Source organism: Xenorhabdus sp. TH1 (assembly GCF_037260955.1).
Classification (GTDB): Bacteria; Pseudomonadota; Gammaproteobacteria; order Enterobacterales; family Enterobacteriaceae; genus Xenorhabdus; species Xenorhabdus griffiniae.
Window position 1 is genome coordinate 386,029 of sequence record NZ_CP147734.1, and the last position, 57,671, is coordinate 443,699.

The 57,671-nt window shown below is 43.1% G+C and carries 59 protein-coding genes and 1 pseudogene (2 of these 60 only partly in view); 25 read left to right on the forward strand and 35 right to left on the reverse strand.

Annotated features, from left to right (window positions below; translation table 11 throughout):
* On the forward strand, window positions 1–1,165 hold the final stretch of the coding sequence (locus tag WDV74_RS01615; RefSeq protein WP_338884195.1) for an amino acid adenylation domain-containing protein. 14,333 nt of this gene lie to the left of the window's left edge; only the last 1,165 of its 15,498 coding nucleotides appear in the window; its start codon lies beyond the left edge, outside the window; it ends in the stop codon at window positions 1,163–1,165.
* 219 nt (window positions 1,166–1,384) lie between these two features.
* Here WDV74_RS01615 and WDV74_RS01620 read toward each other — a convergent pair whose 3' ends face one another.
* Together WDV74_RS01620 and WDV74_RS01625 are read right to left on the reverse strand one after the other, a co-directional pair.
* Window positions 1,385–1,789: a hypothetical protein gene (locus WDV74_RS01620; protein WP_338804335.1), complete on the reverse strand. Its 405-nt coding sequence runs from the start codon at window positions 1,787–1,789 to the stop codon at window positions 1,385–1,387.
* A complete protein-coding gene (locus tag WDV74_RS01625) occupies window positions 1,768–3,135 on the reverse strand; it encodes an MFS transporter (RefSeq protein WP_338884196.1) in 1,368 nt (455 codons plus the stop codon). The genes WDV74_RS01620 and WDV74_RS01625 overlap by 22 nt, the downstream gene beginning before the upstream one ends.
* Before the next feature lie 89 nt (window positions 3,136–3,224).
* Between WDV74_RS01625 and WDV74_RS01630 the strand changes: the two genes are divergently transcribed.
* Complete coding sequence (locus WDV74_RS01630) at window positions 3,225–4,118, forward strand: LysR family transcriptional regulator (protein WP_338884197.1); 894 nt, start codon at window positions 3,225–3,227, stop codon at window positions 4,116–4,118.
* A gap of 141 nt (window positions 4,119–4,259) precedes the next feature.
* Here the strand turns inward: WDV74_RS01630 and WDV74_RS01635 are convergent, their stop codons facing one another.
* Window positions 4,260–5,171: a LysR family transcriptional regulator gene (locus WDV74_RS01635; protein WP_338884198.1), complete on the reverse strand. Its 912-nt coding sequence runs from the start codon at window positions 5,169–5,171 to the stop codon at window positions 4,260–4,262.
* A 462-nt stretch (window positions 5,172–5,633) separates the two neighbouring features.
* Between WDV74_RS01635 and WDV74_RS01640 the strand changes: the two genes are divergently transcribed.
* Window positions 5,634–6,845, forward strand: a complete 1,212-nt coding sequence (locus tag WDV74_RS01640) for an MFS transporter (RefSeq protein ID WP_338884199.1) — start codon at window positions 5,634–5,636, stop codon at window positions 6,843–6,845.
* Between the two features lie 162 nt (window positions 6,846–7,007).
* On the opposite strand, the pseudogene WDV74_RS01645 reads toward WDV74_RS01640, so the two are convergent.
* Window positions 7,008–7,228: pseudogene (locus tag WDV74_RS01645) on the reverse strand (IS1-like element transposase); the annotation flags it as partial.
* A gap of 653 nt (window positions 7,229–7,881) precedes the next feature.
* On the opposite strand from WDV74_RS01645, the gene WDV74_RS01650 reads away from it, so the two are divergent.
* The 4 genes from WDV74_RS01650 to WDV74_RS01665 are packed head-to-tail and all read left to right on the forward strand — an operon-like array spanning window position 7,882 to window position 12,478.
* Window positions 7,882–9,057 (forward strand): MFS transporter, encoded by a 1,176-nt coding sequence (locus WDV74_RS01650; RefSeq protein ID WP_338884200.1) that lies wholly within the window; start codon window positions 7,882–7,884, stop codon window positions 9,055–9,057.
* A 21-nt stretch (window positions 9,058–9,078) separates the two neighbouring features.
* Window positions 9,079–10,941 carry an FAD/NAD(P)-binding protein gene (locus tag WDV74_RS01655; protein WP_338884201.1) on the forward strand — a complete coding sequence of 621 codons (1,863 nt, stop codon included), beginning with the start codon at window positions 9,079–9,081 and terminating at the stop codon, window positions 10,939–10,941.
* A 37-nt stretch (window positions 10,942–10,978) separates the two neighbouring features.
* Window positions 10,979–12,259: a hypothetical protein gene (locus tag WDV74_RS01660; protein ID WP_338884202.1), complete on the forward strand. Its 1,281-nt coding sequence runs from the start codon at window positions 10,979–10,981 to the stop codon at window positions 12,257–12,259.
* Between the two features lie 15 nt (window positions 12,260–12,274).
* Window positions 12,275–12,478 (forward strand): 4-oxalocrotonate tautomerase family protein, encoded by a 204-nt coding sequence (locus tag WDV74_RS01665; protein ID WP_338884203.1) that lies wholly within the window; start codon window positions 12,275–12,277, stop codon window positions 12,476–12,478.
* A gap of 254 nt (window positions 12,479–12,732) precedes the next feature.
* Here the strand turns inward: WDV74_RS01665 and WDV74_RS01670 are convergent, their stop codons facing one another.
* From WDV74_RS01670 to WDV74_RS01740, 15 genes are all read right to left on the reverse strand, one after another.
* Entirely contained in the window at window positions 12,733–13,491 is a 759-nt protein-coding gene (locus WDV74_RS01670; RefSeq protein ID WP_338884204.1) for an alpha/beta fold hydrolase, read from the reverse strand.
* A complete protein-coding gene (locus WDV74_RS01675; protein WP_338884205.1) occupies window positions 13,484–14,395 on the reverse strand; it encodes an EamA family transporter in 912 nt (303 codons plus the stop codon). The genes WDV74_RS01670 and WDV74_RS01675 overlap by 8 nt, the downstream gene beginning before the upstream one ends.
* Window positions 14,385–15,071: a hypothetical protein gene (locus WDV74_RS01680; RefSeq protein WP_338884206.1), complete on the reverse strand. Its 687-nt coding sequence runs from the start codon at window positions 15,069–15,071 to the stop codon at window positions 14,385–14,387. Before WDV74_RS01680 ends, WDV74_RS01675 begins: the two co-directional genes overlap by 11 nt.
* 12 nt (window positions 15,072–15,083) lie before the next feature.
* A complete protein-coding gene (locus tag WDV74_RS01685; protein WP_338884207.1) occupies window positions 15,084–16,025 on the reverse strand; it encodes a chlorinating enzyme in 942 nt (313 codons plus the stop codon).
* Window positions 16,026–16,049: 24 nt separating this feature from the next.
* Window positions 16,050–16,310, reverse strand: coding sequence for a phosphopantetheine-binding protein (locus tag WDV74_RS01690; protein ID WP_338804345.1), 261 nt, complete (start codon window positions 16,308–16,310; stop codon window positions 16,050–16,052).
* A gap of 4 nt (window positions 16,311–16,314) precedes the next feature.
* Window positions 16,315–17,847 carry an amino acid adenylation domain-containing protein gene (locus tag WDV74_RS01695; RefSeq protein ID WP_338884208.1) on the reverse strand — a complete coding sequence of 511 codons (1,533 nt, stop codon included), beginning with the start codon at window positions 17,845–17,847 and terminating at the stop codon, window positions 16,315–16,317.
* An 802-nt stretch (window positions 17,848–18,649) separates the two neighbouring features.
* Window positions 18,650–18,946, reverse strand: coding sequence for a DNA-binding transcriptional regulator Fis (gene fis, locus WDV74_RS01700; protein WP_010847912.1), 297 nt, complete (start codon window positions 18,944–18,946; stop codon window positions 18,650–18,652).
* 7 nt (window positions 18,947–18,953) lie between these two features.
* Window positions 18,954–19,937, reverse strand: coding sequence for a tRNA dihydrouridine synthase DusB (gene dusB, locus WDV74_RS01705; protein WP_189759140.1), 984 nt, complete (start codon window positions 19,935–19,937; stop codon window positions 18,954–18,956).
* A gap of 284 nt (window positions 19,938–20,221) precedes the next feature.
* The gene (prmA, locus tag WDV74_RS01710) at window positions 20,222–21,103 is read right to left on the reverse strand and encodes a 50S ribosomal protein L11 methyltransferase (RefSeq protein WP_338884209.1); all 882 of its coding nucleotides are present in this window, start codon (window positions 21,101–21,103) and stop codon (window positions 20,222–20,224) included.
* Between the two features lie 26 nt (window positions 21,104–21,129).
* The gene (panF, locus tag WDV74_RS01715) at window positions 21,130–22,575 is read right to left on the reverse strand and encodes a sodium/pantothenate symporter (RefSeq protein WP_338884210.1); all 1,446 of its coding nucleotides are present in this window, start codon (window positions 22,573–22,575) and stop codon (window positions 21,130–21,132) included.
* Window positions 22,565–22,807 carry a YhdT family protein gene (locus tag WDV74_RS01720; RefSeq protein ID WP_074024973.1) on the reverse strand — a complete coding sequence of 81 codons (243 nt, stop codon included), beginning with the start codon at window positions 22,805–22,807 and terminating at the stop codon, window positions 22,565–22,567. Before WDV74_RS01720 ends, panF begins: the two co-directional genes overlap by 11 nt.
* A gap of 112 nt (window positions 22,808–22,919) precedes the next feature.
* A complete protein-coding gene (gene accC, locus WDV74_RS01725; protein ID WP_338884211.1) occupies window positions 22,920–24,269 on the reverse strand; it encodes an acetyl-CoA carboxylase biotin carboxylase subunit in 1,350 nt (449 codons plus the stop codon).
* Window positions 24,270–24,282: 13 nt separating this feature from the next.
* Window positions 24,283–24,738, reverse strand: coding sequence for an acetyl-CoA carboxylase biotin carboxyl carrier protein (gene accB, locus WDV74_RS01730; RefSeq protein ID WP_338884212.1), 456 nt, complete (start codon window positions 24,736–24,738; stop codon window positions 24,283–24,285).
* A gap of 27 nt (window positions 24,739–24,765) precedes the next feature.
* Window positions 24,766–25,218 carry a type II 3-dehydroquinate dehydratase gene (gene aroQ, locus WDV74_RS01735; protein WP_189759126.1) on the reverse strand — a complete coding sequence of 151 codons (453 nt, stop codon included), beginning with the start codon at window positions 25,216–25,218 and terminating at the stop codon, window positions 24,766–24,768.
* A 155-nt stretch (window positions 25,219–25,373) separates the two neighbouring features.
* On the reverse strand, window positions 25,374–26,348 hold the full coding sequence (locus WDV74_RS01740) for an MDR family oxidoreductase (RefSeq protein ID WP_338884213.1): 975 nt from the start codon (window positions 26,346–26,348) through the stop codon (window positions 25,374–25,376).
* 462 nt (window positions 26,349–26,810) lie between these two features.
* Here WDV74_RS01740 and mreB point away from each other — a divergent pair, with 462 nt between their 5' ends.
* The 10 genes from mreB (at window position 26,811) to WDV74_RS01790 (ending at window position 38,524) form a co-directional block, all read left to right on the forward strand.
* Window positions 26,811–27,854 carry a rod shape-determining protein MreB gene (mreB, locus tag WDV74_RS01745; protein WP_099142737.1) on the forward strand — a complete coding sequence of 348 codons (1,044 nt, stop codon included), beginning with the start codon at window positions 26,811–26,813 and terminating at the stop codon, window positions 27,852–27,854.
* A gap of 108 nt (window positions 27,855–27,962) precedes the next feature.
* A complete protein-coding gene (mreC, locus tag WDV74_RS01750) occupies window positions 27,963–28,964 on the forward strand; it encodes a rod shape-determining protein MreC (protein ID WP_338884214.1) in 1,002 nt (333 codons plus the stop codon).
* Window positions 28,961–29,449 (forward strand): rod shape-determining protein MreD, encoded by a 489-nt coding sequence (gene mreD, locus WDV74_RS01755; RefSeq protein WP_338884215.1) that lies wholly within the window; start codon window positions 28,961–28,963, stop codon window positions 29,447–29,449. Before mreC ends, mreD begins: the two co-directional genes overlap by 4 nt.
* Before the next feature lie 78 nt (window positions 29,450–29,527).
* The gene (locus WDV74_RS01760; RefSeq protein ID WP_338884216.1) at window positions 29,528–30,115 is read left to right on the forward strand and encodes a Maf family protein; all 588 of its coding nucleotides are present in this window, start codon (window positions 29,528–29,530) and stop codon (window positions 30,113–30,115) included.
* Window positions 30,112–31,581 (forward strand): ribonuclease G, encoded by a 1,470-nt coding sequence (rng, locus tag WDV74_RS01765; RefSeq protein WP_338884217.1) that lies wholly within the window; start codon window positions 30,112–30,114, stop codon window positions 31,579–31,581. Before WDV74_RS01760 ends, rng begins: the two co-directional genes overlap by 4 nt.
* Before the next feature lie 94 nt (window positions 31,582–31,675).
* Window positions 31,676–35,488, forward strand: coding sequence for an AsmA2 domain-containing protein YhdP (yhdP, locus tag WDV74_RS01770; protein ID WP_338884218.1), 3,813 nt, complete (start codon window positions 31,676–31,678; stop codon window positions 35,486–35,488).
* Window positions 35,485–36,333: a deaminated glutathione amidase gene (nit1, locus tag WDV74_RS01775; protein WP_338884219.1), complete on the forward strand. Its 849-nt coding sequence runs from the start codon at window positions 35,485–35,487 to the stop codon at window positions 36,331–36,333. The genes yhdP and nit1 overlap by 4 nt, the downstream gene beginning before the upstream one ends.
* A gap of 18 nt (window positions 36,334–36,351) precedes the next feature.
* Window positions 36,352–37,797, forward strand: a complete 1,446-nt coding sequence (gene tldD / locus WDV74_RS01780; protein ID WP_338884220.1) for a metalloprotease TldD — start codon at window positions 36,352–36,354, stop codon at window positions 37,795–37,797.
* 84 nt (window positions 37,798–37,881) lie between these two features.
* Window positions 37,882–38,250 (forward strand): ribonuclease domain-containing protein, encoded by a 369-nt coding sequence (locus tag WDV74_RS01785; protein WP_338885510.1) that lies wholly within the window; start codon window positions 37,882–37,884, stop codon window positions 38,248–38,250.
* A 4-nt stretch (window positions 38,251–38,254) separates the two neighbouring features.
* On the forward strand, window positions 38,255–38,524 hold the full coding sequence (locus WDV74_RS01790; RefSeq protein WP_338884221.1) for a barstar family protein: 270 nt from the start codon (window positions 38,255–38,257) through the stop codon (window positions 38,522–38,524).
* 61 nt (window positions 38,525–38,585) lie between these two features.
* Here the strand turns inward: WDV74_RS01790 and WDV74_RS01795 are convergent, their stop codons facing one another.
* Both WDV74_RS01795 and yjgA read right to left on the reverse strand, forming a co-directional pair.
* Window positions 38,586–39,545: a D-2-hydroxyacid dehydrogenase family protein gene (locus WDV74_RS01795; RefSeq protein ID WP_338884222.1), complete on the reverse strand. Its 960-nt coding sequence runs from the start codon at window positions 39,543–39,545 to the stop codon at window positions 38,586–38,588.
* A 171-nt stretch (window positions 39,546–39,716) separates the two neighbouring features.
* On the reverse strand, window positions 39,717–40,253 hold the full coding sequence (yjgA, locus tag WDV74_RS01800) for a ribosome biogenesis factor YjgA (RefSeq protein ID WP_338884223.1): 537 nt from the start codon (window positions 40,251–40,253) through the stop codon (window positions 39,717–39,719).
* A gap of 197 nt (window positions 40,254–40,450) precedes the next feature.
* On the opposite strand from yjgA, the gene pmbA reads away from it, so the two are divergent.
* Complete coding sequence (gene pmbA, locus WDV74_RS01805) at window positions 40,451–41,794, forward strand: metalloprotease PmbA (protein WP_338884224.1); 1,344 nt, start codon at window positions 40,451–40,453, stop codon at window positions 41,792–41,794.
* 50 nt (window positions 41,795–41,844) lie between these two features.
* On the opposite strand, the gene rnk is transcribed toward pmbA, so the two are convergent.
* The 13 genes from rnk to WDV74_RS01870 form a co-directional block, all read right to left on the reverse strand.
* The gene (gene rnk, locus WDV74_RS01810) at window positions 41,845–42,255 is read right to left on the reverse strand and encodes a nucleoside diphosphate kinase regulator (protein WP_338884225.1); all 411 of its coding nucleotides are present in this window, start codon (window positions 42,253–42,255) and stop codon (window positions 41,845–41,847) included.
* Between the two features lie 206 nt (window positions 42,256–42,461).
* Entirely contained in the window at window positions 42,462–43,694 is a 1,233-nt protein-coding gene (gene alr, locus WDV74_RS01815) for an alanine racemase (RefSeq protein ID WP_338884226.1), read from the reverse strand.
* Window positions 43,695–44,168: 474 nt separating this feature from the next.
* Entirely contained in the window at window positions 44,169–44,441 is a 273-nt protein-coding gene (npr, locus tag WDV74_RS01820) for a PTS phosphocarrier protein NPr (protein WP_047768742.1), read from the reverse strand.
* A 17-nt stretch (window positions 44,442–44,458) separates the two neighbouring features.
* The gene (gene rapZ / locus WDV74_RS01825; RefSeq protein ID WP_189758752.1) at window positions 44,459–45,310 is read right to left on the reverse strand and encodes an RNase adapter RapZ; all 852 of its coding nucleotides are present in this window, start codon (window positions 45,308–45,310) and stop codon (window positions 44,459–44,461) included.
* A 40-nt stretch (window positions 45,311–45,350) separates the two neighbouring features.
* Window positions 45,351–45,818: a PTS IIA-like nitrogen regulatory protein PtsN gene (gene ptsN / locus WDV74_RS01830; protein WP_338884227.1), complete on the reverse strand. Its 468-nt coding sequence runs from the start codon at window positions 45,816–45,818 to the stop codon at window positions 45,351–45,353.
* 170 nt (window positions 45,819–45,988) lie between these two features.
* Window positions 45,989–46,291: a ribosome hibernation promoting factor gene (gene hpf / locus WDV74_RS01835; RefSeq protein WP_338884228.1), complete on the reverse strand. Its 303-nt coding sequence runs from the start codon at window positions 46,289–46,291 to the stop codon at window positions 45,989–45,991.
* 24 nt (window positions 46,292–46,315) lie between these two features.
* A complete protein-coding gene (gene rpoN / locus WDV74_RS01840) occupies window positions 46,316–47,755 on the reverse strand; it encodes an RNA polymerase factor sigma-54 (RefSeq protein ID WP_338884229.1) in 1,440 nt (479 codons plus the stop codon).
* Between the two features lie 69 nt (window positions 47,756–47,824).
* Window positions 47,825–48,550: an LPS export ABC transporter ATP-binding protein gene (lptB, locus tag WDV74_RS01845; protein WP_338884231.1), complete on the reverse strand. Its 726-nt coding sequence runs from the start codon at window positions 48,548–48,550 to the stop codon at window positions 47,825–47,827.
* Window positions 48,551–48,556: 6 nt separating this feature from the next.
* On the reverse strand, window positions 48,557–49,105 hold the full coding sequence (gene lptA, locus WDV74_RS01850) for a lipopolysaccharide ABC transporter substrate-binding protein LptA (RefSeq protein ID WP_338884232.1): 549 nt from the start codon (window positions 49,103–49,105) through the stop codon (window positions 48,557–48,559).
* Window positions 49,086–49,679: an LPS export ABC transporter periplasmic protein LptC gene (gene lptC, locus WDV74_RS01855; RefSeq protein ID WP_338884233.1), complete on the reverse strand. Its 594-nt coding sequence runs from the start codon at window positions 49,677–49,679 to the stop codon at window positions 49,086–49,088. The genes lptA and lptC overlap by 20 nt, the downstream gene beginning before the upstream one ends.
* A gap of 18 nt (window positions 49,680–49,697) precedes the next feature.
* Window positions 49,698–50,261, reverse strand: a complete 564-nt coding sequence (kdsC, locus tag WDV74_RS01860; protein ID WP_338884235.1) for a 3-deoxy-manno-octulosonate-8-phosphatase KdsC — start codon at window positions 50,259–50,261, stop codon at window positions 49,698–49,700.
* 68 nt (window positions 50,262–50,329) lie between these two features.
* Window positions 50,330–51,298 (reverse strand): arabinose-5-phosphate isomerase KdsD, encoded by a 969-nt coding sequence (kdsD, locus tag WDV74_RS01865; RefSeq protein WP_338884236.1) that lies wholly within the window; start codon window positions 51,296–51,298, stop codon window positions 50,330–50,332.
* Window positions 51,299–51,333: 35 nt separating this feature from the next.
* Complete coding sequence (locus WDV74_RS01870) at window positions 51,334–52,311, reverse strand: calcium/sodium antiporter (RefSeq protein WP_338884237.1); 978 nt, start codon at window positions 52,309–52,311, stop codon at window positions 51,334–51,336.
* A 231-nt stretch (window positions 52,312–52,542) separates the two neighbouring features.
* Here WDV74_RS01870 and mlaF point away from each other — a divergent pair, with 231 nt between their 5' ends.
* The 7 genes from mlaF to murA all read left to right on the forward strand — a co-directional run bounded on the left by mlaF (window position 52,543) and on the right by murA (window position 57,383).
* On the forward strand, window positions 52,543–53,346 hold the full coding sequence (mlaF, locus tag WDV74_RS01875) for a phospholipid ABC transporter ATP-binding protein MlaF (protein ID WP_189758744.1): 804 nt from the start codon (window positions 52,543–52,545) through the stop codon (window positions 53,344–53,346).
* Between the two features lie 10 nt (window positions 53,347–53,356).
* Window positions 53,357–54,139: a lipid asymmetry maintenance ABC transporter permease subunit MlaE gene (mlaE, locus tag WDV74_RS01880; RefSeq protein ID WP_193851325.1), complete on the forward strand. Its 783-nt coding sequence runs from the start codon at window positions 53,357–53,359 to the stop codon at window positions 54,137–54,139.
* 4 nt (window positions 54,140–54,143) lie between these two features.
* A complete protein-coding gene (mlaD, locus tag WDV74_RS01885; RefSeq protein ID WP_338884238.1) occupies window positions 54,144–54,656 on the forward strand; it encodes an outer membrane lipid asymmetry maintenance protein MlaD in 513 nt (170 codons plus the stop codon).
* A gap of 34 nt (window positions 54,657–54,690) precedes the next feature.
* Entirely contained in the window at window positions 54,691–55,320 is a 630-nt protein-coding gene (mlaC, locus tag WDV74_RS01890; protein ID WP_338884239.1) for a phospholipid-binding protein MlaC, read from the forward strand.
* Between the two features lies 1 nt (window position 55,321).
* The gene (gene mlaB / locus WDV74_RS01895; RefSeq protein WP_338884240.1) at window positions 55,322–55,675 is read left to right on the forward strand and encodes a lipid asymmetry maintenance protein MlaB; all 354 of its coding nucleotides are present in this window, start codon (window positions 55,322–55,324) and stop codon (window positions 55,673–55,675) included.
* A gap of 133 nt (window positions 55,676–55,808) precedes the next feature.
* Window positions 55,809–56,063, forward strand: a complete 255-nt coding sequence (ibaG, locus tag WDV74_RS01900) for a BolA family iron metabolism protein IbaG (protein ID WP_338884241.1) — start codon at window positions 55,809–55,811, stop codon at window positions 56,061–56,063.
* A gap of 57 nt (window positions 56,064–56,120) precedes the next feature.
* Window positions 56,121–57,383, forward strand: a complete 1,263-nt coding sequence (gene murA, locus WDV74_RS01905; protein ID WP_338884242.1) for a UDP-N-acetylglucosamine 1-carboxyvinyltransferase — start codon at window positions 56,121–56,123, stop codon at window positions 57,381–57,383.
* Window positions 57,384–57,451: 68 nt separating this feature from the next.
* On the opposite strand, the gene degS is transcribed toward murA, so the two are convergent.
* On the reverse strand, window positions 57,452–57,671 hold the end of the coding sequence (gene degS / locus WDV74_RS01910) for an outer membrane-stress sensor serine endopeptidase DegS (RefSeq protein WP_338884243.1). Its footprint extends 842 nt past the window's final position; the window shows 220 of its 1,062 coding nt (coding positions 843–1,062); the start codon falls outside the window, past its right edge — the gene reads right to left on this strand; it ends in the stop codon at window positions 57,452–57,454.

Genomic DNA, 57,671 nt, shown 5'->3' on the forward strand with positions numbered 1-57,671 from the left:
TCCTAACGGTAAGTTGGATTGTCAGGCACTGCCGGAGCCTGATCAGAATGCCTTTGTTCATCAAGCCTATGAAGCGCCGCTGGGGGAGGTTGAGATCGCAATGGCTGCTATCTGGCGTGAATTGTTGGAGGTTGAGCAAATAGGCCGATATGACAATTTCTTTGCGTTGGGGGGACACTCGCTGCTTGCTATGCGGATGATAAACCTTGCCGCAGGTCGTGGTTTGATGTGTACATTGAATAACCTATTCCAATTCCCTGTGCTGGCTGAACTGGTATCAAAAATCACATTAGATCCACTGTCCCAGCCGCAAAGCAGCGCGATACCTGTGCGACCCTTCGGAACGGAGCCGCCGTTATTCTTTGTGCCTAGTGGTATGTACGATTACTCCTATGTCTTTGGATTAGCAAAACATATTCAGTCTGACTATCCGATTTATGCCCTGCCCTGGCCGTCCATCAATGACGAGGCAATATCGGCTCTTGAGGAGTTGGCTGCCAAAATGATCACCTTTATGAAGGCTGTTCAACCGGAAGGCCGATACCGGATCTACGGTTACTCTTCTGGTGGCGTACTGGCCTATGCCATTGCCCAGCAACTTTTAAATGCCGGTGAGACCGTCGATTTTCTGGGTTTGATTGATACGCCTGCTCCTCACTGCTTCAAGCAGCAGGTTATTCAACCAAAGCTCCACTTTCTTGTTGAACTGGCAAAACAGTCGGGCGGGGAACATGAAGAGGAGATTGCGGTATTGCATCAGAGAATTGATAAACTGAATTTGGTGCAATTTATTGCCGCAGCGCAGGAATTGGGATTATACCCGGCAAACCTGCATCCTGACTTGATCGCAAGACGTTGGGAACAGATGGGAAATTATGTGCAAATGGTCAAAGAGTATGAACCACAAACATTGGCGATAACGCTCCACCAGTTCTATGCGACAGAACCTTATCCGCAACTTCCTTTCGTTACGGGATCCGCATTACCTTCTTTGAGTATGGAACCGTCGTTAGGCTGGAAGCAGATCATGCCTGATTATTTGCTCCAGCTAATCTCTGTACCAGGTGACCACTTTAGCCTGATGGAGGAGAGTAAAAATAAAGTCATTTTGGCTAAAACCTTAAGTATGGCGTTGGCAACGACGTGTGAAGCGGAGGCGGTGTAATGTCAGTGATAATATCAATATAAATTAGCCTGATTATTGTGCGCGAGACCAGCATGGTTGGTCTCGCCTATTTTTTTGGATTAATGTAAATAGCGTTTCAAAATGATAGGCGTATTTCTTACCCCGCGCTCCGCGCGGGGTACAACATCTGATACTCTCAGTATTATGAAAACCTATTTACTTGAATAATTGGATATTTAACCATGCCTGAGTAAAATTTTATTCTGAAATCGCTGTTTCATGTAAATAATGCCATTGAGGATGATCATTATGGAATGAGATAACTGCCAATGACCAACGGTAATTCGTATTGCCATCTTTGGTCTGTTTTTCACGATAACGCACCGCAACATATTCTTTACTAAATGCGATCACAGTACAGTTATCAACTTCAATTTTAAAATTTGGTCTGGAACCCATACTATTAACAAACATTTCTTTTACTTGATTTAATGAGACATGCTGACCAGCCAAAGTGATCATAGTAAAATCAGGGGTAAAACTATTTAGTAGTTTATTCAATGAGTCAGAATTATCTTCCTGTTTATTGGTAAAAACATTTTCAATCCATTGATGAATATCAATAACACTTTGGCAGGCAATTAACTCTTTTTGTTTTCGCATATTTTCTCCGCGTGTTTTTTTAAATTATGCAGAATGGTTAAAGGTAATAAACCGATTATCGCTGCAAGGATAAAAGTTAAGTGATACGCATTAGTAGAAATAGATCTTTGCTGTAATAAATTAAAAATCATGGTGAATAACGCCGTGCCAATACTAAATGACATTTGACGATTGATATTCCAAATCACACTGGCACGGGATAATTTTTCATTGGTAAAATCCATTAGCGCAGTTGTCTGTGCCGTGTTAGCACCAATGCCTCCACCAATTCCCATCAGCAAATACGCGACAATCAAGCCGAGTACATCGTTTGCATGATTAATGGTAGCTAAGAAAGCAATACCAATAGCATGAAGTACAATCCCACATAAAAATAGACGATAGGCGCCCAAACGGTTATACATTCGTCCACATATTAATATGGCACCAAATGCACCAATAGCATATAAGATCATGAGAGATCCGGTTTTTTCCGCTGACCATCCTAGTTGTTGTTGCAGGTAAAAAATATTCAGCAGATTAACTCCAGTAAATACACCTGGAATTGAGTGATAAATCAATACTGAAATACCCATGCGAGTATTTTTTATTACAGACAGATCCAGAATAGCATTTTGCACACGATGGTAATGTCGTATATAAAACAAAGTAAAAAAAGCGCCACTGGTCAAGAAAATAACTGGCAGCCATTTTAAGGTTGCATTAGCGTACATAGAAAGCCCTAATAACAAAAATACCAATGCTAAGCTAACTAATAACAACCCCTTTAAATCAGGTTTTTGAGCAGAAATTGTTTCATTACGCATCCAAATAAATGAAAGAATGGATGCTAGCAAGCTGAAAGGTATATTGCTAAGAAACACCCAATTCCAGCTATAGTGATCAACAATAGCCCCCCCAACACTCGGGGAAATAGCCGGTGCAATGAGTGCAACAGTCATAACCAATGTCGAGATTTTTGCCCGTTCATGTTTTTTAAACAACCCAAAGGTTAACGCTTGCCCGACCGGAATCAACAAACCGCCTCCTAGTCCTTGAATAAAGCGCCACAATACTAAATCATAGAAATGTTCCGCCAGACCAGAAAACAGAGCAGCTATAGAGAAAAGTAGCATCGAAGCTGCCATGATTTGCCGTGTGCCAAATCGTTCAGCTAACCAGCTACTAATAGGTATAATAAGTGTCAAACCCAGAATATAACTATTGGATACCCAAGCTACACTAGATTCAGAAACAGACATTTGATCGGCAATATTGGGCAAAGCAATTGACGACATAAAAATATTGATGCAATCAATAAAGAAACCAAGCAAAAATATTAATGCAATACGATAGCGATAACTCATTATTTTACCTCCGTTCAGGAAGTTTAATAACCATTGACTTATTTAGTCTATTAATTTAATTTAAACATTTAATTTAATTAGATTTAACAATGAAAATGCAACCTCATCTCAACCGGATACAAACATTTATTACCGTAGTAGAATGCGGATCTTTCACTCGTGCAGCGGAAACCTTATTTATTAGCAAAGCCGTAGCCAGCATTCATGTGAAAACACTCGAAGAAGATTTAAACATACCATTGTTAGTGCGTAATACTCGTGGCATTGCATTAACAGAAGCAGGAAGAGAGTTTTATGAGGATTTTAAAAAGATATTTAATAACATTCAGGATGCTTTTGATAATGTTGCGGAACGACATCACTCCCTGGCTGGGAAATTACGTATTACTTCCACCGTTGAGTTTGGTGAAAAATTTCTTCTTCCTTTAATCAGTCAATTCTGTAAAATTTATCCTCAATTAGAAGTTGGTTATTTTGCTGACTCAACTTTAAATGATTTAATTACAGAAAGAATTGATCTTGCGATTCGACTGGGGATATTAAATGATTCAACACTGAAAAGCAGGCATCTGGCTACTTATAAAATTAAACTAGTGGCTGCCCCAGATTGGATCGAACAAAACTCCGTTATTGAACCAATAGATCTGAATAAAGTTAACTGGATTGCCAACACTAACTTACAAAACCCAACTCAATGGGAATTAAATCATCCTATTTATCCCAAGATCAATGTCCGTGGGAAAGTGAAATATGCCTCAAATAACATTTCTGCAATTCGCTCCCTAACCTTGTCTGGTTTAGGCGTATCTATACTACCAGAATGGTTTATCAATGGGGATATAGCATCCGGTACTTTGGTAGAACTTTTCCCTGAATATCATCTACCAAAGCAGGAAATATCGATTGTATTTCCAAATAATGTGCAACTTCAACGTAAGAATCGTCTTTTTATAGATTATCTATTAGAAAACCTGGTTATGTGAGCAAGAAAAATAGTGATAATTTTGGGATCAAGGAGAGTGAGAAAATGGACTAAAAATAAACAGTCTTCATTCTCAATTCAAGGGAGTATATCGCTCAATTTGAAGTAACCAATTTTTATTGATCACTTCAATAATACTGTTTTAGTTCTCTTTATTATTAAGTAAACTGTTTAAACTATTAATGACTATTTCTCTGGTTTCACTCTTACGTATGACTGCATAGACATCAATATTCAAAGATTGAGCAGCAACGTCATCTAATTCTCTGTAACAAAGTCCTTTTTGATTAGAAATACATATAGAACGGGGCATGAGCGCCATTCCTTTTCCTCTTGAAATATCAGAAAGCATGACCAGTGAATCATCAGGTTCCTTACATCTCTTTAATAAGAACGGTAATTGTTGAAAATAATTTTCACATTTGTCATAAAAAATGGGATTTGCATTTCTTGAAAACCAAAAAAGGGGGAGATCTGAAACCTCTGTAAGAGAAACTTTTTCTTTCAGACTAGCGGGATGAGAAGACGGCATTGCGAGCAAAAGGGGTTCACGGTAGAGCAAGTAAAATTTAAGCTCATGTTCATTATGTAGACTCTTCTCTCCTATAATAACAATATCCATTTTACCTTTTGCAAGAAAATGTAAGAGCTGGCTAGAAACCAGATGCGGTGTGTCAATTTCATCTCCTGTCATAAGAGCTTTAATCTTATTATGGAGCTCCGATATATTGTTAAAATTTAGCGTACAAGTAAGTCCAATACGTAAATAAACTTCCTCATTTTTAATTTCACGCATGAACAGAGTGAATTCATTGATGAGGTGTGTTGCTTTTTCAACCAGCATCAACCCGTTGTTTGTCAGATGAACTTCATGAGTATTCCGGGTAAAAAGATCACAACCGAGAGTTTCTTCGAGGCATTTGATATGACGAGTCAGGGGAGGCTGTGTCATATGTAGCCTTTCTGCTGCCCTTCTAAAATTAAGCTCTTGAGCAACGGCTAAAAAACATTGTAACTGTTTTATGCTGGGTAGCTTATTATTAATGTTGTCCACAAATTCTCCATTCCATTAATTGAGTGGCATATTGAATGACAAACACATTATCCGCTCATTTTTTCACATTATATCAATTTAAATCTTATGCAAATAATTTGTAAATTATTGAGTGCGAATAATAAGGCTAAATAGCGTTTCAAAATGATAGGCGTATTTCCTACCCCGTGCGAGGTAAGGAACTCCAACATCTGATACTCATCAGTATGATGAAAACCTATTTAGTGATATCAAAAATGAATTACAAAATTAACAATTCTCATGAAAATTCATCGTAGTATTTTGATATTTGAAGGGCTAAATAAGCGTTCTAAAAAATAATACTTTTGTGGCGTACAGTTCATGAACTTCTCGAATTGCGCTCATAAAACCAGTATATGTAAGCTCCAATGAAAATTTCTTTGATTATGTGAAGATGAAAGAATGGGGCAACATTTAACATCTATTCAAAGGTTGTAATTCATGACATCAAAAATTAAAAGTCCTGAAATGTCGTTTAGGACATGGCTAGCTTTGTTTATTCTTGCAATATCAACGTTTACTATTGTGACGACTGAACTGGCTCCTGTTGGCCTGCTGACACCGATAGCAGATGGCCTTAATACTTCAGAGTCCAGCATTGGGATGACGGTATCACTGTACGCATGGGGTGGGGCATTAAGTGCGCTTTTTGCGTCTGTTTTTTTGGGAAATTTCCCCAAAAAGATCCTGTTGTTAACGCTGACAATCATCTTGGCTGTATCAAATATCTTGTCTGCAACCATTGATTCATTTGAAGTGCTCTTGGTTGCCCGTGTTATTGGATCTGTAGCCCATGGTGCTTTTTGGGCGATGATAGGTGCGACGACGGTAGCAATGGTTCCGATAAAGTATCTGGGTACAGCAACATCAATTGTCTTTGGTGGAGTTTCAGCCGCCAGCGTATTGGGTGTCCCTTTGTCTAACTATATCGGTTTGCACTTTGGTTGGCGCCAAGCGTTTTGGTTGATGGCACTACTGAGTGTGGTTGCATTCTTTGGCATCATGCTTCTTGTTCCTAAAGTTACAACTAAAAGTACAATTGGTATTAACGCCTTAAAAAGTGTGTTGAGTTCAGCCATACAGTGGAAAATTTATGCGGCCACATTACTTGCTATTACAGCACACTTTGCTGCGTTTACTTTCATCGAACCCTGGCTCAATGCGCAACTAATATTTTCGAAGGATTTCATCCCTACAATCTTATTCATTTATGGTATTGCAGGTTTAGGCGGTAATTTCCTGACCGGCATTGTCATTGATAAACACCTTAAAACTACGGTCACACTGTCTGCTTTGCTTATCGGGATTGTTCTTCTGATCTTAGGTATCAGAGCAGAATCACTATCCCGCACAGATATCCTGATAGCGATAGTTTTATGGGGCGTCGCAATTTCTGGGATTTTCGTGGGCTTCCAAACCTGGGTTCTCCGTCTGGCCGGCGATAAAACGTTTCCAGCATCTGCGGTTTATGTTTCGTTTTTTAACGGAGCAATCGGAATGGGGGCTTTAGTGGGAGCCTGGATGGTCTCAGCGTTGTCACTTCATGCACTCTTTGTGACCGCAGGTGCTGTAATCGCTCTGTCCATACTTATTATCTCTACGATCCCTTCCAACATTTCCACCAGTAACACTCTTACGGAGAAAGCTATATGAAACAAGGTACTGAATTGACAAATCATGGTCGGGACATTATGAATCAGTCACTATGCAACAATGCAGATCTCTATCTGTCATGGCTGGTATTTACCTATTTTTTAAAATCAGACTAATTGAAACCAGCTTAAGAGTGGCTGTGTATTAACGATGCATGCCCAAAATACTGATATGCAATGCGCGGGCAGTATCACGAATTCCTGCGTGTTCATAGCAAGATCAACGACGTGTTCTTTTATACCTGTTTGATACGCTCGATAGGCGTATTCCAGTTGGAAGGTTCGGTTGCAGGAGAAATAGTGATAGCGTTGGTGACCGGCATCGCCTTTACCACGCTTTTTGACGAATTCCGTTTACTGACAAAATCGACATTTTACTTCAATTGTTGCTTTTTAATTTCTCAGAAAAAATGGTGATTATATAAAATCATCAATGGGTTGAATACGTAACCAAAAAATGGAAGCGCTTTACACCCGATTAACTGTTAACTTTCAGACTTTAAAATTTTTAGCTGATTTAATTATGTATAGTAACTATTCTCAAATGAGAATATATATAGTTCATTAATAAGGTTATATTTCATATATAAATCATTAATAAAGTTATATTTCATATATAAAACAATATGTTATAAATAAATATTGTGATAATGTTTTGTGAATTGGCGTAATAAGTGAATTTTTGAAAGGTAGTTGAATGAAAAGGAATTGGAATAACCAGTATTGTTCTAATATAGATGTACATCAGCATGCTAAACAGACGATACCTTGCGAAAAAATTCTAGGAAGTGACACCGGAAATAATAAAAATGATAAAACGTTTAATTTGAAAGTGTGTGGGATCTCTCGAGCTTAAAATTCAGGGTGAGAAAATAGGCGCTCATTAATTATCCAATTCTGGATGCGCTATTTTTTTGAATAAAATTAATTTAATAATAGCTCGAGATGTGCGCTTGATTACGGTTAACTTTTTTATTATGACTTATATATGCATACAACATTTAATTAACATGTGTCGCGTTGTGTAGGTATATAAAATGAAGCAAAACAGTACATCAGAAAGGCATCATCAATTACGAATAGCAATCTTTGGTATGCTAGTGTTAGCACTAGGTATGGGAATAGGACGTTTTCTATTTACACCGATGCTACCTGTCATGCTAAATGAAAATAAATTCACTTTTGTACAATTATCATGGATTGCCAGTTCAAACTATGCCGGTTATTTGATAGGTAGTTTATTATTTTCATTTGGTTTTTTTCACAGCACAAGCCGTACACGTTTGATGTTATTAATATCAGCAGTTTCCACAGGAGGGCTTATTTTAGCAATGGCTTTCTTTATGCAACCTACTATAGTCATCTTTATACGATTTTTGGCTGGAGTTGCCAGCGCAGGTACGATGATTTTTGGTTCCATGATTGTTTTGCAGAATACCCGTAGCCCTGTAGTAATAGCTTCGTTATTTGCAGGTGTTGGTACTGGAATATTTATCGGTAATGAATATGTTATTGTTGGCCTTCTCTATATGTATGATGCCAATACTCTCTGGCTTGGCGCTGCTGCTATATCTGGTTTAATCCTAATAATGTTAGTTGTGTTATTACCTTCTGGTTCTTATTTACTTTCTCCCACAAAAAATCAAGTAGGAGAAAGCCAGATCATGCATTGGTGGCAACTGGCCATACTTTATGGTTTAGCCGGATTTGGTTACATTATCGTAGCTACTTATCTCCCTTTGATGGCGAAAGATGCCGGAATACCGCTCTTAACCGAACATTTATGGTCATTTGTGGGATTATCCATAATTCCCGGATGTTATGGTTGGCTTTGGGCCGCTCGACGCTGGGGAATATTGAAATGTCTGACTGTAAATTTATTAATTCAGGGTATATGCGTTCTGTTGACATTATTCAGCAATATTCCGTTTTTGCTCACCCTGAGTTGTATCGGATTTGGAGCAACCTTTATGGGTACTACATCTCTGGCTATGTCACTGGCAAAACAACTCTATGTCCCTAAAAATATCAATCTCCTGGGCGTTGTAACATTGACTTATGGGATAGGCCAGATAATAGGGCCGTTATTAACAAGCGTTTTAAGTGTAGGTTCTGATGCTGTGATGAGAGCGACAGCATGTGGTGCCGTTGCACTATTTATTGCAGCTGGGATTAGCCAGTATCAATTTTACAAAAGTACGCGTTTATATTGATTTTTATAAGAGAGAGTTAAAATGCGACGAACGACAATTGCTATTTTGGGAATGGGGCCGAGAGGGTTAAGTATTCTCGAACGTATCTGTGCATTTAATGGATTACAATCTTTCCCAAACGATATTGAAATTATTTTAATTGATAGCAATGATATGGGAACTGGGGCGCACAGCCCAAATCAACCTGACCATCTTTTAGTAAATACAGTTGCCTGCCAGATTACTGTATTTGGAGATACAACCGTTAAAGGAGCGGGACCTTTGCGAGTGGGTCCATGTTTTCATCAGTGGGCAAATGAACAAGGTTATAGAAATATTGATGGTCATTATGTTCGTTCATCAACAGGTAACCTTATTGGCCCTAATGAATATCTACCACGTAAATTACTCGGAGAATATCTGAATTGGGCATATCAAGAATTTACACGAGATTTACCATCTAACATTCATATTAAACAGATTAAACATAAAGCAATTAACATACTTTCTGAATGTGAAGACCGATCTATTGTCGTACTGGATAATGATCAGCAGATTCTAGTTGATTTTATCTATATTACTACTGGTCATGGTGGGAATATGCCATCAATCGATGACTATTGTTTACAACATTTTGTGTCTTCAAATACTCAAAAAAATTCACTGCTAAATTATTATTCAGATCCTTATCCTATTGAAAAACTCAATGAGATAAAGCCAAACTGTCGTGTATTTATTCAAGGTATTGGTTTAACTGCCTATGACGTAATATCCCAGTTTACAGTGGGGCGGGGGGGTAAATTTACTTATCAGGATGGTAAGCTAACCTATTTACCAAGTGGGAAGGAGCCTAATCTTGCACTATATTCACGGCAAGCATTGCCATTTAGTAGCCGAGGCGTAAATCAGAAAGGAGCAGGTGGCCAATATAGCCCAGTATTTATTACTTCTGCTGCAATAGAAGATTTGCGTAGAAAAAATATGCAGGATAATGGAAATTCACAACTTGATTTCTCTACTCAAATATTTCCTTTATTGTTCAAAGAAATGTGCTACGTATACCGTTGCACTTTAGATGGTATTTGGGTTGATGCAAATAATTGGAAGCCGGGAAAGGAAGAAGAAAGCGCGATATTACGTATCCTGTATCCTCATGAAGGGAAAATGCATTCTAATCTGCATGATTATACTCGCTGGTTTAAAACTTTCTTACAGGATGATCTAAAAGCAGCCGAAGAGGGTAACGTGAAAGGTCCGGTGAAAGCTGCCACCGATGTGATACGAGATGTCAGAGATATTTTACGTGGTGCAATTGATTTTTCAGGACTTACACCGGAATCACACCAATATTTTCTAGAACATTATAATCCAATATTCAACCGTATTGCTGTTGGTCCGCCAAAACAACGTAATGCACAGTTGTTAGCCCTCATAGAGGCGGGAATTGTCACCCTTGCTGGAGGAAAAAATGCTACTCTGACTCTTAATTCCAGCACTGGTCATTTTGAAATTCACTCCCGATTTGTGAATGAAACGAATATAACTACAGGTGATATTATCATTAAAGCTAAAATAGCTAATTTCTCACCTATAGATGATAATTCAGAACTGATGCGTAACTTAATATCCAGCGGTACCATTCGCCCATTCCTCAATCGACGTTACCATCCAGGAGGTATAGATATTGACGCTCAGCAACATCCTATTACCAGTAAGGGCCAAGCATTAAAAAATATTTGGGCATTAGGTAATTTGGCTGAAGGTGCAAATTTTTATACTTATGTACTTCCTCGTCCTCATGTCAATTCTCGATTTTTGGTTGATGCAGGGCGTTGTGTAAAAGAAATGTATCAGCAACTCGCAGAATACCAGACCCGAGTTTGGGACAATGAGAATGTTGCCTAAGCAGATAAAACTTATATCATGTAATGTGACGCCTATAATGACGGCGTCATTTTTCATTTTCCTTATCGTCAATAGTATCCACAAAAAAAATATAGAAATGGAATTAATTGCTGGATCTTGTTGTATTATTTATTTGATTTCATCTATATCTTTTTGGTGGAAAAAAACTTCTGCCCGCAGTGGAATCCTAATCTTTGCTGTTTGTTTTATTATTTTAATTTCAGGAAATAGACTATCTTCAATTTCACTTTCAGATTTAATGCATCGGTACTTAGACGTATTCTGGTTGTTACTAGGGGTGGGGTTACTTCGGCAGGTAATGTTATCTTTACCTCTTGACCATTTTCTCCGTAGTTTATTGGTAAAAAATAAGCCTCGTTATCGTTCACTTCTTATTGCTGGAGTGACGATTTTTATGACACTACCAATGAGCCTTGGTGCTATCCCTCTTGTTATTGATAGTTTGAAAAGATTAGTTGAACCACGATTACAGTTGGCTATGATTGTTTCTCGAATGGTCTCTATTACTATGGTATTAATACCCATAACTATTGGGGCTGCTACGGTTTATTCTGCAATGCCGAAAATTTCGTTATCAGAGACAGCATTGCTTGGTATTCCGTTGTTAATTTTTAGTCTTGTATTAAATGAAAAAACACCTGTAAATATTGTAAATGATAAAGATGAAGCTAATGAAGAGTTACCAGAACTGAGTCGGATTATAATATTCACCGTGCTGTTTTGGTCAGGTATTTTAATATCATTGTTAATTTTTAAATTTAATTCATTGCAGAGTTTGGCAATAACGTCAGGTATTATTTTTGTTATAGATAGACTAAGTGGAAAACATTCATTGATGAATTCAGGAATATCAACAGCTACTCAGTCAATATCTTCTGAAATTTTATTGCTTTTATCCTGTAGCTTGCTGGCATCGACAGTTTCTCTTTATTTAAATTCTATTCCAAGTGAATTAAGTCAATGGGTGAGCGATTTATACGATTGGCAAAAATATGCTGTTATATTATTCATTTTACCTATTTTTAGTATAGTTGGTTTGCATCCATTAATTCTTTTTAGCCTGTCTTGGTCTCTCTTTTCACCATATATGTCTGGGAGTGCGGCAGATTATCAGGTATGGATATGTTTGTTTATTTCCACTCAATTATTATCTCCCGTATCAATTAATGCTGTTTTTGTTGCTAATAGTTTGTCTGTATCGACATTCGATACGAGTTATAGAATGCACACACGATATGTTTTTCTTTTTAATTTTTTCGCGCTCATTTATCTGAGCATCATTTCCATACTGTTATAATGTTAAGGAGCATATATGCCATACGTAAATATTAAAATTACCCGTGAAGGTGTTACTGCAGAGCAAAAGCGCCAGTTGATGGAAGGAGCAACTCAGCTTTTAGTTGATGTATTGAATAAAAATCCTAAAACTACCATAGTCGTTATTGATGAAGTGGAAACTGATAATTGGGGAATCGCTGGTGTGCCAGTAACAGAATTGCGAAAATCCAATCAATAAAAACTTTTTATTTTTTCCATGAGAGCGCTGCCTTATTTGATGCAGCATTTATGGTAGTACTTAGATTGAATCAGTTGTAAACTAAATTTTACAACTGATTGTTCATCAATTCATGGCTCGATACAAGGCCAGAACGTTTAGCATACTGTTTTACACACAGGCTGAACCTAATATTGTTGATAAAATATTATCTAAATTAATCGATATTTTAGATCCTCAATTGAATTGAGTGTTTTAATAATAAAGAGCTTTTATTATCGTTGGTTATTTTGGTCGCTATCACTTTTCCCTGATGGTTGACGGTCAAATGCCACTTTATTAAGAAAATCCTTCATTATTTTGTATATCTGAGTTTCTTGTTCAGACAAGATAAAATGATCCCCAGATACCTCAATAATATTAAATGTTTTTTGAGTACATTCCCGCCAACGTAAAGGAGGCGTTGGCAATAGTGGATCATTATTTCCATAAACCACTAAAATTGGAATATCGTTCAATGGAGAAGACAATTCTGCACTAATCGAATTAGCAACACATAAGTCTGCTTCCAATACATTTAAAAAACTTTGCAACATTGTAGATTCTTCCCGTAACCATTTAGGAAGTTGACCTAATTTTGTTGTAAATTTTAGTAATTGTTGATGAGTGAATTCCCCAGCTCCTAAGAAGAATTTACGACGACAATGTATAGGTTCATTAGAAATCACGACTAAGATAATCTTTCTTTTAGGTGATAGCTTACGGCAATATGAGGCCATTACATAGGCAATATATGCCCCTAAGCTATATCCAAATAATACAATATCACCTTGAGGTGGGACTTGTGATGCAAAATCCTTAATAACATGATCAACACAATACATTAATGGTTCATGACGACGACGCCCCCGCCCGGGCATTTCAAGTTGAATGACGTTGAAATCATCAAAACAACGTTTGGCAAAATCCGAAAATATGGATGAATTACCGCCAGCATGATGAAACATCAATAATTGAAGGCGTTGATTATTCATAACGTCTCCCTTCGGCAATACGCCCTAATAAAGCTGAAAAGACTATAATTGCTCCTCCTATACCTTTTAAAATACCAATAGATTCCCCCATCAGTATGATGGCAAATAGAGCCGCAAAAGTGGGTTCCAGAGACAAAATTAATCCTACTCGTGTCGGACTCGTTGTTTTGGCAGCATAAAGTTGCATGAGGAATGCAAAGGCAGTTGCCATCACACTTAAAAATAAAATGTATCCCCAGGCATTAAGAGAGATCGCAGGGATAAAGCGTAATGAAACAGGTTCAATGGTTAAAACAAAAATGAACCCTAATAGAGAAACGGTGACCAACTCAATCAGAGTGATATTAATCAATGAATAGGGTTTACTTGCTGTTTGTTTACCAAACATGAAAATTTGGAAACCACGAATCAAAGCAGCCAGCAGGATGAGCAAGTCTCCCTTATTAACCCCGAAATTACCCGTATTGGCGAAACTTAATATTCCTCCACCAACTAAAGATAAGAGGCAAGTACAGTAAATCAATTTACTTTGCTTACGTTTTCCAAATACACGCTCAAAGAACGGCACTATTACTACCGATAATGCAATAAGAAACCCAGCATTAGCCGCCGTCGTATATTTCACGCCCAGCGTTTCTAATGTCAAAATAGCGTATAATAAACCACCAAATAGTATGCCGTTAACTAATTCTCCTTGAGTAATCTTACGCAAGCGTATTTGAGCACCAATAAATATAAACGGTACAGCTAACGCAAAGCGAAGCATGAGAAACAGCGGAACAGTGACACCAGCTTGAATGATGAGCTGCATCAGGGAATAACTCGCCCCCCAAGACAAGGCAATAACCAGTAATCCCAAATCTAAAAGATACAGTTCTATGTTCGATAATTGCTTACGAGGCATGGTCTGACCTCAAAAAAATATGGCTGGCGTCATAGCTGATACGCAGAATCCCCTTTTTGACTTTGGTTGATTTAATAGAAAATTCATTGATTTTTTTAAGATTATCAACATGTGTACCAGCGCAAGGGGCGGGTTCAGTGCCTTCAATTAAACACAAACGGATGTCGCCTTCATACCAAGTCTTTACCTGCTTCCCATCAGATAATTTAATTCTAATAGCTGCTTCAATATCCTGTAGTGGTAATTGATGTAACGGTATGGTTTGGTCTCCTGTTGGAGAAAATTCTACTCGTGATTCTCCAGGAAAATGATGACCTTTAGTAGCGAGCCAACCATATTGGCGCAACTCCCAGTTCAGCAAATGACCCGTAGTATGTAATGCTGCGTGAGAAATACGGTCTGCCACCGAGACTTTGGATATCACTTTATCTCCCAGCGAATGGCGAAGAGGTAATTCAGGATAGATAGCTACCTGGCTGCTAGTAGGCTGTTTTCTGATTTTAACAGATATATCATTCACCCACCCAATATCAGACGGCTGACCGCCACCTTGCGGATGAAAAATATTCTCTTTTAGAATAAACCAATTTCCCCAATCATCAGAACCAATCGCAATTATTTCGCTCGTGCAGAAAAAACAATACGTATCGTCCAGATAGCGCTGAATTTGTGTCATAAAAAATGCCTTTTATAATTGTGTAAATAATGGAGTAAACGGTTGTCCACGTAAGTTATGAGAAATGACTCTATTGTTATTATAGCGATTTTTTCCTGATACGATCACACAACCAAATTTATCAAGAGGTATATTCCCGCCATATTCGTAAACATGGTCAGTATTGGGATAGATATCCACATAACTGGGAGCATAACGGGCTACAAACCCCATACGGAAATTATCTTTAGTCATATTTGGATGAGAGGCATGCATCAATGTGGACCAAAAGATCACACACTGACCTGCTTTCATTTCTAGAGAAACGGCTTGAGTTTCATCGGGCTTCCAGTCTGGATCAATTTGCAATTGCCGATAATCGTAACCAAAAAAACCACGATGAATACCATCCTTAGTTAAACTATTGACAATATCGCTTTGATATTCCATTGATTTAGTCTCATCATAATTCATTTTGACATGAGTACCAGGAATGATTTGTAAACAACCATTTTCAATTGTGGCGTCTGTAAATGCAGTCCAAACCGTTAATGTTCCTTTACCGAATTGCTCTTCTGTTTCTCCTGGCCATAAAATTTGAGGTTTACCACTGGCATTCGCGAAAGTGTCAGCTTGATGCCAATCTGTCCCCTCATCTCCTGGATATTTTGGGAAAAACTCAGTTCTCCAGCATAAAACGTCATCTCCTAAAATGCTTGAAACAGGAGCAATTATTTTAGGGTGGATAATATGTCGACTAAGTAAGTCAAGATCTAAGTGACGATCGTAGTTCGAAATATTAGTTGCTGCTCCATATGAATCAGTAGGATATGCTGCATAACTACGATCAGGAAGTTGGCGGCGAACATCATTCCACACTTTATTCACTTCTTCTTTGGAATAAATGGTCAATGGACCAATAAATCCATTTTTATGAAAATTATTTAATTGCTCTTTATTAAGTTTAAGATACATAACAAACTTCCTATTTTAAATTGATTATTTATTTATATAAGTAGATTCAATAAATGTTTCATACAGCGTAGCGTTAAAAAGCTTCTCCATAGACAAAATTAAATTGAATTCATTCTTTATTTTCTCATTTAATAAGACTGCTATCATGGAATGACCGCCAACATCAATAAAATCATCATTAGATTTAACTGTTTTTTCTAACATACTTCCCAATAAGGAAAGATATCTATCTAAGGCTTTTAATTTTATATCGCTTTCATTAGTTAATATATTGTTATCTATCATTTATTTACTCCAAGTAATTTAAAATTAGTTTTTTGTCAATTTTCCCATTAATTGTTTTAGGTATGGTTTCTATTTTTCTATAACGCAATGGTCTCATATATATTGGTAAATTTTCTTTTGCTAAATTAGTTAAAGCTCCAATGGATTCTTTTTCTGATGTGGAAGAGGTAAAAAAACAAATCAAATAGTCACGACTAACTTCAGAATATGAAGCTATTACTGAAATATCATTTATTTTTTCATATCTAGCTAGAACTGATTCAATCTCTCCAATTTCGATTCTATAACCATTTATTTTCACTTGCTGATCACATCGACCACAATAAACTAATTCACCTTTCTTGTTATAAGAAACTAAATCACCAGAGCAGTAATATCGATGCCAAATGCCATTGTTTTCTAACCAAATAAACTTATCCTTGTTCTTAGTTTCATCGTTTAAATATCCTTTGGTTACTTGATGACCTGATAATAAAAGCTCACCACTTTTTTTGTTAGTTACGTTATCATCACTTATTGGGCGGATAGCATAATCGAATCCAGGTAATAGATATCCTATAGTGGACTCAAAATTTTCTAAATCATTTTCATTAACAACATGCCAACTTGCGTGAATGGTAGTTTCAGTAATACCATACATATTAACTAATTGAGGTGAGTTAAAACCAAACTGTTTATACCAATTTCTCAATGCTTGAAAGTTTAATCTCTCTCCTCCAAAGATAATAAAACGCAATGATAATTCTTCCATTCCGAATTCAGCAAGGGCACGGGAATTAATAGAAAATGCCGTCGGTGTTTGGTTTAGTAGAGTAACTTTTTCATCTTTAACTAATTTAGCCAACTTATATGGCGTTATTCGTGTCTCTTCATCTGGTATCACTAACCTGCCACCATAGGCTAAAACAGACCAAATTTCCCATACTGAAAAATCAAATGCATAAGAATGATATAAAAGTGTAATATCAGTCTCATTGAAACGATAAAAACATTCTGTTGCATTAAATAATGAGAGTAAATTTTCGTGAGTAATTGGAACTCCCTTTGGGGAGCCAGTAGTTCCAGATGTATATATTATATATGCAGTTTCTTGTAATAATGATTCGTCATATACCATAGACATTGGTGTAGTATTAATCATGAAATTAGTATTTTCTGTTTCACATCTATGATGTAAAATTGAACTGTCATCATTGATGATTAAAACTGGACAAGCATCATTAATAATTAAATTATTTCTTTCTTTAGGTGCTTTTTTATCAATTGGAATATATGCTGCTCCAACATATTGCACTGCTAATAAAGTAGCTATCAATTCTACAGAATGAGAAAGTTCTACAGCGACTTTATCACCTGGCTTAACTCCTTTTTTTTGTAATTCATTAGATATGTTTATAATAAAATTTTGTAATCCGTGGTAACTCAGTTCCCTTTTATTCTCTTTAATTGCTATTCTTTCTGGATATTTTTTAGCAGCAATAAAAAATCGGCTTAGCATTGTTTTTTTATTACATTCCATTGATAAAGACTCGGTCATAGAAAACCTCCTATAGTAAAAACCGCTTTAACAAAGACGTGTAATTCTCACTCATTCATTATTGTTTCATTTAACACCACAACATTAAAAGATTGCTCTTAAACAATTAATAAACCAGTTCAAGAACACTATAATTTTAACTTTTGCTGTAAACATAAGAAGCAAAAATTCCAGTAACATAATTCTTCTGTTTTTGGGAGTTTATGTCTTTAATAATGCTGGTCTTCAATTAAAATATAAAATATCGCGAAACCTTTCAACGTCAGTGGGTCTAATAAGAGCCTATTCAGCCAACAATTTACGGATATGGTTGATCAGTTGCGTTTTTTCTTCCACCACAAGTCGCCGCATTTTCAAAAAAGTTTGCTCATCTCGCTGTTCAAGGCTTTTACTCTTACCGGACGGATTGTGCCATGTTGGCAGGCCTCAGAAATTGTCTGAGCATCGTTATGGTCATTGTTTTGCTTACGTCGGTAGGCTTTATAACATATTCATATTGCGAAGGGAGGATGGGCACCCAATGTCCGAATGCCTATCCCTGAGTGATAACGCTTTTGTTTCCAAATCATGACATAGGGCTTGCGACACCACCCTATAACTGCTCTGTCATCCCTTTCACTAGCCTTTAACCAAGCTGAGGTTATCGGTCATCTCATTGAACGCAAATTTCACTTCTTGCTTGTCCCTATGTTTTCCAATGAATTTTTTATGCTGAGGACTTTTATGTGGGGTACTCAGAAACAAAAAAAGCACTTTCTCAAAAGAGAAAGTGCTTCTTCAACAACATGTTGACTGACTAGGATCAGTTCATGCCATATTTTTTCAGTTTCTTACGCAGAGTGCCACGGTTGATTCCCATCATCAGTGCTGCGCGAGTCTGGTTGCCACGGGTGTATTGCATCACCATGTCCAACAGTGGCTGTTCTACTTCAGCCAGTACCAGCTCATACAGGTCATTAACGTCTTGACCGTTCAGTTGAGCAAAATAGTTCTTCAGTGCTTGTTTAACCGAATCACGCAGAGGTTTTTGAGTTACCTGATCTTGTGAATTTACAGTAGCAACGGTTAGTACATCAGAATTTACGCGTTGTTCGAACATAGTTCTGTCAGCTCTTTTCTTTATTTACGCAAAAATTTTCGAAGTATGCCTTCAACACCTCCAGCTGTTCGCTGGCATCCTCTATGGCGTTGAATGTGCGCCGAAACTGGTCATCAGGGGCATGTTCCTTGAGATACCAAGATACATGCTTGCGTGCAATACGAACTCCTTTGCCTTGACCGTAAAAGTCATGCAGTTCTCGTACATGCTCGCTCATTAAACGCTGCACTTCGCCAAGGGGCATCGGTGGCAGCAATTCTCCTGTTTCCAGATAATGCTGGATTTCCCGAAAGATCCAGGGTCTTCCCTGAGCAGCACGGCCTATCATCAGGGCATCAGCCCCAGTGTATTCAAGCACTGCTCTGGCTTTTAGCGGGTCAGTAATGTCGCCATTGGCAATAATTGGAATGGCAACAGTCTGCTTAACTGTCCGAATATTGTCGTACTCGGCTTCACCATTAAACAGGCAAGATCGCGTCCTGCCATGTATCGTAAGAGCCTGAATACCACAACGTTCGGCCAATTGGGCAATTTCTACACAGTTACGTTCTTCCGGTGACCAACCTGTGCGGATCTTCAAAGTGACAGGCACATCAACTGCATTGACTACCGCAGAAAGGATTTTTTCAACCAGTTCTGGATAACGTAGTAATGCAGAGCCTGCCAGCTTACGATTCACCTTCTTAGCTGGGCACCCCATATTGATATCGATGATCTGGGCACCATTAGCGACGTTAATTTTCGCTGCCGCCGCCATTTCATCGGGATCACTACCGGCTATTTGTACAGAACGCACTCCGGGTTCGTCGCTATGAACCATACGCAGCCGTGATTTATCCGTCTTCCAAACCTGGGGATTGGAAGAAAGCATTTCTGAGACTGTCATTCCTGCTCCCATCTGGTAGCAAAGAGATCGAAACGGGCGATCTGTTATGCCTGCCATAGGAGCCGCAATAAGACAGTTTTTCAACTGGTATTGTCCGATACGCATAGACGAAGAAAGAGTGGTCAACTGTGACTAAGGGCGCGTATATTACGCATTTTTCACAAGATATGAAAGGCCAAACTTTGAGCGAATCGACATTTATAACGGATTTTTTCCAGTTGATTTTTTTAAAATTGGTTGATTACTGTTAAATAACAAATGGTTACATTTTATTGCTGAAATTTGTTATTACTTATATTTCTAATCATAAACAGAGCGGATTACCACTAATTGACCTCCTGGGGGATCATTTTAGTGGATAATCACGCTTTTCAATAGGTATCAGTTGATTATTTTTTAATCCCTGTGATACGACACCATTCTTCTTGTTCAGCTATTGGATCAATAATGAATTCATTGTCATAGGCCTGAGCTACCCCATCAGCTTGACTGGCCAGAACACCGGATAAGCCTAATAATCCACCAGATTTAGGCAGGGAGCCAATGACAGGAGCAAGTTCACGCAGAGGACCTGCCAGAATATTGGCAATCACGATATCGCATTCAAGGTCTTTAGGTTGATCTTTGGACAGGTAGAGGGTTAATTGGTCAGATACACCATTGCGTTCGGCGTTATCTCGGCTGGCTTGAATGGCTTGTGGATCGATATCAATACCGATGGCGTGTTTTGCGCCCAGTTTCAGCGCTGCGATAGCCAATATGCCTGAGCCGCAACCAAAGTCGATCACGGTTTTACCTGCCAGATCAAGGCCATCCAGCCATTGCAGGCAAAGGGAGGTGGTTGGATGAGTACCCGTGCCGAAGGCCAAACCAGGGTCAAGCATGACATTGACGGCCTCTGGTTCAGGCACTTCGCGCCAGCTAGGGCAGATCCACAGACGCTTCCCGAAGCGCATAGGGTGGAAGTTATCCATCCACTCTCGTTCCCAATCTTTATCTTCCAGTTGTTCAATTTTGTGGATAAAACCTTTACCCAGTTGTGGAAGTTGCTCCAATTGGCTGACAACCGCTTTCATATCCATTTCAGCGTCATACAGGCCGATAACATCGGTATCACCCCATAAACGCGTCTCGCCCGGCAGAGGCTCAAAAATAGGGGTATCGTGGCTATCCTGAAAGGTGACTGATACTGCGCCACTTTCCATCAGCTCATCGCCTAATGCTTCCGCTTGTTGTCCCGTGGTGTTTAATCTTAATTGTATCCAAGGCATAAAAAATTCTCGTTTTGTGGATCACGTTATTGTGTGAAATGTAACCGGTTAGAGCAAGCCGCACCAAATTTATTTCCTAGCCAAAATGCCAGTAAACTCAGCAATAGCGATGGCACGATAGGGTGGAAACCAAGCAGCTGGATATTGAACGTTGCCAGCAAAGTATAGCTTGCGGCTCCTGTCAGCATTGAGCTGATTGCTCCCTGGGCATTGGCTTTTTCCCAATATAATCCTAGCACTAGTGGCCAGAGGAAAACGGCTTGCAGTCCACCAAATGCCAGCAAGTTCAGCCAGATAATCATCTCAGGTGGGCGCCAGGCTGCCAGTAGCAGTAATGCCCCTAAAAATAGGGTGGAATAACTGGAGATGCGTGACAGTTTTTTCTCCTGGCTGATCTGGTGTGGAAACAGGTTTAAATAGAGATCTTTGACGATAGTGGCCGAAGATTGCAGTAATTGGGCGTTAATGGTGGACATAATCGCCGCCATTGGTGCAGCCAGAAAAATACCGGCAGCAACAGGAGGCAGTACCGTGATCATTAACGTTGGGATCACTTGATCGGGGATCGTCAGATCAGGAATGATGGCTCGGCCAAGGGCACCAGCAAGGTGCATACCGAACATCAGGAATGCCATTACGAGTGTGCCAAGCACAATACCACGGTGAACGGCTTTACTGTCTTTATAAGAGATACAGCGCACTGCGGTGTGTGGCAGCCCAACAACACCAAAGCAAACCAGTACCCAGAAAGACGCCATAAATGGCCCTGTGAGGATATTATCGACGCCATAAGGAGAAACCAGATTAGGGTCAATAGTGCGCAGTGTCGTCACTGCTGCTGATAATCCACCGGCTTTATAGATAATGCCTGCCAGTAATAACGCGGTTCCCAGCAACATCACTAATCCTTGTAAGGCATCATTAAGGACGCTGGCTCTAAAACCGCCAAAAGCCGTATAGAGGGCGATGGAAACGCCAAAAATCAATAGCCCTGTATCGTAAGGAATACCGGCGGCGGTTTCCAGTAAACGAGCACCGCCAATGAATTGCACTGTCATAGCACCGATAAAGGCCACCAGCAGGCTTATACTGGCAAACCAGACCAGAAAGCGGCTTTGGTAGCGTGCATATAGCATATCGTTGAGGGTGACCGCATTATAACGGCGGGCGAGGATCGCAAATTTTTTTCCCAATACGCTCAGTGAGAGCCATATCGCCGGCAATTGGATCAATGATAATAACACCCAACCGATACCATACTTATAAGCGGCACCAGGGCCACCAATAAAGGAACTGGCACTGATATAGGTTGCGGTAATGGTCATTGCCAGTACAAAACCCCCCATTGAGCGGTTGCCGAGAAAATACTCACTGAGGAATTCGCCTGTTTGTCGGCGGCGATAAGCATAGATTGAGAGCATGAACACTAATGCCAGATATCCCACGAGAGGCAGAATGACTTCACTTTGCATCACTATCCTCCAGTGGAATGTCCTTGAATATAAACTTCACCATCAAATAGCAAAGGATGATAAATAAGGCAGGTAGCAGCAGGCAAGCCAGTTCAAACCAGCGAGGCAACCCAGTTAAGCCGATGGCATCACTGGGTAAATAAGCACACAGCAGCCAACCAACAAGATAGGCCAATGTCAGGAATATCGCCCAGCGTGCTTCTTTATTGGATTGAACAAATCGTCCGTCCATTCGTTCTCCGGGTAATTTACATGAAACAATAGGGGGGAATATAAAAAATCCCACCGATAAAAGATGGGATTTTATTCAAAGCAACAAACGCTAAATAAGCGTCAAAGAAACCTTACTTATCATGTAAGCCTAATTTCTTCTCCAGATAGTGGATATTGGTTCCACCTTTCTGGAAGTTCTCGTCATTCATGATTGCCAGTTGCAGATCGATATTGGTCTTAATGCCATCAATGATCAACTCGGCCAGTGCGTTCTTCATACGCGCAATGGCCACTTCACGGGTTTCGCCGTAAGTGATGAGCTTACCAATCATGGAATCATAGTAAGGCGGTACGGTATATCCCGCATAGATGTGGGATTCCCAACGCACACCAAACCCACCGGGTGAGTGGAAATGGGTGATCTTGCCCGGACTTGGCAGGAAGGTTTTCGGATCTTCGGCATTGATACGGCATTCGATCGCATGCCCTTTGATTTCAACATCTTCCTGTTTGATGGACAGTGGCATACCGGAGGCGATACGCAACTGTTCCTTAATCAAGTCAACGCCAGTGATCATTTCAGTCACGGGATGTTCAACCTGAATACGGGTATTCATCTCAATAAAGTAGAATTCGCCGTTTTCGTACAGGAACTCAAATGTACCTGCTCCGCGATAGCCGATTTCGATGCAGGCATTGGCGCAACGTTCACCGATACTGCGGCGCAGTTCTGGTGAGATACCTGGTGCTGGCGCTTCTTCCACCACTTTCTGGTGGCGGCGCTGCATGGAGCAGTCACGTTCAGCCAGATAGAGTGCATTGCCCTGACCATCAGCTAAGACCTGTATTTCAACGTGACGTGGGTTTTCAAGGAATTTCTCCATGTATACCATGTCGTTGTTGAAAGCGGCTTTAGCTTCTGCGCGGGTCATGGCGATGGATTGTGCCAGATCTTTATCGCTGCGTACGACGCGCATACCACGACCGCCGCCGCCGCCCGATGCTTTGATGATTACCGGGTAGCCAATGCGGTTTGCAATGGTCTTGTTTTTCTCGGTATCGTCACCCAATGGGCCATCAGAGCCAGGAACGCAAGGGACACCTGCTTTTTTCATTGCATTGATAGCGGAAACTTTATCCCCCATCAAACGGATAGTGTCCGCTTTCGGGCCAATGAAAATAAAGCCAGAACGCTCGACCTGCTCGGCAAAGTCAGCATTTTCAGACAGGAAGCCATAACCCGGGTGGATTGCCTGTGCGCAAGTGATTTCCGCCGCAGAGATAATGGCAGGAATATTTAGATAACTTTTAGCTGAGGCAGCCGGGCCAATGCAGACGGTTTCATCCGCCAGCAGGACGTGCTTCAGATCACGGTCTGCCGCAGAGTGTACAGCCACGGTTTTGATCCCAAGTTCCTTACAGGCTCTCAGGATACGCAGTGCAATTTCACCGCGGTTAGCAATGACAATTTTTTCAAGCATGGGGTGCGCCTCGTTATTCGATGACGACCAATGGCTCGTCGAATTCAACAGGTTGACCGTCTTGGACCAGAATTGCTTTTACTACGCCAGTTTTGTCAGCTTCGATCTGATTCATCATTTTCATCGCTTCAACGATGCACAGGGTTTCGCCCTGATTAACGTGCTGGCCGACTTCAATGAAAGGTTTCGCATCTGGGCTTGGTGAACGATAGAACGTACCAACCATCGGAGAGCGAACGGTGTGACCATTGATTTCAGCGGGTTTGTCAGCGGCGACTGGCGCTGCGGGTACAGCAGCCTGCACTGGCTGCTGAGCAGGTGCAGAAATATATTGCTGGGTCACAGGTATTGCCGTGGCTGTCGTTGCCCGGCTGATGCGTACTGACTCTTCACCTTCAGAAATTTCCAGTTCAGAAATGCCAGATTCTTCAACCAGCTCGATCAGTTTTTTTATCTTACGAATATCCATGAGTGTGGTTCCGTACTTTTAAGTCAATTAGTTGGATGTTGACAAGCGGTTGACCGCTGCCTGTAATGCGAAACTGTAACCATCCGCCCCCAATCCACAGATAACACCGACTGCAATATCGGAAAGATATGAGTGGTGGCGGAATGGCTCGCGGGCATGCACATTGGAAAGGTGAATCTCAATAAATGGGATATCTACCGCCAGAAGTGCGTCGCGCAATGCCACGCTGGTATGCGTGTATGCCGCAGGGTTGATTAAAATAAAATCCGTATTGCCCCGCGCAGAATGAATTCTTTCAATCAGTTCAGATTCTGCGTTGGATTGCAGATGGGATAATTCAGCCCCCGATTGTTGAGCTTCTTTTGACAGTCTGTTAACGATGTCATCCAGCGTTAACTTGCCGTAGGTCTCTGGCTCTCGTGTTCCCAACAGGTTCAGGTTAGGGCCATTCAAGAGTAAAATGCGAAACTTGTCTGCCATTGTGCGGGTATCTCCGGCAATCTGTCAACAATCGACCAAGATAACTCGATGTCAACGGTTTGTCATCTCTTTCTGATATTTAGAATTGTAAATTTGGCGATAAAGCCAGACATTATAAATATATCGTGGCATTTGGCAGCTAAATACTGGTCTTATCAGCGCACTTTCACCACTGTTCTGCCCGTAATTTGATTGTTTATCAACTTATTGGCGTGTTCGATCACCTGTTCTAATGTAATTTCATTCGCTGCTTGCTGATAAAAGGGATCTGGCAATAGCGTTTGCAAACGTTGCCAAACGGCAGGGCGTTTCACCGCAGGGACAGTGACAGATTCTACACCCTGTAAACGAACATTACGTAGAATAAACGGCATTACGCTCGTGGGGAGTTGACTGTCACTTGCCATGCCACAAGCGGCTACTGTACCGTTGTAACGCACTTGTGCTAGCAGGGTAGCCAATATCGTGCCACCAACGGTATCTATCACACCAGCCCAACGTTGTTTTTCTAATGGGCGTGATGGCTGGTTGAAATCACTGGCAGGTAAAACCGTTTTCGCCCCCAGCGAGATCAGGTAATCTTGGCTGTCGGGTTTGCTGCTAATTGCAGTGACGGAATAGCCCAGTTGTGATAGTAAGGTAATCGCCGTACTGCCAACCCCACCACTGGCTCCTGTCACGGCGATTTCTCCGCTTTCCGGTGTGACGCCTCCTTGTTCCAACGCCATGACACATAACATGGCAGTAAAACCTGCCGTGCCGATGATCATCGCTTGTCGGGTACTTAATTCGGGCGGCAAGGGGGTCAGCCATTCACCAGATACCTTTGCTTGTTCTGCCAGCCCGCCCCAATGTGTTTCTCCCACACCCCAGCCAGTCAGCAAAACATGCTGTCCAACGTGAAAACGGGGATCTTCGGAATGATGGACAACACCAGAAAAATCAATCCCCGGCACCATCGGAAATTGGCGGATAATCTTTCCTTTGCCGGTGATGGCAAGGGCATCTTTGTAATTGAGTGTTGACCAATGGATATCAACGACCACATTACCCGATGGCAGTTGAGACACATCAATATCTTGAATGGATGCTGATAATATTTCGTGTTGTTCCAGTAATAAGGCTTTCATGATCATCCTCTCTTGATAGGTATCTATCTAACGTTATTACTTTTTTAGCATGACTACGGTTCTGGTATTACTATCATTTTGCATCACGGCAATTTGTACCATTACAACTTTACGTTACTACAATATAGATAAAACCTGACGTACTGAAATGGGCAGACAACAATGTTGTGATATCTCACTAAATTCATCTATTGTTTTTATAATTAATGAACTATTTCGCCTTGGGACTTTCTTTGTCATGTTGTTTTTTGGTGTATTAGCTGAATTAACCCATTTTTATGTAGTTTTTTTCTGCTCCGTTAGAGAAAAGTAACGTAGAATATCGTATTTCTGATGTGAATAACGTGGCCACTTTTATTGAAGTAGTAAAAGTAGTTAATTATGCGCCTTGTCGCTGCTTCATGTGGTTGATAGAGTAGACGGACAATCTCCGTCCCCAGCTTGCAGGATTATCCTTTCGTTATGTTAAAGAAATTTCGTGGCATGTTTTCCAACGATTTGTCCATTGACTTGGGTACTGCCAATACCCTTATTTATGTCAAAGGCCAAGGAATAGTATTGGATCAACCCTCTGTTGTGGCTATTCGTCAGGACAGAGCCGGTTCACCAAAAAGTGTTGCAGCGGTGGGGCTGGAAGCAAAACAGATGCTGGGACGTACTCCGGGTAATATTGCTGCTATCCGTCCCATGAAGGATGGGGTTATTGCTGATTTCTATGTTACCGAAAAGATGCTACAGCATTTTATCAAGCAGGTTCACAATAACAGTTTCATGCGCCCAAGTCCGCGCGTGTTGGTCTGTGTGCCTGTCGGTGCGACTCAAGTTGAGCGTCGTGCTATCCGTGAATCCGCCCAAAGTGCAGGAGCACGAGAAGTATTTTTAATTGAAGAACCTATGGCAGCTGCTATTGGTGCTGGTTTGCCAGTTTCCGAGGCAACGGGTTCAATGGTTGTTGATATCGGTGGGGGAACCACTGAGGTTGCTGTTATTTCCCTTAATGGGGTGGTTTATTCTTCTTCTGTGCGTATTGGTGGTGACCGTTTTGATGAAGCTATCATCAACTACGTTCGTCGTAATTATGGCTCCCTGATTGGGGAAGCAACGGCAGAGCGCATTAAACACGGAATTGGGTCTGCTTATCCAACGGATGAAGTACGAGAAATCGAAGTGCGTGGCCGTAACCTTGCGGAAGGTGTGCCTCGCAGTTTTACCCTGAATTCCAATGAAATTCTAGAAGCCTTGCAAGAACCATTAACAGGTATTGTGAGCGCTGTTATGGTTGCTCTGGAACAGTGCCCACCAGAATTGGCCTCTGATATTTCTGAACGAGGCATGGTGCTGACTGGCGGTGGTGCGTTGCTGCGTAATCTTGATCGGTTACTGATGGAAGAAACAGGCATTCCTGTCATTGTTGCTGAAGATCCCCTGACCTGTGTTGCCCGTGGTGGTGGCAAGGCACTGGAGATGATCGACATGCATGGTGGCGATCTGTTCAGCGAAGACTGAAAGTAACTCTGTGAGCTGGGAGGTGGATATGTTTTATTGGAACCTCCTTGCCGATTGTTCCAGAGTTTTATCATTTATGAGACAATACAGCCCGACAATACGCCATTTATGAAGCCGATTTTTAGCAGAGGGTCTTCTCTGCAACTACGACTCTTTTTTGCTATCATTGTTGCCATCATTTTGATGGTGGTAGACAGTCGCCTTGGTGTTTTCAATAAAGTCCGTAGCTACATGGATACGGCTGTCAGTCCTTTTTACTTTCTTGCCAATGGACCGCGTCAGTTTTTGGACGGTATTTCAGAATCTCTCACTAGCCGTAATCATCTGGAGCTGGAAAATAGAACCCTGCGTAATGAACTGCGGTTGCAAGACAGTAAATTGTTACTGTTGGGGCAACTGAAACAAGAAAATTCTCGTTTACGTGAATTGTTAGGGTCGCCGTTGCGTCATGATGAGCACATGATGGTATCACAGGTGATTTCTGGCGGGATGGATCCATATCGAGATCAAATGGTCATTGATAAGGGGGCGAAGGATGGTGTGTATGAAGGGCAGCCGGTTATCAGTGATCGCGGTGTCGTGGGTCAAGTGACTGCCGTAAGTCAGTTGAGCAGCCGGATATTGTTGATTTGCGATCCCTCCCACGCAATTCCTGTGCAGGTACTGCGTAATGACATTCGTGTTATTGCTGGTGGAGCAGGGTGTACGGATGATCTCCTGCTAGAACCTTTACCCAGTGATACAGACATCCGTGTCGGTGATGTATTGGTGACATCGGGGCTGGGAGGGCGTTTTCCTGAAGGTTATCCTGTGGCTGTCGTTTCTTCTGTCAAAATTGATAACCAGCGGGCTCATTCGGTAATTCGTGCCCGTCCATTGGCTGAATTGCGGCGCTTGCGCTATTTACTCCTATTATGGGGGGGGGATAATGATCCCTCTGAACCATTACCCCCTTCGGAAGTATACCGCGCTGCCAATGAGCGTTTGATGCAGGTGTTACCACAGGTGTTGCCAAACCCACCAAATGAGACATCGCAGTTGCTGGCACCAGAATCAACAGAAACGTCAGCGGAAAAACCGACATTATCAGCGACAGGAAATCATCAATGAGCCAATACTATAGCCAAGGACTTTGGATCATTTGGTTGTCTTTCCTGATTGCGATAGTGCTACAGATTATGCCGTGGCCGGAGCAGTTTTTTATGTTCCGGCCTGCCTTATTGATGCTGTGCTTAGTTTATTGGTTGCTTGCGCTTCCCCATCGTGTCAGCGTTGGTACTGGCTTTGTCTTGGGGATTATTACTGATCTGTTGCACGGAAGTATCTTGGGAGCACATGCTTTGGCATTTAGCATTATCAGTTTCCTGGTCGCATTCAAATTCCAGCTTATCCGCAATATGGCGCTTTGGCAGCAAGCCCTGGTTGTGGTCGGGCTTTCGACATTGATGAACCTCTGTGTTTTCCTGGTTCATACTCTATTACTAAAGACCCTCTTTCATCCAGAAGTGTTCTGGAATGGGGTGGTCAATGGTATTCTCTGGCCTTGGCTATTCTTATTAATGCGGAAAATCCGTCGTCAATTTTCAGTTCGTTAAAGTGGGTTCCTGTATTTAAAAGGCAAAGGCATATAACAAAAAATAGCTGATGGGATAGACTCCTAAGGATTATTCGCAATGAAAACCATTTACTTAGCTTCTGGCTCCCCAAGACGGCGTGAATTGGTGGAATTATTGGATTTTAACTTTGAAATCCTGACACCTCAGGTCGAAGAAAAATGGCATGAAGGGGAGTCTCCACAGCAATATGTTACTCGATTAGCCAGAGAGAAAGCACAATCTGGCGTAGCCATTGCACCTCACGATCACCCCGTTCTGGGAGCGGATACCATTGTTGTATTGAATAACTGCATCTTGGAAAAACCACAAAATCAGCAACACGCTGCGCAAATGCTTAACGCCTTGTCTGGTCAGTGCCACCAAGTAATGACGGCTGTTGCTTTATCGAACAATCAACACACCTTGAGTGAGATAGTCATTACAGATGTGATATTCCGCCAGTTGTCCCAATCGGAAATACAGGAATATATTGCTACTGGGGAGCCGATGGATAAAGCCGGCGCTTATGGGATCCAAGGTAAAGGCGGTTGTTTTGTCAGAAAAATTAACGGCAGTTACCACGCTGTTGTCGGCTTGCCACTGGTGGAAACGAATGAATTAATCACACGATTTTTAGCGTTAGCTGATGGGAAGGACTATTCATGACAGCAGAGTTATTAGTCAATGTAACACCATCCGAAACGCGGGTTGCTTATATTGATGGCGGTATCTTACAAGAAATTCATATTGAGCGGGAAGCCAAAAGGGGCATTGTCGGAAACATTTACAAAGGGCGTGTGAGCCGGGTTTTACCGGGTATGCAGGCGGCTTTTGTCGATATTGGGCTGGAGAAAGCGGCTTTTTTGCATGCTTCGGATATTGTGCCCCATACTGAGTGTATTGCCGGAGAAGAGCGGAAAAACTTCCATGTCAGGGACATTGCTGAATTGGTGCGTCAAGGGCAGGATTTACTTGTCCAGGTAGTGAAAGATCCTCTGGGAACAAAAGGTGCCCGTTTAACAACGGATATCACCTTACCATCACGTTACTTGGTGTTTATGCCAGGTGCATCGCATGTTGGTGTTTCACAGCGCATAGAGAGCGAAGCAGAGCGTGAGCGCCTAAAAAGCATCGTGATGGAGTATTGTGATGAGCATGGGGGTTTTATTATTCGCACGGCTGCTGAAGGTGTGGGAAAAGAAGAACTGAGGCAGGATGCCGCATTTTTGAAGCGCCTGTGGAGTAAAGTGATTGAACGTAAGAAACGCAATATCACTAAAAACAAGGTCTATGGTGAATTAGCTCTGGCACAGCGTGTCTTACGTGATTTTGTTGGTGCTTCCCTCGATCGTATTCGAGTTGATTCCCGCCAAACATTTATCCAATTGCAGGAATTTATTGATGAATATATCCCTGAAATGAACGCTAAACTGGAACATTATCAGGGAAACCAGCCGATATTTGATCTGTACGACGTGGAAAATGAAATTCAACGGGCGCTGGAACGTAAGGTGGAATTAAAGTCAGGCGGGTATCTGATCATTGATCAGACAGAAGCCATGACGACAATTGATATTAATACGGGTGCTTTTGTTGGGCATCGCAACTTAGATGAGACTATCTTTAATACTAATATTGAAGCAACACAGGCAATCGCCCGGCAATTAAGGCTCCGTAATTTGGGCGGTATCATTATCATTGATTTTATTGACATGGGTAATGAAGAACATCGTCGCCGTGTATTAGCTTCCCTGGAACAGGCATTAAGCAAAGATAGGGTAAAAACCACCATCAATGGTTTTTCACAATTGGGCTTGGTCGAGATGACACGCAAGCGTACGCGGGAAAGTATCGAACATATCTTATGTGATAATTGCCCAACGTGTCAGGGACGTGGCACGGTAAAATCCGTCGAAACTGTCTGTTATGAAATCTTGCGTGAAATTGTACGCGTCAATCGTGCAATTGATGCGGATCGTTTTCTGGTTTATGCCTCGCCAGCCGTCAGTGAAGCCTTAAAAGGGGATGAGTCTCACGCATTGGCCGAGGTGGAAATTTTTGTGGGTAAGCAGGTCAAAGTGCAGACAGAACAGCGTTACAGCCAGGAGCAATTCGACGTTATCATGATGTAACACGATCCGTTCATTATGTAAGAGCGAGTCTGTAGAAGAAGATTTGTAGAAACTAGCTTGCAGAGAAATAGCGCTGGCAACCAAGGAGAAATGCGTGAAGCGACTGCCGGGGATACTATTAGCGACAGCCGCAATAGTTATTATCATTGTGGCTTTGCTTGTCAGCGGGTTGCGTTTCTTCCTGCCACACATCAATGAATATCGTCAGCAATTAGTCGAAAAAATTGCTGACGTGACAAACATTCCTGTCAATATTGGCTACATAAAAGGACACTGGGAACCTTTTGGTCCTAGTCTGGAAATCCGTGATATCAGGGCAAAGACGGCAGATGTCGATATTCATGCCAAAAAGGTCATGCTTTCTTTGGATGTCTGGCGCTCACTTCTACAACGGCGCTGGCATTTTCGTGATCTGTCCTTTTACCAGCTTCAGGTAAATTACAATAAGGCGCTGTTTGACACAGAGGGCGAAAACAGGTTTTCTCAGCCGGATAGCCTCTCTACCTTGTTTCTTGAACAATTCAATCATTTTGATTTGCATGACAGCCGATTGACCTTTTTGACGCCATCAGGTGAAAAAGGTGATTTGCTATTACCGCAACTAACCTGGTTGAATCAAGATAACCGCCATCGGGCACAAGGCAGCGTAAGCCTCTCTTCGCTTAATGGGCAAGAAGGTATTGTCCAGGTGAAACTTGACCTGAAAGATAGCGATGGGATCTTGGATAATGGCACCGTTTATTTGCAGGCCGATGATATCGACATGCGATTGTGGTTAAGCCGTTGGTTAAGGGATAACACGGGGTTGGATAAGGCCCATTTCAGCTTAGCCAGTTGGATTACCTTGCAGAATGGGCGGATTGATAGTGGACGCTTGCAGCTTAGGCACGGTGGCGCCAATTGGGATGTCGGAAATGAAAAACACCGACTTGAAGTGCGTGACTTCCTTGTGCAGATGCGTCGTCAGGGGGAAGGGTGGTTGTTCGAAGTACCAAATCTGGCCAGCCTGAAAACTGACGAGCAACGATGGCCTGAAGGGAAGATTGCGGCACTGTATGTTAAACAGTCTCGGCAATATCAGGACAATGATCATTGGCGTATTCGTGCTGAAAATATCCAACTTGAATATTTAAACGGAATATTACCGATACTCTCTTTTGTGACACCGGATATCGTCAAGGATTGGCAATACCGACAGCCAAAAGGGGTGATTGACAATTTTGCCCTCGATATCACACCAGCCCTTCCCGATGATATGGACATTCGCCTGAAATGGCAGGATGTAAGCTGGTTACGTTGGAAAGAACTGCCTTCAGTTAACCATTTTAGTGGCAGCTTAGAGGGAAATAAGCATTGGGGAAAGCTCAATCTTGCACTGAAAAACAGCACTATTGATTATGGCAATATGTTTCAGGCTCCGCTTGAGATTACCCGCAGCGAAGGGCAGGTATCCTGGAAAAATGGTCAAAATGGCATGGAAGTATGGAGCCAGGGGCTGGATTTGCAGGCCAAATCGCTGTGGCTTAATGGAAATTTCCATTACCTAAAACCTCACAGTAAACCACCTGTTTTATCCATGTTAGCGGGAATTCGAGTTAATGACCTGGGTGAGGCTTGGCGCTATTTTCCCAAGCCACTGATGGGGGAATCTCTGACAGACTATTTGACTGCTTCCTTGATTAAGGGAAAGGTCGATAATGCGACCCTGATTTTTCATGGTGATCCTCATGACTTTCCGTTTAAACAGAACAACGGTCAATTTCAGGTATTTGTGCCGCTGCGCCATGCCACTTTTCAATACCAACCCGATTGGCCGGCACTGTTTGATTTGAATATTGATCTTAACTTCCAGAACAATGGATTGTGGATGCTGGCACAGAAAGCACAGTTGGGAAAAGTGGGGGCGACTCACGTTTCGGCAGTGATCCCTGATTACGGTAAGCATAAGCTGTTTATTGATGCGGCACTTTCTGGGGATGGGAAGAGTATTCATGATTATTTCAACCACAGCCCGATGGCAGACACAATTGGCAGCGCACTAGAGAATTTACAGCTTAACGGTCGGGTGGATGGAAAACTCCATATGGATATTCCTTTACGGCATGGGAAAGTTGTGGCGAGTGGAGAAGTGGCGTTGAAAGATACCCATTTGTTCATTAAGCCATTGAATAGTGAGATGGCGCATCTCAATGGCAAATTTCGTTTTGACAATGGTAACTTAAAAAGTGAGACATTATCTGCTCATTGGCTAGGAAACCCTTTGTCCCTGAAGTTTTCTACCCAAGATTTGCCAAAGCGTTATCAGGTTGATGTAAAACTGGATTCACATTGGGCGGCGAAGGCATTACCGGAACTTCCGGCAGAGATCCGCAACAAGTTATCTGGAGCGCTAAATTGGCAGGGGGATGTCAATGTTACTCTACCTTCAGGTGAGTCAAAAAGTGACGTGAAATATCGTGTTGCAGTTAATGCAGATTTGTCACATTTGAACAGTCAGTTACCAATACTGGACACAGAATCTCTGCGGGAATGGGATAAAGTTAATCTCCATGCTGAAGGTGATATGAACCAGCTCCAGATCACAGGATTAATGGGCAAGAAATATGCATTCAATACGCAGTGGGATCTGGAAGAAGCCCCTGCCAAATTGCAGCGAGGTATTTTTCGAACCGATAATGAGGGGATTCCTGAACTGCCGAAAAAATCATTACTGGCATTAAAGTTGCCTTCCATTGATGGTGAAAAATTATTGGCGTTGCTTGCTCTTTTGCAGTGGAAACCATCGGAAGAAGAGGGTTTTCTGTGGCCAAATGTATTTGAAATTTCATTGCCTGCACTGGATCTTGCTGGACAGCGTTGGAATCAGCTCGCATTCGATGTCATGCAACAAAATGGTGAAGTAACCGTGAATGCAAAGGGGAAAGAGATTGATGGCCGCCTTTTGATTGCAAAACATAAGCCGATGCAGGCATCAATCAATTACCTTTATTATGATCCTCTATTTGCGACAGATTCGTTGAGTGATGACAAAAAGTTAATGCCAGATAAGGAGCCAATGCCCCATTATGCTTTGAACAGTTGGCCTGCATTGGATGTTAAATGCGCAGAATGCTGGGTGGGTGGATTAAAACTCGGCAAAGTATCTGGTTCGATCAGGCCAGAAGGTGATTCTCTGGTTTTGACCAATGGGAAAATGGAGAACAGTGCTGGAAACCTGACATTATCTGGGCGTTGGTATGAAAACCATACCGGAAGTTATAGCCATATCAAAGGGTATTTATCAGGAGAAAAATTCGATGATATGGCTGCTTATTTGGGCTTTATCGTGCCGATTGTGGGTGCACCTTTCAAATTTGATTTCAATTTGAAATGGCAAAATGTCCCGTGGCAGCTGGATCTCAAGACATTGAATGGCACGTTGACTGGAAACATGAAAAAAGGGGCTATTGCCAAATTAGGCGGTGGTAGGGCTGGGCAATTATTCAGGCTTATTAGTTTTGATGCGTTGTTGCGTAAATTACAATTGGATTTCAGTGACACATTCAGTAATGATTTCAACTTTGATTCCATTCGTGGTGATGCAACGGTAAAAAATGGTGTTTTGTATACCGATAACTTTTTCATCGATGGATTGGCAGCAGATATTAATGCAACAGGGCGGACAGATCTAGTTCAGCGCCAGATCGATATGGCATTGGTCATTACGCCAGAAATTTCGACAACAGTGGGCGTCGCGACGGCCTTTGCCATCAATCCTGTGGCTGGTGCGGCAATTTTTGCCGCGACAAAAGCACTGAGGCCTCTTTGGAACAAGATATCGGTGATTCGCTATCGGTTAACGGGCAGCTTCGAACAGCCTAAAATTGATGAAGTTTTACGTCAGCTTAAGGAGAATAAAGGGCCATGAGAAATGTCAATGTTGCACTTTTACAATTATGTAGTGGTGCGAATGTCAAACACAATTTAGCGCAAATTGAACAGCAGATTAAGCAATTACCAGAGACAGTAAAACTGGTTCTGACGCCAGAAAATGCCCTGTTATTCGCTGATGCTGATACCTACCGCGCACATGCAGAAACACAGGGCAGTGGGCCATTGCAACAGGCCGTGAGCGAAATAGCACAACGTTACGGTATTTGGCTGCTGATTGGTTCTATGCCATTGGTCAGTCGGGAAGATCCCTCGCGTATCACCAGCAGTAGTTTACTGTTTGATGATCAGGGGGAAATCCGGGCACGTTACGACAAAATCCATATGTTTGATGTCAATATCAACGATGAACACGGTGCTTATAATGAATCCACTGTTTATCAGCGTGGGGAACATATTACCGTTGTTGATACACCCGTTGGTCGCCTGGGGATGACTATCTGTTATGATCTGCGTTTTCCTGGGCTTTTTCAGGCATTGCGTGAACAGGGTGCCGAGCTGATTTCCGTCCCTGCTGCTTTCACTCGATTGACGGGTAAGGCACATTGGGAACCTTTGCTGAGGGCCCGTGCTATCGAAAATCAATGTATTATTTTGGCACCGGCGCAGGTTGGTGTACATGGCACTCGCAGGACATGGGGACATACCATGGCGGTCAGTGGCTGGGGAGAAATTATCAAGAAAAATTCTCTGACTGTCAGCGCATTACAGCTTAATATTCGTCGGGATAGTTTGAATCACATGCGTGATCAGATAAAAGTGGTGAAACACAATCGCTTCCGTCCACAACTGACTTCTTTGATAAAAAAGAATACAAATTAAGATAAAAGAGTAATCAATATGAGTTTAACTTATGTCAGTGAACATTTACTGGCGGCTAATAATTTGAATCATCAAGACTTATTTTCTGTACTGGGTCAATTGGCGGAGCGTCGCTTGGACTATGCCGATCTCTATTTCCAATCCAGTTATCATGAAACATGGGTATTGGAAGATCGCATCATCAAAGAAGGTTCCTACAATATCGATCAAGGCGTGGGTGTTCGTGCGATCAGTGGAGAAAAAACGGGTTTTGCTTACGCAGATCAAATCACATTGAATGCGTTACAGCAAAGCGCTCAGGCTGCGCGTAGCATCGTGCAGGAAGCGGGTAAGGGTATTTCTCACACGTTAGGTGCAGTGACGCATAAGGCACTTTATCCAACAATTGATCCTTTGCAGAGCATGAGTCGGGAAGAGAAAATTGCTTTGTTGCACCGCGTTGATCAAATTGCCCGCGCGGAAGATCCCCGTGTACAAGAAGTCAATGCCAGCCTGAGCGGCGTTTATGAACAAGTGCTGGTGGCGGCGACAGACGGTACATTGGCAGCAGATATTCGCCCATTGGTACGCCTTTCTGTCAGTGTCTTGGTGGAAGAAGACGGTAAGCGTGAGCGTGGCGGCAGTGGTGGTGGTGCCCGTTATGGTTATGAATATTTCCTGCGTACCGAAGATGGTCAGATTTTGGCAGAGCAATTTGCTCGTGAAGCGGTTCGCATGGCATTGATAAACTTGTCAGCAGTTGCAGCCCCTGCGGGCACCATGCCAGTTGTATTGGGTGCTGGATGGCCGGGAGTTCTGCTGCATGAAGCGGTAGGGCATGGTCTGGAAGGGGATTTTAACCGCCGCGGAACTTCTGTTTTCTCTGGTCAGGTTGGGCAAAAAGTGGCCTCAGAACTCTGTACCGTAGTGGATGACGGGACACTTGAAGGGCGCCGTGGTTCACTGGCTATTGATGATGAAGGCGTTCCAGGGCAATACAATGTCTTGATCGAAAATGGCATTTTGAAAGGCTACATGCAGGATAAGCTCAACGCTCGCTTGATGGGAGTGGCTCCGACGGGTAATGGTCGCCGTGAATCTTATGCCCATTTGCCGATGCCACGTATGACTAATACCTACATGCTGGCGGGGAATTCCACACCAGAAGAAATCATCGCCAGTGTAGATCGTGGGCTGTATGCACCGAATTTCGGTGGTGGTCAGGTGGATATCACATCGGGTAAATTTGTTTTCTCAACTTCTGAGGCTTATTTGATTGAAAACGGTAAAATTACCAAGCCAGTAAAAGGGGCGACCTTGATTGGCTCGGGGATTGAAGCCATGCAGCAAATTTCAATGGTTGGCAATGATTTGGCTCTCGATAAAGGTGTGGGTGTCTGCGGTAAGGAAGGCCAAAGTGTCCCAGTGGGTGTTGGGCAACCAACGTTGAAACTGGATAACCTGACTGTAGGTGGAACAGCCTGATAATTTCTTGAGTATTAGGACGAGTGGCTTGAGGTCATCATGAAAAAGAGCATTCTGGCGGCGGTACTATTGGCTCTGGCGGTCATGTATACCGCCTTTGCTAACTCAGAGGAAGAACAGATTGATGTTCTGACTGAACAAAGCCGTGTAGCGGACTATCTGCGCCAGCATCACACATTGCCAGATTATTACATTACGAAGAAACAAGCTCGTCGTCTTGGCTGGAACGCTCGTGCAGGTAATTTATGTGAAGTATTGCCGGGCAGGGCAATTGGTGGTGATAAATTTTCCAACCGTGAGAATAAATTACCGACAAAATCCGGCCGCCACTGGTTTGAAGCAGATGTCAATTATCGGTGTGGGCACAGAGGAAGTGACAGGTTACTTTATTCTAATGATGGCTTTATTTTTCTAACGGTTGATCACTACAACAGTTTTACCCGACTGGAGTAATGGTATGAAAAAGGTGGAATTCGACTTTAATAAGATCCCTGACTTAAACGCTTTCTATGATGAATTCAAACAGCGCTTCGATCTTGGGGATGATTTTGGTGCCAACCTAGATGCAGTGTGGGATGTCGTGACTGGCTATATTCAGTTACCTGTTGAGATTAATTTTATCCGCGTGACTGGGCAAAAAAGAACACGTTTTGCGGCGCTAATATTGTTGTTTGAAGAAGCCGAAGAAGAGTTGGAAGGGGAATTGCGGTTTAATGTGATAGGTTGAATTGTCTCTTCCGTTGGTATTTCTTGAGCCGCTTGCGATGATGCAGGCGGCTTTTTGCTTATTAAACACATGCGTTAATCACATGGCTTTTATCGCCAGAAAAATATCTCTCAATATTTTTAAATGCACTTTCGAAATAAATGTCATAACAGCTTTTAGTAACATAACCGATATGTGGGCTGCAAAGTACGTTGTTTCGTTTTAATAAAGAGTGATTGGTATCCCAGATCGGCTCAATATCAAAAACGTCCAAGGCGGCAAAACCAGGGGTGCCTAAATCAAGGGCTTTTTCCAGCGCCCCTGTTTCTATCAACCCTGAGCGGGCTGTATTTACCAAGACTGCGGTAGGTTTCATTTTGGTTAAATCAGAAAGTGTGATATTTCCTGTAGTTTCTTTCACTAATCGTTGATGCAGGGTGACAACATCTGAAGTCTGGAAAAATGCTTCACGGGAGCCTGGAACAATTAATCCTTCTTGGCGGGCATGATCTTGGGCACGATTTGAACCCCAAACTTGTACTTTCATATCAAACGCTTGTGCGTACTTAGCAACAAGTTGGCTTATCTTACCATAACCGACTATCCCAAGCGTTTTTCCTGCGACGGTGTCGCCAAATTCAGTTTGCCAGTGACCTTTCTTCATCATTTCTACAGACGGCACAAATTGGCGTATCGCACTTTGAATTAACAACCAGGTTAATTCTGCTGCGGCAACAGGTGAACCACTACCTTCAACAACAGCAATACCCCGTTGTTTGCACAATTCAAGATCGATATTGTAAGCAACTTTTCCGGTCTGACTGATGAGTTTTAGATTGGGTGCTTTAGACAAGAATTTTTCGTCAATTAAAGTTCTTTCACGGATCAGGATGAGGGCATCAGCTTTGGATAATAGTTCTTCTGCTTTGGGATCACGGTCGAGGGCACCGAGGCAAACGATTTCAAAGTCACTGTGTTGGTATAAAGCCTGGATTTGTTTTGTAGCATGTTGATAATCATCAGGAATAACAACTAATGGCATTTGAGATATCCTTTGGCTAAATTATTAATAATGTAGGGAAGGTTACCTTATTTTGTTCACCAAACAATAACATTTTATTAATTTTGTTAACTTGATACAGCTGCTGTAACGAAGAGGAAAGGATGGAAGGAAATGACCGCCAATTCTTAATGAAATGGCGGTGAAGATGGATTAAGCGGATTCCGATAACTCTTTCAAATATTGGAAAATTTGACGGTAGGATTTAGGTGGCTTGTTAGCTGCCTTCTCCTTTTTCGCATTACGGATCAATGTGCGAAGTTGCTGGCGATCAGTGTGTGGATACAGTGTAATGACTTCTTCAAAGGCATCATCATTTTCAAGCAATTTGTCACGTAGTTCTTCCAGTTTATGTAAAACAATAACTTGCTGGTTGTGACGGTTTTTCAGTTTATCCAACGCCGTGGTAATTGGCTCAGGATCACGGGCACGCAACAGTTTGCCAATGAGCTGCAATTGACGGCGACGTCCTTCACGCTTGATTTTCTGTGCCAACTCAATGGCTGCCCGCAGATCTTCATCCAGTGGAATGCGCTCCAGTTGGCTTTTACTCAGTTCAACCAGTTCTGCGCCCAATTTTTTCAGAATTTCTGCATCTCGCTTGATTTCACTTTTACTGACCCAGATTATCTCTTCTTCTTCCTCTTCAGCAGGATAATTGTCGAGCCAATCTTCAGGCTGCTTTGCCATAATTGTTTTCCTTCTAAAAAGGCCGGATAAGGTACGTTTTGGAGCATGACCTATCGTCCGGTGGGTGTTAACATCCTAATATTGTGTATTGTAACTGGGAAAATTGCCGGATTACCACTCGACATTCGTGTCATAAACCGGAAGCAGGCATTTTTTCTGACAAATTCTCTCTTTAATTCAATGGATTACGTTAATTAATGATAGTTACCAATCAACAAATCGCGGAGCAGCGTAAACTGCTGGAAGATGCGGTTGCCCATGCGCTGGAGTTGGCTAAATCCGGTTGTGATGCTGCGGAAGTCGCGGTCAATAAAACGACGGGAATTAGCGTCAGTACCCGTTTTAGTGAAGTCGAAAATGTTGAGTTTAACAGTGACGGCGCATTGGGGATCACGGTTTATCACCAGCAACGCAAAGGTAGCGCTTCATCAACAGATCTCAGCCCAGAGGCGATTGCTCGTACTGTGCAGGCTGCTATTGATATTGCGCGTTATACCTCGCCTGATCCTTATGCTGGCCCGGCCGATAAAGCGTTATTGGCATTTGAAGCGCCTGAATTAGATCTTTTCCATCCCGCAGATTTAGATGCAGATAAAGCCATTGAATTGGCAGCCCGCGCTGAACAAGCGTCATTGCAGGCAGATGGGCGCATTACTAATACGGAAGGCGGAAGTTTCAACAGCCACTATGGTATCCGGGTATTTGGTAATAGCCACGGTATGCTGCAAAGCTACTGCTCAAGTCGTCATTCTATGTCAAGCTGTGTGATTGCCGAGCAAGATGGCAATATGGAACGCGATTATGCTTATACTGTGAGTCGCCATTTTGACGAGTTGGAATCGCCTGAATGGGTGGGGCAAGAGTGCGCGCGTCGTACGCTTTCTCGTCTGGGAGCGCGTAAGTTACCAACCATGAAAGCGCCAGTGATCTTTGCTGCGGAGGTGGCTACAGGGTTGTTCGGTCATTTGGTTGGCGCGATCAGCGGTAGCAGTATTTATCGTAAATCTTCTTTCTTGTTGGATAGCCTGGGTAAACCGATCTTGCCTTCATGGCTGACGATTGAAGAACAGCCGCATTTATTGCGTGGGTTAGCTTCAACGCCATTCGACAGCGAAGGTGTGCGTACGATACCACGTGATATTGTCAAAGAGGGGGTTTTGCAGACTTGGTTACTGACTTCCTATTCTGCCCGTAAGTTGGGAATGGTGAACACGGGGCATGCAGGAGGAATTCATAACTGGCGTATTGCAGGCCAAGGGCTGGACTTTGCTGGCTTGTTGCGTGAAATGGGCACTGGCCTGATCGTCACTGAGCTGATGGGACAGGGTGTTAGCGCGGTGACGGGGGATTATTCTCGCGGCGCATCTGGTTTCTGGGTTGAGAATGGTGAAATTCAATATCCTGTCAGTGAGATCACCATTGCCGGCAATTTGAAAGATATGTGGGCGAATATGGTGACAATTGGTAATGATATCGAAACACGTAGCAATATTCAGTGTGGTTCGGTGTTGCTGCCGGAAATGAGTATCGCCGGTCAATAGGGATACTCAATTAACAGCAGCCAGTTCGGCGTCACTGAGCTGGCTGGAAATTAGCGGTGATATTCGCCCGCGGCTTCTGGTTGGTAAAGTATTTCTAATACTTTTATGCGGGTTGTTTCACCGTTTGGCAATGTCCATGTGATTTCATCATTCACCCGCAAACCCAGAAGAGCAGCACCCAAAGGCGCCATAACGGACAGATGTTTGGTGCTGTCTTGCAGGGAAGCAGGGTAGACCAGCGTACGAACACGTTCTTCATTACTGCCCTGATCAATAAAGCGAACTTCACTGTTCATGGTGACAACATCGGCTGGGATATCTACCGGTGCCACTATTTCCGCTCTATCCAACTCTTCATTCAAGGCATCTGCGATGCGGGTATTGGCAAAAGCAGGTTGTTCCAACAGGGAATCTAAACGTTCGGCATCCAATTCATTGATAATGATTTTAGGTTTTTTCATACCACACTCCAAATTAGGCTCAATACAAAATAACACCCCACATCGCAAGGAGGGGGGTGTTATTTTCAAAGTCATTAAAATGATATTAGGCTGTTCTGCCGCGAAAATAAAGAGATCATGATCACGAACTGTTTTGCATTGTTAATGAAACAAGTCCTATCTGCAATGGAAAAAAAGAACAGTCTGCCACCATTTTGATCCACAGATTATAAGCCGGTGGTTACGATACGCGGGTTGGTTTCACCCCAAATGGAGGAAAGCTCAACAACATGCATTCCTCCCCATTTTTGGATATCAGACTGAGTGATTTCGTCGTTACCTTGTTTACCAAAAATGACCACTTCATCGCCGCTCTTCACTTCTGGTAAGTCAGTCACATCGACCATCACGGTGTTCATGGAAACGCTACCGACAACAGGGGCACGGTGACCGTTGATCAGAACGTAAGCTTTGTTTGACAGGGCAGAACTAAAGCCATCAGAGAAACCAATCGGCAAGTTAGCGAGCTTGGAATCGCGTTTCAGGATGAAAGTGTTGTCGTAACCGACACCATTACCTTTAGGATATGTTTTAACAGAAGCAACGCGGGTTTTCATTTGAATCAATGGCTTGAATTCTGGGTGGCTGGTGGTCAGAATGCCGTACAGCGCACTGCCAACGCGTACCATGTCGAACTGCGCTTCAGGAATGCTGAGTGATGCAAAAGAGCTTGATGCGTGCAGTGTGATTTCGTCCCTGTTCAGATTTGCTGTTTTGATCAGCCAGGAAGTTTGTTCTTTGAAGTTTTTAATGCTGTCACGGATTGCATCCAGATCGGTGAATGCATGGTGGCTCATCATACCAACCAGTTTCAGGTTAGATAACTGAGCGATTTTCAAAGCGTCTTGTTTGCCTTGCTCAGTTTTCATTTCCAAACCGTTGCGGCTCATAAGGCCTGTGTTCAGCATCAGGTGAACGCGAATGGCTTTGCCATGTTTTTGTGCCAGAGCATCAATCGCTTGGGCGTGCTCCAAATCGCCGATCATTTCTTCCATGTCATAGCCCAATGTGCTTTCGATTTCAGCGATGTCAGCCGTACGGACACGTATCAGTTGCCCTTTAAAGCCGCTTTCACGCACGATGCGGGCTTCTTCATTACTGGTGATCCCTACACAAGGCACGCCAGTTTTGATGATGGAGGGCATCAGCAGATCAATACCATGACCATAAGCATCACCTTTCAAAACTGCGCACATTTTGGTGCCTTTATTCAGTTTCTTTTGCAGCGTGTGAATATTATTTTCGAAAGTCGTGGTATTGATTTCAACCCAAGCGTTATTGGTTGCTGCGATACTTTCTGCATGGGTGTTATCTAAAGAGAGCACAGGCGCTGCTTGGGCAATACCTTGAGACAGACTCAAACCAAGAAGAATTGCCAGTGTGGTTTTATTAAAACGCATGAAGTAAATCTCCATTTTAGGAACTGTATGCATAATGTTCTTCGTGTAATTGCGTTTTAATAATAAGTTTTTTCTAATTTAATTTCACATGGTTAACTTATTGAAAGATAACATTTATTATCTATATTACACTATTTATAAATAATTAGATTAATTAACTAAGTTAATAATAAAAACGTCTTGTTTTTACTCTTTGTGAGAATTTAATGAATAGTTTATATTAATGATTTTTTACCTTTGGTCAGTTTTAATAACTAATTTTGTCTTTACCTTGGCAATAGCCCACACCGAAGCGCTCTCTAATGGTTTGCTCTGTATAGTCAGCCCGAACCTATCGGCGGCACTCTCTGCAATTGACAAGACAACACCATATGAAACTTGATGTCTTCGCGGGGAGACATCACACGCATCTTGAAGTTGGATTGGTATATATGAAAAGTGATTGGCCTATCTATAACATATAAAATGGGCGTGTTACTCTTCGTCAAACCCGGCATTGAAGAGTTCGATAATGGCCGCCAGTGCTTGTTGTTCATCCGGCCCATTGACTTCAACGTCAATATGGCTGCCTTGTTCAGAATCGAGCATCAGCATGGCAATGACGCTGCGGGCCTCGGCCTGTAAGTTACTGCTGTTACGCAGAATCACTTCTGATTGAAACTGTTGTACCAGATCATGCAGTTTCATCGCAGGCCGAGCGTGCATTCCGAGCCGATTTTTAATTTCAAGTCTTTGCTTGACTGTCATGGCTTGTGTTATTCATATTATTTGCGTTTTTCCAGTGTGCGGTGGCGTGATTGCACGTTTTTTCCACGGGAACGAAAATAATCAGCCAACTGTTCTGCCACATAGACTGAACGGTGTTTACCGCCTGTGCAGCCAATAGCGACGGTCAGATAACTGCGATTATTGGTTTCCAGCATAGGTAGCCAAAGTTCAAGATAGCTACGGGTCTGATAAATAAAATTATGAACTTCCGTGTGGCGATCCAAAAACGCGGCCACAGGACGATCCAAACCCGTCATTGGGCGCAGTTTCGGATCCCAGTGAGGGTTTGGCAGGAAACGCACATCAAAAACATAGTCTGCGTCGATAGGGATACCATGTTTGAACCCAAAGGATTCAAACACCATCGTCAATTCTCGTTCCCGTTTGCCTAATAGACGTGTCCTGAGCATTTCCGCCAGTTCATGAACGGACATTTCAGAGGTATCAATGATCAAGTCAGCACGTGAGCGCAGGGGTTCAAGCAAATCGCTTTCTTGGTCAATGGCACTTTCCAGTGACAGATTTTTGCTTGAGAGTGGGTGCAGACGGCGTGTGTCACTGTAGCGGCGGATCAGGGTATTACGATCCGCATCAAGAAACAGTAATTGTGGTGAAAAACTGTCAGGCAATTGCGTCAGGGCTTCTTCAAAAATTTCTGGCGATTCCGGCATGTTTCTGACATCAATGCTAACTGCCGCCGAAATATCACGTTCGGCCAGTGTACTTGCCAATTCTGGCAGCAACACAACGGGCAGGTTATCCACGCAATAGAAGCCCATATCTTCCAGTGCCCGTAAAGCAACGGATTTCCCAGAACCTGAACGACCACTGACTATCATCAGCACCATGAGGTGACTCCCCCTAAATGTTTATAATTATAATCGCTATTTATTCAGTAATAATTTTATACAGTTCTTCATCGCTCTGGGCTGAGCGCAGGCGACGGCAGAGATTTTTATCTGCAAGGCGCTTTGCAATCAATGATAGTGAGTGTAAATGGATCTGACATTGGTCTGACGGCACCAATAAAGCAAACAGCAAGTCAACAGGTTGATTATCAATGGCGTCAAAGGTAATGGGTTGTTCCAGGTGTAAAAATACCCCAACGGCATTATCCGAACGCTCTTTATCCAATTTGCCGTGAGGGATCGCAATCCCGTTGCCAATTCCTGTTGTGCCGACTTTTTCGCGCGAAAGAATAGCCTCGAATACGGCATTTTCCGGCACTTCAAGCTGTTTTGATGCTAGCTCACTGATAATCTCTAAGGCGCGCTTTTTACTCGAACAAGGTACGTTGTTGCGTGTACATGCGGGTGAAAGCACAGAGCTTAGTGGTAAATCTGTTTCGTTGTTCATTTCTTTATTCACTTAGGGCCTTGTTATACCAGATGCCTGATAAGGCATCCGGTATTAATGCACTGCCGCTCTAAAACCGATCTACAGATCGCACTAAGTACAGGGCGTTATAGACGGTGTTATAGATAGAACAGTGATAATTTTATGACAGCCCCGTTGCCTAAAAGCGATTAATGTTGTCTCAATTTACTTTTGTGTTTGGTCAATTGACGCGCTAGCTTATCTACCAGTACATCAATTGCCGCATACATGTCTTCATGTTCTGAGCTTGCATGCAACTCACCTCCATTAACATACACTGTAGCTTCGGCGATCCGTTGCACCTTTTCCACCCGGAGGATGACCTGAATGAGGTTAATTTTATCGAAGTATTGATTCAATTTGCCGCATTTGGTGTTCACAATGTTGCGAAGTGCATCGGTAATTTCAATATTGTGGCCTGTAACATTGAGTTGCGTGGTTTTGAGTTGCATAGGTGTTTTCCTTCTCTGTGTTGTTCAAACCAATTTTTTACGTTGGTTTGAAGGCGGGATGGATAACGACTCTCTATATTTTGCGACAGTCCGGCGAGCCACTTGAATACCTTGCTCAGCGAGTATGCTGGTCAATTTACTGTCACTCAGTGGCTTAGCCGGATTCTCTGCCGCGACCAGTTTTTTCACCAGTGCACGTATCGCGGTAGAAGAAGCTTCACCACCACTGTCGGTGTTGACGTGACTGGAGAAAAAATACTTAAGTTCAAAAATCCCTCGTGGGCTATACAGGTATTTCTGGGTTGTCACGCGGGAAATGGTGGACTCATGCATGTCAATCTGATAGGCGATATCAGCCAATACCAGTGGTTTCATGTGTTCCTCACCATATTCAAAAAAGTCTTGTTGCCGTTCAACAATACAGCGGGCGACTTTCAGCAATGTTTCATTACGACTTTCGAGGCTCTTGAGCAGCCATTTGGCCTCTTGCAAGTTATTGCGTATGAACAGGCTGTCACTCTCATTGTTGGCCCGTTGTCCCAGTGCTGCGTAGTGTTGGTTAATGCGCAGACGGGGGATGCTATCGGTATTTAGCCTGACTTGCCAGCTGCCATTTTCTCTCTGTGCCAATACATCTGGAATAACATACTCGGATTCACCGGTATTGACTACCAGTCCAGGTTTTGGCTCCAGTGATTGAATGATATCAATTGCCCCCTTCAGGGTACTCTCTTTTAATTTGCTCTGACGTAATAAATTACGGAAGTCTCGGTGACCCAGTAGTGCCAGATAGTTGCTGACAATAAGTTTGGCATCATTCAGATAGGGCGTCTTTGGCGGCAGCATTGCAAGCTGGATATGCAAGCATTCGCGTAAGTCACGGGCAGCAACGCCAATCGGATCAAAATGTTGTATGCGTTTGAGAACGGTTTCGACCTCTGCCAAAGTCAGTTCATCATCACCAATACTGGCAAGGATCTCTTCGATAGAAATGGTCAGATATCCGGTGTCATCAATGGCATCAATGATTGAAGTGGCAATAGCAGCGTCCGTTTCGGTAAATGGCGTTAATCCTGCCTGCCACATGAGGTAATCTTGCAAGGTTTGGGTGGTTTCTCCCTGATATACGGGGAAATCATCAGCGCTATAATCACTGTGAGTTCCTGAAGGCGTGCCAGCGGTGTAAATTTCATCCCAACTGGCATCCAGTGGTAGCTCTTCAGGCATCTCCCTCTGTTCAAGTGCGTCACGGGTATCCATGACTTCAGTGTCGGCATCAGAAAGTGCCTGATTCTCTACTTCCTGATGCGGATCATCCTGTTCAAGCAGCGGGTTGGTTTCCAACGCTTGCTGAATCTCTTGCTGAAGCTCAAGCGTAGATAGTTGCAACAAACGGATGGCTTGCTGGAGTTGTGGCGTCATCGTCAATTGCTGGCTGAGCCTGAGTTGCAAACTTTGCTTCATAGGGTTACCACTTTCTCCTTAACCTAGCTTGAAGAGTTCCTTGAATCGCGCTTGATAGAAGGATAAAAGTTAAAGGCGGAAACCTTCACCCAAATAAACGCGCTTAACCTGCTCGTTATTCAGGATGTCATTCGGCGTTCCGTGAGCAATCAAATGACCCTGGCTGACGATATAGGCACGTTCACAGACATCCAGTGTTTCACGCACATTGTGGTCAGTAATCAGTACACCCAACCCGTAATCCCGCAGATGTTGAATGATCTTTTTAATATCCAGTACCGAAATGGGGTCAACGCCAGCAAAAGGTTCATCCAACAGAATGAATTTGGGATTGGCGGCCAGTGCACGGGCAATCTCCACCCGACGGCGTTCACCACCGGAAAGTGATTGGCCAAGGTTATCACGCAGGTGAGAGATGTGAAATTCTTCCATCAACTCTTCTGCACGCGCTTTTCTTTGCTCTTGGGTCAGATCCTTACGGATCTCCAGTACCGCCATCAAATTGTCGAATACACTCAAACGACGGAAGATAGAGGCTTCCTGAGGTAAGTAACCTATCCCACGGCGTGCACGCTCATGCAGGGGCAGCAGGCTGATATCTTCTTCATCAATGGTGATAGAGCCAGCATCGCGTGGAACAATGCCAACGACCATATAGAACGTTGTGGTTTTGCCCGCCCCATTGGGGCCAAGCAAGCCAACAATCTCCCCTGATTTCACGTTTAGGCTGACATTCTCAACGACCTTACGGCCTTTATAGGCTTTCGCCAGATTTTCTGCGTTTAATATTGCCATCAGTCGTTATTTACCCTTTTTCTGAGCGTCAGCACCGTTAACACCAGGGCCTTTTTCTTGTAGCTGGGCAGGTAACAGGACGGTGGTGACATGTTTACCTTTATCACTAAATGCTTCCATTAGCTGTGTTGGTACCAGATAAGTGATTTTATCGCCTTTGATATTGCTGTCTAGCTGTTCAAGATAGGCGTCCCCCGTCAGGGTGATAAGCTCTTTATCCATCTCATAGCGCATCTTTAATGCATGACCTTTGATGGGCTTACCATCATCTTGCAATTGGTAAAAAGTGGCAGGATTACCAAATGCTTCAATCACTGTCTTGTCAGAATCCCCTTCCGGGCGGGTAACAACGACCTTATCAGCATGAATATCGATTGAGCCTTGTTTTACGATAACATTATCCGTAAATGTGGCAATGTTTCCCGTTAAATCTAATGACTGCCTTGCTGAGTCGATAGTAATGGGTTTTTTTGTATCATCTTTTAAGGCCAGTACGGGCAGGCTGACGGCAAAAAGCGTACTAGCAATAACGGAATTACGGATTAGGTTGTTCATGTGGAATCTCATATTGAGTGGTCACCTTTTCAATCAGTTCAGCAGTTTTGTTTCGCAGATTGCCGCGCATTTTCATGCCAACAGATTTCAGACCGACACCAATAAGCGTGACTCGGTCATCGGATGCGACATCTTGGGTTGTCAGATTGACGATCGCATTGTCTGTTGTGATCCGCTGCAATTGTGACGCATCGTTTAGGCTATCCACTTGGACATCCCCGTATAGATAGAGCATCTTATCTTGGGTCAGTTTGGCCTTGTTGGCGCGTACTGTCCATGTCGCTATCGGGGTGCCAGGGGAGCCATTGGGGTCAAATGTTGTCAATACAGGGTTGGTAAACCAGGTCAGTTTGGCTTCCGTATAGTTTTTAACATCGTCAGCGACCAGCTTGTAAGTCAGCTTACCTTCCGGATCATAGACAAAAGTAATGGCTTCCTGTGTTTGATAAGTCGGATAACCATCATCCACAATGGCTGATGAGGTATCATCATTTACATTCGAGAAATTCCAGCCAATCAGCGCAAGTGCGATCAGTGCCAGTATTGCGATCAGCCAGGATTGAATTTTGCTCATTCTTTTTTCAATTTTAATTTATATGGATAACCCTTTGGCATCTTCGAGCTTATTCTGAGCGAAGAGGACCAAATCACAAAGTTCCCTGACTGCACCGCGTCCGCCGGCAATCTGAGTCACATAATCTGCTTTTGGCAACAGTAAAGGATGGGCATCAGCAACTGCAACAGATAATCCAACTTGTGCCATGACAGGCCAGTCAATAAGGTCATCACCAATATAGGCGACTTGTTCTGGCTGCAACGCTAGTTTATCCAACAGTTCCTTATACGCCAAAACCTTATCATTTTGTCCTTGGTAAAGATATGTAATGCCTAATGTTTCTGCCCGATTTTCCAGTAGTTTTGCTTTGCGGCCAGTAATGATGGCAACTTCAATACCGGAGGTGATTAAACAACGGATGCCATAACCATCACGAACGTTAAAAGTTTTCAGTTCTTCACCTTCATTGCCCATGTAGAGAAGCCCATCGGACAGCACGCCATCAACATCACAAATCAGTAAACGGATTTGACGGGCTTTTTCGATAATTGCTTTATTAACTGGGCCATAACAGGTGTCCAGGTACGCTTTTTGACTCATTAAGAAATTCTCTTAAGATTTATATCATGCTTGTTTGTAACAGTTTACTTGTTTTATAGAAGACCAGCCTACACAACACCGGCCTGCAAAAGATCGTGCATGTGTAGTACACCAAGTAATTTGTCACCTTCTGTGACCAATAGTGAGGTGATATGGCGTGATTGCATTAGGTTTAAAGCATCAACCGCCAGGGCATTGGGTTTAATACGAATGCCACCGGCAGTCATGACATCAGAAATTTTTGCATTGTTTAAATCAATGCCCATATCGAAAACACGGCGTAAATCGCCATCGGTAAAAATACCATTGATCTGCATGTCATCATCACAAATAACCGTCATGCCCAATTTTTTGCGGGTGATTTCCACTAAAGCCTCACGCAGAGTCGCTGTACGGGGAACACGGGGGATGTCATCACCGGTGGTCATTAAGTCATTGGCCAGCAACAGAAGTTTGCGCCCGAGTGCTCCACCAGGATGGGAAAGGGCGAAATCTTCAGCGGTAAAGCCACGGGCTTGTAAGAGCGCAAGGGCTAATGCATCGCCCATGACGAGTGTGGCGGTAGTGCTGGTGGTAGGGGCTAATCCCAATGGACAGGCTTCTTGTGGAACTTTGATGCACAAGTGGATGTCCGCGGCTTTGCCCATGTTGCTGTTGCGATTATTTGTCATGCAGATGAGCGGGACTTTTTGTCGCTTGAGTACGGGAATTAATGCCAGAATTTCATTTGATTCACCAGAATTGGAAATTGCCAGCACGATATCTTTTGCGGTTACCATGCCGAGATCGCCATGGCTGGCTTCGCCAGGATGGACAAAGAACGAAGGTGTCCCGGTGCTGGCAAATGTCGCAGCGATTTTTCGCCCAATATGACCGGATTTGCCCATCCCCATCACAATGACTTTTCCTTCACAACTAAACATGAGCTCACAGGCTTGGCTGAAATCGTCATTAATGTATTGTTCCAGGCCAACCAGCCCTTCAAGTTCAATATGTAATACTTGCTTACCTGCTTGCTGAAAATCGATTTTAGGCATTTTTACTTCCCACTCTTTTCCCATTCAATCGGCAATTACTCAGTACCGTAATAATTAGAAACAAAAAGTACGACAAAATAAGCGATAAAACAGCCCAGTAGCAAGATGCCGTTCAATCGGTTCAATCGATGCTTTCTTCCCAGACAAAATACCGTGAATAGTATACTCGCTGCCATCATGACCCAAAAATCCCGGGAAAATGCTTGGTGTGAAAAGACACTAGGGGAAAGTATGGCGGGGATACCCAAGACAAGGGTGGCATTGAATACGTTCGAGCCAACAATATTGCCCATTGCCATGTCGTTCTCACCTTTTATGGCCGCCGCAATAGCGGTAGCAAGCTCAGGCAAACTGGTTCCCACGGCAAGCATTGTCAGGCCAATCACCAGTTCGCTGACACCATAAATACGTGCAATAACGGTTGCATTATCAATCACCATGCGGGTAGAAATGGGAAGAATCATTAGTCCCAGAACCACCCAAAGCAGTGCAATTCCTTTGTTGCCTTCAAGCGGCAATTCGGCATTTCGTTCCTGGGTATAGCTATCAACCCTATTGTGTTTGGAGAAAGCGGTCATCTTTATCATTAGGGAGATAAAGAAGAGGGCTGAAAGCACTAAAAAAATACCATCCAGCCGGCTCAGGTAGCCATTGGATAGCAAATACCCTGCAAATGCCGTGATCGCCAACATTAGGGGAACTTCTTGTCGCAGAATTTCTGATTTTACCCTGATGGGCCGAATAAACGCTGCTGCTCCTGTAATGAGCAGAAGGTTAGTAATATTGGAGCCAATGGCATTGCCTATGGCCATGTCTGGCTGTCCGTCTAAAATTGCTGTGACAGAGACCATCAATTCTGGCAGCGAGGTTCCTATTCCCATAATAACCAGGCCGATAATAAAAGGGGGAATTTTCATGGCGCGGGCAAAAACAGCCGCACCATAAACTAATCTATCGGAACCATACACCAGTAAAATCAACCCGGTAATGAGCAGTACAATTGTCAGAAACATGGAGTGTCCCTTAAATAAGTTTTATTCCGAGCATAATGCTAATGATGGTTGATTTTTAAACATGGAATGTTTATTCAGCTAGACTTATACATTCTGACGATCAAGCAATAAAAAGTAAAATCTGTCACAACTTTGCTAACGCAAAATTGGGCAATTTTTTGTAGTATGCATGATTAATTATTTAAATACAGTCATGAAGACAGTTCTATTAACGGTTAGGGGCTATCAACAATGAGTCAACAAACAGCAAATCTTATTGAGATCTGCGGAATGCATTTCACCCGAGGCCAACGCCCGATTTTTGCTGATATTAATCTGACCGTTCCGAAAGGAAAAATTACCGCCATTATGGGACCTTCTGGTATCGGAAAAACCACGTTGCTGCGTCTGATCGGGGGGCAAATTCGTCCTGAGCGCGGTGAAATTTGGTTTGATGGTGATAATATTCCGGCGTTGTCCCGCCCACGCTTGTATGCTGCCCGCAAAAAAATGAGCATGTTATTTCAGTCGGGTGCCTTGTTCACTGATCTGAATGTTTTTGACAATGTGGCTTTTCCCCTGCGTGAGCATACCCAACTGCCTGAAGTGTTGATTCATACAACCGTGATGATGAAGCTGGAAGCGGTAGGGTTGCGTGGTGCTGCACACTTGATGCCATCGGAACTCTCTGGCGGTATGGCAAGGCGAGCAGCATTAGCAAGAGCGATTGCACTCGATCCCGACTTGATCATGTTTGATGAACCTTTTGTCGGTCAAGACCCCATCACTATGGGTGTTTTGGTGAAGCTGATTGATGAGCTAAATCATGCGCTGGGTGTTACGTGTGTCGTGGTTTCCCACGATGTGCCTGAAGTACTGAGTATTGCTGATTATGCTTATATTGTGGCTGAGAAGAAAGTGATCGCAGAAGGTACTCCAGATCAACTGAGAATGAATCAGGATCAACGGGTACGGCAGTTTCTTGATGGTATTGCTGATGGGCCTGTACCTTTCCGTTTCCCGGCCGGGGATTACAAAACTGAGTTATTAGGATGATGGAATGTTAATGTTAACACGGGCATTAGCAGCAATGGGCCGACGGACGATTGAGGTTACGGCTTCATTCGGTCGTGCGGGCTTTATGCTGTTTAATGCAATCATTGGTAAGCCAGAAACTGCCAAACAATGGACACTTTTGCGTCAGCAACTGTATAGCGTCGGTGTTCAATCTCTTTTGATCATTGTGGTTTCAGGACTGTTTATTGGCATGGTGTTGGCCTTGCAGGGCTATCTGGTGTTGACCACATTTAGCGCGGAAGGCAGCCTTGGCATGATGGTGGCGTTATCACTGCTGCGTGAATTGGGGCCTGTGGTGACGGCATTATTGTTTGCAGGGCGAGCAGGCTCAGCGTTGACCGCAGAAATTGGTTTGATGAAAGCGACTGAACAGATTTCTAGTCTGGAAATGATGGCGGTTGACCCGCTGCGCCGCGTTATTGCCCCGCGTTTTTGGGCTGGTTTTATCAGTATGCCTTTGCTCTCCTTGATCTTTGTTGCTGTGGGGATCTTGGGCGGTGCAATAGTGGGTGTGGATTGGAAAGGCATTGATGGTGGCTTCTTCTGGTCATCCATGCAATCTGCGGTGGAATGGCAAAAAGATTTACTCAACTGTTTTCTCAAGAGTGTTGTTTTTGCTATTACGGTAACCTGGATTGCACTGTTCAATGGTTATGACGCTATCCCAACATCGGAAGGGATCAGCAGGGCGACGACGCGCACGGTGGTTCATGCGTCGTTGGCGGTATTAGGTTTGGATTTTGTGCTGACAGCACTGATGTTTGGGAACTAAGTCGATGCAAAGCAAGAAAAATGAAATTTGGGTGGGAGCTTTTGTCTTGATTGCGCTGGCTGCAATCATATTCTTATGCCTCAAAGTTGCAGATATCCGATCTTTCGGCAGCCAGCCAACTTATCGTGTATATGCCGCATTTGACAATATTGGTGGCTTGAAAGTACGTTCACCGGTGAAGGTTGGCGGAGTCGTTGTCGGTCGTGTGGAGAAAATCTGGTTGGATCACAAAACTTATACGCCACAAGTTGAATTGGATATTTTCACGCAATACGACAATATTCCCAATACCAGTTCGCTTTCTATCCGAACTTCAGGATTACTGGGGGAACAATATGTTGCCCTCAATATTGGGTTTGATGATCCTGATTTAGGTACAGCCATGTTGAAAGATGGCGATCATATTGAAGATACTAAGCCTGCAATGGTACTTGAAGATTTGATTGGTCAGTTCCTGTATAAGAGTAGTAGCGGAAGTCAGGAAAAATCCGCTTCGGCACCGGAACAAGCACACTAAGTTAGCAGCCTACTGCTCAGGAGAAATAACACTTATGTTTAAGCGATTACTTATGATTGCGTTGCTGGTGGTTGCACCTTTAGCCAGCGCTACAGATCAAACCAACCCTTACGCATTGATGAAAGATGCCGCGGCAAAAACGTTTAGCCGTTTGAAGAACGATCAACCACAGATTCAAGCCAATCCAGAAGTCTTGCGCCAGATCGTGCGTCAAGAATTGCTGCCTTATGTGCAGATAAAATATGCAGGCGCACTGGTTCTGGGGCCTTACTACAAACAAGCGATACCGGAGCAGCGTGATGCTTATTTCAAGGCGTTTGAATCCTATCTGGAACAAGCATATGGTCAGGCCTTGGCGATGTATCACGGGCAAGATTATCAAATTGCCCCAGAACAGCCATTGGATGATAAGACGATAGTGGCTATTCGTGTCACGATCACCGATCCTAACGGGCAGCCGCCAGTTCGTTTAGATTTCCAATGGCGTAAAAACAGTAAGACCGGTTATTGGCAGGCTTACGACATGATTGCAGAAGGCGTGAGTATGATCACGACCAAGCAGAACGAATGGGCGGATATCCTGCGCCAGAAAGGTATCGATGGCTTGACTGAACAATTAGCTAGCAGTGCGAAAGCACCGATCACTTTAGAAAAGAAAAAGTGATATGGAAAAAACGACTGTTGATAACGGTATGATGATTAACGAAAACGCCAATCAGGGAACGGTTAGCTGGGAAAAGGCCGGTAATACATTGTTTCTGCAAGGCACATTGGATCGCGATAGTTTGCTACCCCTTTGGCAACAAAAAGAGCAGGCCCTGGAGGGCATTGACAATATTGATGTCTCCCAGCTAAGCCGTGTGGATTCTACGGGGTTGGCTCTGTTTGTCCAATTAAAGGGAGAATGCCAAAAACGAGGCAAGGTACTGACCTTTTCAGGTGTAGGGGAACAGCTGAGCACGTTGGTAACGTTGTATGGCCTGCAAGCTCTTCTTGATGGTAGTCAGCCCAAGGTGTAATTCTCTTTTTTGATCATCAGCGCCCTTGTAAGCCATCAACTTACAGGGGCGTTTTTCTTGGTTTAAGAGTTGCCTGTATTCCATTAGGATAGGCATCTACTATTATTTTCTAAAGACAAGTGTGAGCAGATCTATGGATACGAATGAAATTAAAAAAGTGCTGATGGAAAAATTGGCACTTGATGAAGTTATCGTCAGCGGTGATGGCAGCCACTTTCAGGTTATTGCTGTTGGCGCATTTTTTGATGGCCTGAGCCGAGTTAAACAACAGCAGGCTGTTTATGCTCCTTTGATGGAATATATCGCTGATAACCGCATTCACGCGTTGTCAATCAAAGCCTATACACCGGCACAGTGGCAGCGTGACCGTAAGCTTCAAGGATTTTAAGGCTGTTTGCCTCGCCGCGAACAGCGCACTTTGAATTAAATAAGAGAATCATGACAGATGGATAAATTTCGTGTGAAAGGGCCTACCTGCCTATCGGGAGAGGTGACCATTTCTGGGGCAAAAAATGCCGCCTTGCCAATTATGTTCGCAGCGTTACTGGCAGAAGAGCCGGTTGAGTTACAGAATGTTCCTGAATTGAGAGATATTGATACCACGATCAAGTTGCTTAATCGGTTGGGGACAAAAGTGGAACGTAATGGTTCTGTCTTTATTGATGCGAGTGGAGTCAATGAATATTGCGCCCCTTATGAACTGGTTAAAACCATGCGAGCGTCCATTTGGGCATTGGGGCCGTTGGTGGCGCGTTTCGGTCAGGGGCAAGTTTCTTTGCCAGGCGGCTGTGCCATTGGAGCGCGTCCTGTTGATCTTCATATTTCTGGCCTGGAGCAACTTGGTGCGAAAATCGTGCTGGATGAAGGGTATGTCAGAGCCACTGTGGATGGCCGTTTGAAAGGTGCCAGCATTGTGATGGATAAAGTCAGTGTTGGGGCAACGGTTACGATTATGACCGCGGCAACCTTGGCAGAAGGCACCACTGTCATTGAAAACGCTGCACGCGAACCTGAAATTGAAGATACGGCTAATTTTCTCAATATGCTGGGAGCAAAAATCAAAGGTGCAGGTACTGATCGCATTGTGATTGAAGGCGTTGAGCGCTTGGGTGGAGGTGTTCACCGTATATTGCCTGATCGTATCGAAACTGGCACCTTCCTGGTCGCTGCGGCGGTTTCACGTGGTAAGGTGGTTTGCCGTCATGCGAAACCTGATACCTTGGATGCTGTTTTAGCCAAACTGCGTGAAGCCGGGGCGGATATCAACATGGGAGAGGATTGGGTTAGCCTTGATATGCATGGCCAACGGCCGAAATCAGTGACATTCCGCACGGCACCGCATCCAGGTTTCCCAACTGATATGCAGGCGCAATTCAGCCTGTTGAATATGGTTGCGGATGGTGCAGGTATGATCACCGAAACCATTTTTGAAAATCGCTTCATGCATATTCCTGAACTGATTCGTATGGGTGCGCGGGCTGAAATTGAGAGCAATACCGTGCTGTGTCATGGTGTTGACAAATTATCTGGCGCTCAGGTAATGGCAACGGATTTACGTGCTTCTGCGAGTTTAGTATTAGCGGGTTGTATTGCCGAAGGCACGACCGTCGTGGATCGTATTTATCATATTGACCGCGGTTACGAACATATTGAAGATAAGCTGCGTGGTCTTGGGGCAAATATTGAACGCATTAAGACAACTGGCTAAACAGAATTAAATATTCTTTCTCGTCCACCACGTTGTAGATGAAAAAAGAGTGGGCGAGAAAGAAAAGATTAGTAGCCATTAAACTCATCAATTGTGACGTTAAGTGTGAGGGAAGTTCCGTCGCGTAGCACAGTGACAGGAACGACACTACCCGGGCGAATTTCCGCGACTTGATCCATTGTTTCCACTGGTGAGATGGCTGGTTGGTGATTAACGCGGGTAATGATATCTCCCACTCTGATCCCCGCTTTTTCAGCAGGGCCATTGGGTGCGATTTGGAAAACGCGT

Excerpts from the sequence above, each read along its gene's own strand:
- WDV74_RS01620 (WP_338804335.1), bottom strand. The coding sequence starts at position 1,789 with ATGCGAAAACAAAAAGAGTTAATTGCCTGCCAAAGTGTTATTGATATT.
- WDV74_RS01625 (WP_338884196.1), bottom strand. The coding sequence starts at position 3,135 with ATGAGTTATCGCTATCGTATTGCATTAATATTTTTGCTTGGTTTCTTT.
- WDV74_RS01630 (WP_338884197.1), top strand. The coding sequence starts at position 3,225 with ATGAAAATGCAACCTCATCTCAACCGGATACAAACATTTATTACCGTA.
- WDV74_RS01640 (WP_338884199.1), top strand. The coding sequence starts at position 5,634 with ATGACATCAAAAATTAAAAGTCCTGAAATGTCGTTTAGGACATGGCTA.
- WDV74_RS01650 (WP_338884200.1), top strand. The coding sequence starts at position 7,882 with ATGAAGCAAAACAGTACATCAGAAAGGCATCATCAATTACGAATAGCA.
- WDV74_RS01655 (WP_338884201.1), top strand. The coding sequence starts at position 9,079 with ATGCGACGAACGACAATTGCTATTTTGGGAATGGGGCCGAGAGGGTTA.
- WDV74_RS01660 (WP_338884202.1), top strand. The coding sequence starts at position 10,979 with ATGACGGCGTCATTTTTCATTTTCCTTATCGTCAATAGTATCCACAAA.
- WDV74_RS01665 (WP_338884203.1), top strand. The coding sequence starts at position 12,275 with ATGCCATACGTAAATATTAAAATTACCCGTGAAGGTGTTACTGCAGAG.
- WDV74_RS01670 (WP_338884204.1), bottom strand. The coding sequence starts at position 13,491 with ATGAATAATCAACGCCTTCAATTATTGATGTTTCATCATGCTGGCGGT.
- WDV74_RS01675 (WP_338884205.1), bottom strand. The coding sequence starts at position 14,395 with ATGCCTCGTAAGCAATTATCGAACATAGAACTGTATCTTTTAGATTTG.
- WDV74_RS01680 (WP_338884206.1), bottom strand. The coding sequence starts at position 15,071 with ATGACACAAATTCAGCGCTATCTGGACGATACGTATTGTTTTTTCTGC.
- WDV74_RS01685 (WP_338884207.1), bottom strand. The coding sequence starts at position 16,025 with ATGTATCTTAAACTTAATAAAGAGCAATTAAATAATTTTCATAAAAAT.
- WDV74_RS01690 (WP_338804345.1), bottom strand. The coding sequence starts at position 16,310 with ATGATAGATAACAATATATTAACTAATGAAAGCGATATAAAATTAAAA.
- WDV74_RS01695 (WP_338884208.1), bottom strand. The coding sequence starts at position 17,847 with ATGACCGAGTCTTTATCAATGGAATGTAATAAAAAAACAATGCTAAGC.
- fis (WP_010847912.1), bottom strand. The coding sequence starts at position 18,946 with ATGTTCGAACAACGCGTAAATTCTGATGTACTAACCGTTGCTACTGTA.
- dusB (WP_189759140.1), bottom strand. The coding sequence starts at position 19,937 with ATGCGTATCGGACAATACCAGTTGAAAAACTGTCTTATTGCGGCTCCT.
- prmA (WP_338884209.1), bottom strand. The coding sequence starts at position 21,103 with ATGCCTTGGATACAATTAAGATTAAACACCACGGGACAACAAGCGGAA.
- panF (WP_338884210.1), bottom strand. The coding sequence starts at position 22,575 with ATGCAAAGTGAAGTCATTCTGCCTCTCGTGGGATATCTGGCATTAGTG.
- WDV74_RS01720 (WP_074024973.1), bottom strand. The coding sequence starts at position 22,807 with ATGGACGGACGATTTGTTCAATCCAATAAAGAAGCACGCTGGGCGATA.
- accC (WP_338884211.1), bottom strand. The coding sequence starts at position 24,269 with ATGCTTGAAAAAATTGTCATTGCTAACCGCGGTGAAATTGCACTGCGT.
- accB (WP_338884212.1), bottom strand. The coding sequence starts at position 24,738 with ATGGATATTCGTAAGATAAAAAAACTGATCGAGCTGGTTGAAGAATCT.
- aroQ (WP_189759126.1), bottom strand. The coding sequence starts at position 25,218 with ATGGCAGACAAGTTTCGCATTTTACTCTTGAATGGCCCTAACCTGAAC.
- WDV74_RS01740 (WP_338884213.1), bottom strand. The coding sequence starts at position 26,348 with ATGAAAGCCTTATTACTGGAACAACACGAAATATTATCAGCATCCATT.
- mreB (WP_099142737.1), top strand. The coding sequence starts at position 26,811 with ATGTTAAAGAAATTTCGTGGCATGTTTTCCAACGATTTGTCCATTGAC.
- mreC (WP_338884214.1), top strand. The coding sequence starts at position 27,963 with ATGAAGCCGATTTTTAGCAGAGGGTCTTCTCTGCAACTACGACTCTTT.
- mreD (WP_338884215.1), top strand. The coding sequence starts at position 28,961 with ATGAGCCAATACTATAGCCAAGGACTTTGGATCATTTGGTTGTCTTTC.
- WDV74_RS01760 (WP_338884216.1), top strand. The coding sequence starts at position 29,528 with ATGAAAACCATTTACTTAGCTTCTGGCTCCCCAAGACGGCGTGAATTG.
- rng (WP_338884217.1), top strand. The coding sequence starts at position 30,112 with ATGACAGCAGAGTTATTAGTCAATGTAACACCATCCGAAACGCGGGTT.
- nit1 (WP_338884219.1), top strand. The coding sequence starts at position 35,485 with ATGAGAAATGTCAATGTTGCACTTTTACAATTATGTAGTGGTGCGAAT.
- tldD (WP_338884220.1), top strand. The coding sequence starts at position 36,352 with ATGAGTTTAACTTATGTCAGTGAACATTTACTGGCGGCTAATAATTTG.
- WDV74_RS01785 (WP_338885510.1), top strand. The coding sequence starts at position 37,882 with ATGTATACCGCCTTTGCTAACTCAGAGGAAGAACAGATTGATGTTCTG.
- WDV74_RS01790 (WP_338884221.1), top strand. The coding sequence starts at position 38,255 with ATGAAAAAGGTGGAATTCGACTTTAATAAGATCCCTGACTTAAACGCT.
- WDV74_RS01795 (WP_338884222.1), bottom strand. The coding sequence starts at position 39,545 with ATGCCATTAGTTGTTATTCCTGATGATTATCAACATGCTACAAAACAA.
- yjgA (WP_338884223.1), bottom strand. The coding sequence starts at position 40,253 with ATGGCAAAGCAGCCTGAAGATTGGCTCGACAATTATCCTGCTGAAGAG.
- pmbA (WP_338884224.1), top strand. The coding sequence starts at position 40,451 with ATGATAGTTACCAATCAACAAATCGCGGAGCAGCGTAAACTGCTGGAA.
- rnk (WP_338884225.1), bottom strand. The coding sequence starts at position 42,255 with ATGAAAAAACCTAAAATCATTATCAATGAATTGGATGCCGAACGTTTA.
- alr (WP_338884226.1), bottom strand. The coding sequence starts at position 43,694 with ATGCGTTTTAATAAAACCACACTGGCAATTCTTCTTGGTTTGAGTCTG.
- npr (WP_047768742.1), bottom strand. The coding sequence starts at position 44,441 with ATGACAGTCAAGCAAAGACTTGAAATTAAAAATCGGCTCGGAATGCAC.
- rapZ (WP_189758752.1), bottom strand. The coding sequence starts at position 45,310 with ATGGTGCTGATGATAGTCAGTGGTCGTTCAGGTTCTGGGAAATCCGTT.
- ptsN (WP_338884227.1), bottom strand. The coding sequence starts at position 45,818 with ATGAACAACGAAACAGATTTACCACTAAGCTCTGTGCTTTCACCCGCA.
- hpf (WP_338884228.1), bottom strand. The coding sequence starts at position 46,291 with ATGCAACTCAAAACCACGCAACTCAATGTTACAGGCCACAATATTGAA.
- rpoN (WP_338884229.1), bottom strand. The coding sequence starts at position 47,755 with ATGAAGCAAAGTTTGCAACTCAGGCTCAGCCAGCAATTGACGATGACG.
- lptB (WP_338884231.1), bottom strand. The coding sequence starts at position 48,550 with ATGGCAATATTAAACGCAGAAAATCTGGCGAAAGCCTATAAAGGCCGT.
- lptA (WP_338884232.1), bottom strand. The coding sequence starts at position 49,105 with ATGAACAACCTAATCCGTAATTCCGTTATTGCTAGTACGCTTTTTGCC.
- lptC (WP_338884233.1), bottom strand. The coding sequence starts at position 49,679 with ATGAGCAAAATTCAATCCTGGCTGATCGCAATACTGGCACTGATCGCA.
- kdsC (WP_338884235.1), bottom strand. The coding sequence starts at position 50,261 with ATGAGTCAAAAAGCGTACCTGGACACCTGTTATGGCCCAGTTAATAAA.
- kdsD (WP_338884236.1), bottom strand. The coding sequence starts at position 51,298 with ATGCCTAAAATCGATTTTCAGCAAGCAGGTAAGCAAGTATTACATATT.
- WDV74_RS01870 (WP_338884237.1), bottom strand. The coding sequence starts at position 52,311 with ATGTTTCTGACAATTGTACTGCTCATTACCGGGTTGATTTTACTGGTG.
- mlaF (WP_189758744.1), top strand. The coding sequence starts at position 52,543 with ATGAGTCAACAAACAGCAAATCTTATTGAGATCTGCGGAATGCATTTC.
- mlaE (WP_193851325.1), top strand. The coding sequence starts at position 53,357 with ATGTTAACACGGGCATTAGCAGCAATGGGCCGACGGACGATTGAGGTT.
- mlaD (WP_338884238.1), top strand. The coding sequence starts at position 54,144 with ATGCAAAGCAAGAAAAATGAAATTTGGGTGGGAGCTTTTGTCTTGATT.
- mlaC (WP_338884239.1), top strand. The coding sequence starts at position 54,691 with ATGTTTAAGCGATTACTTATGATTGCGTTGCTGGTGGTTGCACCTTTA.
- mlaB (WP_338884240.1), top strand. The coding sequence starts at position 55,322 with ATGGAAAAAACGACTGTTGATAACGGTATGATGATTAACGAAAACGCC.
- ibaG (WP_338884241.1), top strand. The coding sequence starts at position 55,809 with ATGGATACGAATGAAATTAAAAAAGTGCTGATGGAAAAATTGGCACTT.
- murA (WP_338884242.1), top strand. The coding sequence starts at position 56,121 with ATGGATAAATTTCGTGTGAAAGGGCCTACCTGCCTATCGGGAGAGGTG.